The 57,300-nt window shown below is 58.1% G+C and carries 53 protein-coding genes and 9 pseudogenes (2 of these 62 running past the window's edge); 32 read left to right on the forward strand and 30 right to left on the reverse strand.

Annotated features, from left to right (window positions below; all coding sequences use genetic code 11):
* From C6558_RS23490 to C6558_RS23500, 3 genes and pseudogenes are all read right to left on the reverse strand, one after another.
* On the reverse strand, positions 1–70 hold the beginning of the coding sequence (locus tag C6558_RS23490; RefSeq protein WP_107027744.1) for a type II toxin-antitoxin system HigA family antitoxin. Its footprint begins 326 nt before the window's first position; 70 of the gene's 396 nt are visible here — the first part of the coding sequence; the start codon lies at positions 68–70; its stop codon lies beyond the left edge, outside the window.
* A pseudogene (locus tag C6558_RS23495) lies at positions 70–365 on the reverse strand (type II toxin-antitoxin system HigB family toxin). The gene C6558_RS23490 and the pseudogene C6558_RS23495 overlap by 1 nt, the downstream one beginning before the upstream one ends.
* Positions 366–1,101: 736 nt before the next feature.
* Complete coding sequence (locus C6558_RS23500; RefSeq protein ID WP_082523522.1) at positions 1,102–1,332, reverse strand: helix-turn-helix transcriptional regulator; 231 nt, start codon at positions 1,330–1,332, stop codon at positions 1,102–1,104.
* 134 nt (positions 1,333–1,466) lie between these two features.
* Here C6558_RS23500 and C6558_RS23505 point away from each other — a divergent pair, with 134 nt between their 5' ends.
* The 3 genes and pseudogenes from C6558_RS23505 to C6558_RS23515 form a co-directional block, all read left to right on the forward strand.
* Entirely contained in the window at positions 1,467–2,189 is a 723-nt protein-coding gene (locus C6558_RS23505) for a hypothetical protein (protein ID WP_107027745.1), read from the forward strand.
* The gene (locus C6558_RS23510; protein WP_107027746.1) at positions 2,190–2,621 is read left to right on the forward strand and encodes a hypothetical protein; all 432 of its coding nucleotides are present in this window, start codon (positions 2,190–2,192) and stop codon (positions 2,619–2,621) included.
* Positions 2,622–3,013: 392 nt separating this feature from the next.
* Positions 3,014–3,318: pseudogene (locus C6558_RS23515) on the forward strand (hypothetical protein); the annotation flags it as partial.
* A gap of 100 nt (positions 3,319–3,418) precedes the next feature.
* Here the strand turns inward: C6558_RS23515 and C6558_RS23520 are convergent.
* Positions 3,419–3,711, reverse strand: a pseudogene (locus C6558_RS23520) (type II toxin-antitoxin system RelE/ParE family toxin).
* Complete coding sequence (locus C6558_RS23525) at positions 3,708–4,016, reverse strand: type II toxin-antitoxin system RelB/DinJ family antitoxin (RefSeq protein ID WP_107027747.1); 309 nt, start codon at positions 4,014–4,016, stop codon at positions 3,708–3,710. The pseudogene C6558_RS23520 and the gene C6558_RS23525 overlap by 4 nt, the downstream one beginning before the upstream one ends.
* A gap of 369 nt (positions 4,017–4,385) precedes the next feature.
* On the opposite strand from C6558_RS23525, the gene C6558_RS23530 reads away from it, so the two are divergent.
* From C6558_RS23530 to C6558_RS41675, 4 genes and pseudogenes are all read left to right on the forward strand, one after another.
* Entirely contained in the window at positions 4,386–5,096 is a 711-nt protein-coding gene (locus C6558_RS23530) for a hypothetical protein (protein WP_146160904.1), read from the forward strand.
* 149 nt (positions 5,097–5,245) lie between these two features.
* Positions 5,246–5,455 (forward strand): annotated as a pseudogene (locus C6558_RS40930) (hypothetical protein); the annotation flags it as partial.
* Positions 5,415–5,549, forward strand: a complete 135-nt coding sequence (locus tag C6558_RS41430; protein ID WP_256371980.1) for a hypothetical protein — start codon at positions 5,415–5,417, stop codon at positions 5,547–5,549. The pseudogene C6558_RS40930 and the gene C6558_RS41430, both read left to right, overlap by 41 nt.
* 610 nt (positions 5,550–6,159) lie before the next feature.
* Positions 6,160–6,450, forward strand: a complete 291-nt coding sequence (locus C6558_RS41675; RefSeq protein WP_199197047.1) for a hypothetical protein — start codon at positions 6,160–6,162, stop codon at positions 6,448–6,450.
* Between the two features lie 616 nt (positions 6,451–7,066).
* Here the strand turns inward: C6558_RS41675 and C6558_RS23555 are convergent.
* Positions 7,067–7,327: pseudogene (locus C6558_RS23555) on the reverse strand (transposase); the annotation flags it as partial.
* A gap of 208 nt (positions 7,328–7,535) precedes the next feature.
* Here C6558_RS23555 and C6558_RS40940 point away from each other — a divergent pair.
* The 3 genes and pseudogenes from C6558_RS40940 to C6558_RS23570 form a co-directional block, all read left to right on the forward strand.
* A pseudogene (locus tag C6558_RS40940) lies at positions 7,536–7,690 on the forward strand (IS6 family transposase); the annotation flags it as partial.
* A 448-nt stretch (positions 7,691–8,138) separates the two neighbouring features.
* On the forward strand, positions 8,139–9,215 hold the full coding sequence (locus C6558_RS23565) for a diguanylate cyclase domain-containing protein (protein WP_199197048.1): 1,077 nt from the start codon (positions 8,139–8,141) through the stop codon (positions 9,213–9,215).
* Positions 9,216–9,485: 270 nt separating this feature from the next.
* A complete protein-coding gene (locus C6558_RS23570) occupies positions 9,486–9,791 on the forward strand; it encodes a PilZ domain-containing protein (protein WP_107027817.1) in 306 nt (101 codons plus the stop codon).
* Between the two features lie 508 nt (positions 9,792–10,299).
* Here the strand turns inward: C6558_RS23570 and C6558_RS39995 are convergent.
* Entirely contained in the window at positions 10,300–10,464 is a 165-nt protein-coding gene (locus C6558_RS39995; protein ID WP_158268950.1) for a hypothetical protein, read from the reverse strand.
* Positions 10,465–10,816: 352 nt separating this feature from the next.
* Here C6558_RS39995 and C6558_RS23575 point away from each other — a divergent pair, with 352 nt between their 5' ends.
* The 4 genes and pseudogenes from C6558_RS23575 to C6558_RS23595 all read left to right on the forward strand — a co-directional run bounded on the left by C6558_RS23575 (position 10,817) and on the right by C6558_RS23595 (position 14,841).
* On the forward strand, positions 10,817–11,335 hold the full coding sequence (locus C6558_RS23575) for a histidine phosphatase family protein (protein ID WP_107027753.1): 519 nt from the start codon (positions 10,817–10,819) through the stop codon (positions 11,333–11,335).
* Positions 11,336–11,438: 103 nt separating this feature from the next.
* Entirely contained in the window at positions 11,439–13,343 is a 1,905-nt protein-coding gene (locus C6558_RS23580) for an adenylate/guanylate cyclase domain-containing protein (RefSeq protein WP_107027754.1), read from the forward strand.
* Positions 13,344–13,408: 65 nt separating this feature from the next.
* Positions 13,409–13,688: pseudogene (locus tag C6558_RS23585) on the forward strand (guanylyl cyclase); the annotation flags it as partial.
* A gap of 640 nt (positions 13,689–14,328) precedes the next feature.
* Positions 14,329–14,841, forward strand: coding sequence for an OsmC family protein (locus tag C6558_RS23595; RefSeq protein WP_107027756.1), 513 nt, complete (start codon positions 14,329–14,331; stop codon positions 14,839–14,841).
* Here C6558_RS23595 and C6558_RS23600 read toward each other — a convergent pair.
* From C6558_RS23600 to C6558_RS23630, 7 genes are all read right to left on the reverse strand, one after another.
* A complete protein-coding gene (locus C6558_RS23600) occupies positions 14,816–15,097 on the reverse strand; it encodes a glycoside hydrolase family protein (protein WP_146160905.1) in 282 nt (93 codons plus the stop codon). The genes C6558_RS23595 and C6558_RS23600 overlap by 26 nt on opposite strands.
* 225 nt (positions 15,098–15,322) lie before the next feature.
* Complete coding sequence (locus C6558_RS23605) at positions 15,323–16,375, reverse strand: C45 family peptidase (protein WP_107027758.1); 1,053 nt, start codon at positions 16,373–16,375, stop codon at positions 15,323–15,325.
* Entirely contained in the window at positions 16,365–17,093 is a 729-nt protein-coding gene (gene glnQ / locus C6558_RS23610; RefSeq protein WP_107027759.1) for a glutamine ABC transporter ATP-binding protein GlnQ, read from the reverse strand. The genes C6558_RS23605 and glnQ overlap by 11 nt, the downstream gene beginning before the upstream one ends.
* Entirely contained in the window at positions 17,090–17,746 is a 657-nt protein-coding gene (gene glnP / locus C6558_RS23615; protein WP_107027760.1) for a glutamine ABC transporter permease GlnP, read from the reverse strand. The genes glnQ and glnP overlap by 4 nt, the downstream gene beginning before the upstream one ends.
* A gap of 58 nt (positions 17,747–17,804) precedes the next feature.
* Positions 17,805–18,545 (reverse strand): glutamine ABC transporter substrate-binding protein GlnH, encoded by a 741-nt coding sequence (gene glnH / locus C6558_RS23620; protein WP_107027761.1) that lies wholly within the window; start codon positions 18,543–18,545, stop codon positions 17,805–17,807.
* A gap of 23 nt (positions 18,546–18,568) precedes the next feature.
* Positions 18,569–19,906 carry an aspartate aminotransferase family protein gene (locus C6558_RS23625; RefSeq protein WP_107027762.1) on the reverse strand — a complete coding sequence of 446 codons (1,338 nt, stop codon included), beginning with the start codon at positions 19,904–19,906 and terminating at the stop codon, positions 18,569–18,571.
* Positions 19,903–20,787, reverse strand: a complete 885-nt coding sequence (locus C6558_RS23630) for a MurR/RpiR family transcriptional regulator (protein WP_107027763.1) — start codon at positions 20,785–20,787, stop codon at positions 19,903–19,905. Before C6558_RS23630 ends, C6558_RS23625 begins: the two co-directional genes overlap by 4 nt.
* 91 nt (positions 20,788–20,878) lie before the next feature.
* Between C6558_RS23630 and C6558_RS23635 the strand changes: the two genes are divergently transcribed.
* The 4 genes from C6558_RS23635 (at position 20,879) to C6558_RS23650 (ending at position 25,208) form a co-directional block, all read left to right on the forward strand.
* Positions 20,879–21,718 (forward strand): 3-keto-5-aminohexanoate cleavage protein, encoded by an 840-nt coding sequence (locus C6558_RS23635; RefSeq protein WP_107027764.1) that lies wholly within the window; start codon positions 20,879–20,881, stop codon positions 21,716–21,718.
* Positions 21,715–22,551, forward strand: a complete 837-nt coding sequence (locus C6558_RS39715) for a hypothetical protein (RefSeq protein WP_146160906.1) — start codon at positions 21,715–21,717, stop codon at positions 22,549–22,551. The genes C6558_RS23635 and C6558_RS39715 overlap by 4 nt, the downstream gene beginning before the upstream one ends.
* 126 nt (positions 22,552–22,677) lie before the next feature.
* A complete protein-coding gene (locus C6558_RS23645) occupies positions 22,678–24,681 on the forward strand; it encodes a hypothetical protein (protein ID WP_107027766.1) in 2,004 nt (667 codons plus the stop codon).
* A 188-nt stretch (positions 24,682–24,869) separates the two neighbouring features.
* Positions 24,870–25,208 (forward strand): hypothetical protein, encoded by a 339-nt coding sequence (locus tag C6558_RS23650; protein ID WP_199197049.1) that lies wholly within the window; start codon positions 24,870–24,872, stop codon positions 25,206–25,208.
* A gap of 142 nt (positions 25,209–25,350) precedes the next feature.
* Here C6558_RS23650 and C6558_RS23655 read toward each other — a convergent pair whose 3' ends face one another.
* Entirely contained in the window at positions 25,351–27,102 is a 1,752-nt protein-coding gene (locus tag C6558_RS23655) for an adenylate/guanylate cyclase domain-containing protein (protein WP_107027767.1), read from the reverse strand.
* A gap of 606 nt (positions 27,103–27,708) precedes the next feature.
* Here C6558_RS23655 and C6558_RS23660 point away from each other — a divergent pair.
* The 3 genes from C6558_RS23660 (at position 27,709) to C6558_RS23670 (ending at position 31,760) form a co-directional block, all read left to right on the forward strand.
* On the forward strand, positions 27,709–29,013 hold the full coding sequence (locus C6558_RS23660) for an SIR2 family protein (protein WP_107027768.1): 1,305 nt from the start codon (positions 27,709–27,711) through the stop codon (positions 29,011–29,013).
* Positions 29,003–31,015: an ATP-binding protein gene (locus tag C6558_RS23665; RefSeq protein ID WP_107027769.1), complete on the forward strand. Its 2,013-nt coding sequence runs from the start codon at positions 29,003–29,005 to the stop codon at positions 31,013–31,015. Before C6558_RS23660 ends, C6558_RS23665 begins: the two co-directional genes overlap by 11 nt.
* 121 nt (positions 31,016–31,136) lie before the next feature.
* Complete coding sequence (locus tag C6558_RS23670) at positions 31,137–31,760, forward strand: hypothetical protein (protein ID WP_107027770.1); 624 nt, start codon at positions 31,137–31,139, stop codon at positions 31,758–31,760.
* Positions 31,761–32,485: 725 nt separating this feature from the next.
* On the opposite strand, the gene C6558_RS41680 is transcribed toward C6558_RS23670, so the two are convergent.
* From C6558_RS41680 to C6558_RS23695, 5 genes are all read right to left on the reverse strand, one after another.
* On the reverse strand, positions 32,486–35,827 hold the full coding sequence (locus tag C6558_RS41680; protein WP_107027771.1) for a DEAD/DEAH box helicase: 3,342 nt from the start codon (positions 35,825–35,827) through the stop codon (positions 32,486–32,488).
* A gap of 156 nt (positions 35,828–35,983) precedes the next feature.
* Positions 35,984–36,739, reverse strand: a complete 756-nt coding sequence (locus C6558_RS23680; RefSeq protein ID WP_158268952.1) for a helix-turn-helix domain-containing protein — start codon at positions 36,737–36,739, stop codon at positions 35,984–35,986.
* Between the two features lie 112 nt (positions 36,740–36,851).
* Complete coding sequence (locus tag C6558_RS23685; protein WP_107027773.1) at positions 36,852–37,751, reverse strand: bacteriophage abortive infection AbiH family protein; 900 nt, start codon at positions 37,749–37,751, stop codon at positions 36,852–36,854.
* A gap of 55 nt (positions 37,752–37,806) precedes the next feature.
* The gene (locus C6558_RS23690; RefSeq protein ID WP_107027774.1) at positions 37,807–38,496 is read right to left on the reverse strand and encodes a hypothetical protein; all 690 of its coding nucleotides are present in this window, start codon (positions 38,494–38,496) and stop codon (positions 37,807–37,809) included.
* Positions 38,477–38,992: a hypothetical protein gene (locus C6558_RS23695; protein ID WP_245449199.1), complete on the reverse strand. Its 516-nt coding sequence runs from the start codon at positions 38,990–38,992 to the stop codon at positions 38,477–38,479. The genes C6558_RS23690 and C6558_RS23695 overlap by 20 nt, the downstream gene beginning before the upstream one ends.
* Before the next feature lie 169 nt (positions 38,993–39,161).
* Between C6558_RS23695 and C6558_RS23700 the strand changes: the two genes are divergently transcribed.
* The 3 genes from C6558_RS23700 (at position 39,162) to C6558_RS23715 (ending at position 43,037) form a co-directional block, all read left to right on the forward strand.
* Complete coding sequence (locus C6558_RS23700; protein WP_245449200.1) at positions 39,162–39,971, forward strand: DUF5677 domain-containing protein; 810 nt, start codon at positions 39,162–39,164, stop codon at positions 39,969–39,971.
* Between the two features lie 32 nt (positions 39,972–40,003).
* Complete coding sequence (locus C6558_RS23705; RefSeq protein ID WP_107027777.1) at positions 40,004–41,557, forward strand: amidohydrolase family protein; 1,554 nt, start codon at positions 40,004–40,006, stop codon at positions 41,555–41,557.
* 430 nt (positions 41,558–41,987) lie between these two features.
* Positions 41,988–43,037, forward strand: a complete 1,050-nt coding sequence (locus C6558_RS23715; RefSeq protein ID WP_107027778.1) for a PIN domain-containing protein — start codon at positions 41,988–41,990, stop codon at positions 43,035–43,037.
* A gap of 22 nt (positions 43,038–43,059) precedes the next feature.
* Here the strand turns inward: C6558_RS23715 and C6558_RS23720 are convergent, their stop codons facing one another.
* Together C6558_RS23720 and C6558_RS23725 are read right to left on the reverse strand one after the other, a co-directional pair.
* Positions 43,060–43,572 carry a hypothetical protein gene (locus C6558_RS23720; RefSeq protein WP_107027779.1) on the reverse strand — a complete coding sequence of 171 codons (513 nt, stop codon included), beginning with the start codon at positions 43,570–43,572 and terminating at the stop codon, positions 43,060–43,062.
* Between the two features lie 258 nt (positions 43,573–43,830).
* Positions 43,831–44,160, reverse strand: coding sequence for a hypothetical protein (locus tag C6558_RS23725; protein ID WP_107027780.1), 330 nt, complete (start codon positions 44,158–44,160; stop codon positions 43,831–43,833).
* A 255-nt stretch (positions 44,161–44,415) separates the two neighbouring features.
* Here C6558_RS23725 and C6558_RS40950 point away from each other — a divergent pair.
* A pseudogene (locus C6558_RS40950) lies at positions 44,416–44,526 on the forward strand (integrase); the annotation flags it as partial.
* A gap of 310 nt (positions 44,527–44,836) precedes the next feature.
* On the opposite strand, the gene C6558_RS23735 reads toward C6558_RS40950, so the two are convergent.
* Positions 44,837–45,556: a hypothetical protein gene (locus C6558_RS23735; RefSeq protein ID WP_146160907.1), complete on the reverse strand. Its 720-nt coding sequence runs from the start codon at positions 45,554–45,556 to the stop codon at positions 44,837–44,839.
* 529 nt (positions 45,557–46,085) lie between these two features.
* Here C6558_RS23735 and C6558_RS23740 point away from each other — a divergent pair.
* From C6558_RS23740 to C6558_RS23750, 3 genes are read left to right on the forward strand one after another with little or no spacing between them, the layout of a single operon-like run.
* Positions 46,086–46,328, forward strand: a complete 243-nt coding sequence (locus C6558_RS23740) for a type II toxin-antitoxin system Phd/YefM family antitoxin (RefSeq protein WP_057210673.1) — start codon at positions 46,086–46,088, stop codon at positions 46,326–46,328.
* Entirely contained in the window at positions 46,325–46,744 is a 420-nt protein-coding gene (locus C6558_RS23745) for a type II toxin-antitoxin system VapC family toxin (RefSeq protein WP_057210669.1), read from the forward strand. The genes C6558_RS23740 and C6558_RS23745 overlap by 4 nt, the downstream gene beginning before the upstream one ends.
* A complete protein-coding gene (locus C6558_RS23750) occupies positions 46,734–47,894 on the forward strand; it encodes a site-specific integrase (protein ID WP_107027782.1) in 1,161 nt (386 codons plus the stop codon). Before C6558_RS23745 ends, C6558_RS23750 begins: the two co-directional genes overlap by 11 nt.
* A gap of 107 nt (positions 47,895–48,001) precedes the next feature.
* Here the strand turns inward: C6558_RS23750 and C6558_RS23755 are convergent, their stop codons facing one another.
* The gene (locus tag C6558_RS23755; protein WP_057220938.1) at positions 48,002–48,208 is read right to left on the reverse strand and encodes a cold-shock protein; all 207 of its coding nucleotides are present in this window, start codon (positions 48,206–48,208) and stop codon (positions 48,002–48,004) included.
* Between the two features lie 509 nt (positions 48,209–48,717).
* Positions 48,718–49,019: pseudogene (gene repC / locus C6558_RS23760) on the reverse strand (replication initiation protein RepC); the annotation flags it as partial.
* A 111-nt stretch (positions 49,020–49,130) separates the two neighbouring features.
* Between repC and C6558_RS23765 the strand changes: the two are divergent.
* Both C6558_RS23765 and C6558_RS23770 read left to right on the forward strand, forming a co-directional pair.
* Positions 49,131–49,385, forward strand: a complete 255-nt coding sequence (locus C6558_RS23765) for a type II toxin-antitoxin system VapB family antitoxin (RefSeq protein WP_057220940.1) — start codon at positions 49,131–49,133, stop codon at positions 49,383–49,385.
* The gene (locus C6558_RS23770) at positions 49,385–49,771 is read left to right on the forward strand and encodes a type II toxin-antitoxin system VapC family toxin (RefSeq protein ID WP_057247455.1); all 387 of its coding nucleotides are present in this window, start codon (positions 49,385–49,387) and stop codon (positions 49,769–49,771) included. Before C6558_RS23765 ends, C6558_RS23770 begins: the two co-directional genes overlap by 1 nt.
* Before the next feature lie 586 nt (positions 49,772–50,357).
* On the opposite strand, the gene repB is transcribed toward C6558_RS23770, so the two are convergent.
* Together repB and repA are read right to left on the reverse strand one after the other, a co-directional pair.
* A complete protein-coding gene (gene repB, locus C6558_RS23775) occupies positions 50,358–51,326 on the reverse strand; it encodes a plasmid partitioning protein RepB (protein ID WP_107027783.1) in 969 nt (322 codons plus the stop codon).
* Positions 51,327–51,378: 52 nt separating this feature from the next.
* A complete protein-coding gene (gene repA / locus C6558_RS23780; protein WP_057213813.1) occupies positions 51,379–52,602 on the reverse strand; it encodes a plasmid partitioning protein RepA in 1,224 nt (407 codons plus the stop codon).
* Positions 52,603–53,331: 729 nt separating this feature from the next.
* Here repA and C6558_RS23785 point away from each other — a divergent pair.
* Both C6558_RS23785 and C6558_RS23790 read left to right on the forward strand, forming a co-directional pair.
* Positions 53,332–53,991, forward strand: coding sequence for a hypothetical protein (locus C6558_RS23785; protein WP_107027784.1), 660 nt, complete (start codon positions 53,332–53,334; stop codon positions 53,989–53,991).
* A gap of 342 nt (positions 53,992–54,333) precedes the next feature.
* Positions 54,334–54,780, forward strand: coding sequence for a DUF2721 domain-containing protein (locus C6558_RS23790; protein WP_107027785.1), 447 nt, complete (start codon positions 54,334–54,336; stop codon positions 54,778–54,780).
* Positions 54,781–55,162: 382 nt separating this feature from the next.
* On the opposite strand, the gene C6558_RS23795 is transcribed toward C6558_RS23790, so the two are convergent.
* The 3 genes from C6558_RS23795 to C6558_RS23805 all read right to left on the reverse strand — a co-directional run.
* Positions 55,163–55,645 carry a hypothetical protein gene (locus tag C6558_RS23795; protein WP_057207673.1) on the reverse strand — a complete coding sequence of 161 codons (483 nt, stop codon included), beginning with the start codon at positions 55,643–55,645 and terminating at the stop codon, positions 55,163–55,165.
* A 101-nt stretch (positions 55,646–55,746) separates the two neighbouring features.
* Complete coding sequence (locus tag C6558_RS23800) at positions 55,747–56,556, reverse strand: hypothetical protein (RefSeq protein ID WP_057207780.1); 810 nt, start codon at positions 56,554–56,556, stop codon at positions 55,747–55,749.
* A 548-nt stretch (positions 56,557–57,104) separates the two neighbouring features.
* Positions 57,105–57,300, reverse strand: partial view of a DUF736 domain-containing protein gene (locus C6558_RS23805; RefSeq protein ID WP_107027786.1) — the 3' portion only. Its footprint extends 113 nt past the window's final position; only the last 196 of its 309 coding nucleotides appear in the window; the start codon falls outside the window, past its right edge; the stop codon is at positions 57,105–57,107.

Below are 57,300 nucleotides of genomic sequence, written 5' to 3' on the forward strand. Positions count from 1 at the left end.
AATATGCCGAGACCTCTGCAATAGCCCATGCAAGGTCATCATCATTCCTGATGGCTCGAATGTTGTCCATTACACCGTCTCCGGGTTGATCTGATCGTACTCTTTGTGGGTGCCAACAAACTTGATCAGCACCCGCTTATATGGATAGGCAACGTGGACGATCAGGCGATACTTGTTGCCGGAAATGTCGAATATGATGCGATTATCGCTGACAAAGTCGATGTTGGCACCGAACATCGTCTTCACATCCGCCGGCTCCGTCCAGCCGCGCTGCTCACCATTGCGTATCAGGTCTTCAGGGGTACTTCCGCTTGGGGATGCCTTCCCCAGAAGGCTCTCAACGTGGACTTCGCTATGACTTGCATGCCGCACATATATTCCCATATTGGGAACAAGTCTACAAATTTGTCAATGCCCAACTCCTTCGTGACGAAAGCCCGGGCGATCAATGCGCTCCTTTAGCGCCTCGACCCTGCGCCGAGCGACCGGGCCCTTTCTCCATTCAAAGAGATACCATCTGGCGACTGCGCGACCAGGCTCCGCCCGCACGATATAAACGGCACAGTGATTAGCCCAATGTCGCACACAGACAGGCTGGCGGCCGAGCAAAAAATTGAAAGCCTGAGAAAACCCGATGAAGCCCGAAAGGCAGCGGCACCTGCAGTTGTCCGATCCATCCCACTTTCGAAGGCTGACATGATCCGGGCGACGCTGCTCAATGGGAGCAATCCGCCGCGCTAAAACACGAGAGCGGCACTTTGGGTTCGAGTGGTGGCGCTCCCCGCGCATATCTGGCCGAAAAAGCTAGTCGGCTTCGAGCCACCAGCAAGAATGAGCGTACCAGGCGCAGGCCGCGCAGCTGACAGAGCCAGTTCGCGCGCGGTTTGACCGGTTAAAAAGCCTCGTCTCGGAGGATCAGCATCGCGACGGCCAACGCCGGGATCCGGGAAGCCTAGGCCCGGCAAGCCGCTCCAATTGAAAAGCGCCCTGCCCTCACCTGCCCGACCTGACCACCGAAACCTGCGATATGGCTATACCGTCTCTGGCGGCCGTTGGATCCTCATTGAGACGATGCAGGGCGCATGCGTGGATGCCGTTAGTTCAATCTCTTGGTTTGGAAAAGCGAACGCCGACGCCACCACCATTTTCTGGGATGAACTCGATGCCGGCATCTTCAAGCACATGTCTTATGCCGTCAACAGTGCCGCTTCGCAGCTGGTCACCTCTCTCCAAACGGCTAATTGTCTGGGTTGAAACATTTGCCGCGACAGCCAGTTCCCGCACTCCCCAGCCTAATGCAACGCGGGCAAGCCTGCACTGGATAGCGTTCATTTCACAACACGGTTGTGATTTAACTTGCTCATTTTCGTCACCGCTTGTACCCTTATAAGCTGAAATCGGCCGGCCTTGGTGTTCGTACCACCGAGGCCAGCCTAACCACAACCTAGCTAGCTGGAGCTCGGATCATGGCTGATTCTGAGAATAGCAGAACTTTGCCTGCAATCACCCGTAGAGAAGAAAATTTTGAGAACGGCGCGATCGAAAAGCTACCGTACGTGATCGACCGCCGAAACCTTCTGCCCGTCGCGGCGCGCTTTCTGAGCGCCCGTATTGCCGATCCGAACGGCCCGCGCAGAGTAAGCGGTCCAACGCCTGTCCGCGAAATGTGGCCACGATGGTATGCCCGTCATAAGCAACTGTTGGAGGCGACGCGCTTCAGACAAAAGCTAGAAGCAGAAATGCTGGAGCAGGTCGGCGGTTTTCCGGTTGCCGAACTGCAGATTGTTGGAAGCGACCAGCCGGTGGTGGTGCACTCTTTCGCCGAGCTCAATCGCCTGGCTTACCAGGTGGATGCCGACCAACTGTCTCGGGCAAGGACTGAACTTCGTCAGCGCCGGAAACAATGGAAAAAGGCCGACACGCACCTGGGCTACAGCGACGCCGTTACCCTGGAACAGGAGCTCGCGCGACATCTAGGAATATTGGGCCGTGTCATGTGGATCACGAGGCCGTCCTGCCTGATCGAAATCACCGCGAAGTTCCATTGCCTGATCGTGACACACGATCCGGGCTTGAAGCTCGAAGAGGCACCCTGGCCAGAGTTGCGGACCATGCTGAGGGATCTTATGCGCATGGAAGAACGGGCCGGCGAGACACGGGCTTCTCACTCGAGCCTGGAGGCAAGCTGAATGGACCTGGCCTATCCTGATCAATCAGCAAAGGTTCGAGACATTCTGGCCTTGGCGACGCAGTACCGAGACGCGGCCGTCACGCTTGGTGAGGGCGTGTCCAACTCCGGCCACCCGCCGCGACGCCTTCTCGCTCTCCATTCCATTGAGCTCCATCTGAATGCTCTTCTGCTTGCCAAGGGCCTCGATCGCGACACCGTAGACGGCTTGCAGCTCGATCTTGGCGAGCGGACACGAAGAGCAGTGGATGCCGGCCTCGTTCTGCGCAGGCGCACGGCGGAGCACCTGGCCAGTCTCTCCTCAAACAGAGAGTATCTCGTCATCCGGTACCGTCCAGACCTGACGGCCTCGATCTCACAGATGAGCCGGCTTATGGCGACCCTTGATGAACTCTCGCGCAAGGTCAGAAAGATGTTACGGACTTCGTCGTGATCGAAAAAACGAGCCAACCAGGCTTCATTCTCCGCATGCCTGGTTCACAACGTCCTTCGCTGCCTTTTCGGGCCGCCGGGTTTTGGAGCGGCCGCACCGGCGGTTGCTCGTGGTGCATGGCGTGGGCCACTTGGATCCCCTTCGTAGAACTGGTGCGGTAGAAGGCTTCGAGCTAAAGGAGCAACAGCAAAGTGACGGCTCACCGCCTCTTCATCGGGTTTTTGAAGTTTTCCGCAGCCGCGGCTGCGGTTCGGTCGGCATAACTCGTTTGGGGAATGGTGCGTACAGCAATGGAAGTTTAAAGACTGGCGCACGGTGGCAGCCGTTGGGATATTCGATGCGTCGGCACGAGGCGGTGCTCGAATATCCCTCGCCCATCGTTCCGGCTCACTCTGCACCGCGGTCGTCAAGCCAAGAGCGCAGCCGCGCAACGGCGACGTCGCCCACACCATTTTGTCGAACGCAAGGTGCCGATCAATGAAATGGCGCGCCAACTCAGTCGGCAACGATCGACGATCTATCGCGAGATCAGACCCAATACATTCCTCGATCGCGAGCTGCCCGAATATAGCGGTTACTTCTCGACGGTTGCCGACGACATCAGCAAGGGCGTCGGCGGCGCCTGAGGAAGCTCAGACGTCATCCGCAATTGCGCGAACTGGTCATCGACAGATTGAAGGCCTACTGGTCGCCCGACTGAACCGATCGGAAGTGGCAACAATCCGCCAGCCCGCGATGTCGATTCTATCCTTCGCCTTGAAGCGAATCGACGCCAAAGAAATGGCTCGCAGTCGGAATCACTCCTCGCCGAATTCGAAGGGCCATATCTGGGCGCCATGCAGGACGCGCAGAATGCGAATCCGATCCGCTGTCACCATGTAAGCCGCGATGTAGGGTGTGCGCGGTATTACCAACTCCCGCGTTCCCTCAACTCGGCCGGGACGACCGCTTTCGGGAAAGTCGAGGAGACGTCGAACGGCACGCGTAATCTCTTCGTCGAGTGGACCGCCGCCCTCTGATTTTCGCTTTCAATGTAGCTGAAGATACCGTCTCGATCGTCAAGCGCAAACTGCGCCCAGACAAGCCTCATCGATCGCCAGCCCCTGCCTTGTGCAGAGCTGTCGCCCGGCGCTCGCGGAAGCGAGCCTCAGCATCAGCATCCTCGACATCGGGTCGGGTGTCCGCGAGAGCTTGCAACACCTTGGCGCGGAACCAGGCATCGTGGGCGTCGCTGCTACCAACCATTTCCAACGGTAGTGAGCCTTCGTTCGCCGTCCGAGTTAGAAGGATTCGAACAGCATCCGAGATGGTCAACCCCATGTTCTGCAGAACGGCCGTGGCGCGGTCCTTAATATCGGCATCAATCCGCGTCTGGACCAGTGCATTTGCAGCCATCTCATATCTCCTTCACAAAGCATCAATGTAGTGCAACTGCATGACACAATCCAGTATCCTCGCGAACCGTGAAGCGTGCGTCTCGACGTTCCCGTCAACGAAGCAGGAACCGAGAACATTCGATCTTTACTATTTGTGGCGGCCGAGAATGCGCATGTGCTCGCAGCCGTGATGTGGGACAATAGCCCGCAAATTCCCGTCCCGAGGGAGGTCGACGCTTCTCTGCAGGCAGAGCCTGTATTTCTCCTAAATGCTGCTAAGATGCGATGATGAAGAGGTCGGCGAGACTTCAAACGACCGGTCTCGTGGAGCGCTCGATGGGATTTCGTCTCGGTGACGGTGTCCGGTGGGCTATCGGGGGTCCCGACGGTGTTTATCGCATCGTCCCAGCAGCTGTTCGGGATTGATAAAACCACAGCCGGGGTTACCTCCGCGCTCTCGCGGGCGGCGTCTGTCGGAGACCTCGAAGCGGATCTGGTTGTACAGGGCGCGAGCCGCCTTGCGGCGCGCAACTACGCGATAAACTACCTGAGCTTCTGGTCGAGGCAGGGATTGTTACAAGTCGAGTTCGAGAAGCACGACGGATCGCCGCCGCATTCATACCTTGTCAAGATTGCGGAGAGGGTGATCCGGATATCCTGCTACGATGAAGGGTCTGCTCCACCTAATTTTGCCCATGTTTCCTGCCTTCGGCTCACTGGCGGACACGACTTCATCGCATTACGCTCTAGCCAGTTTCGGCAATTGCGTTTGTATCGTCGGACCGGGGAAAACGCTTTGGTCTTTGATCCCGGAGAAGCTGTGCCCGCATTGAAGGGCCATTTAACCGACGAAATCACAGAGAACCTCGGAACGTGCACCGCGCTTCATGGGGCCTTGCTCGCAAACCGCAGTGGCGCGGTTCTTCTCTGTGGGTCGCCGGGCTCTGACAAAACGACCTTGGCATTCGCGATGATGCAAAGGGGATTTCAAAGTCATGCGGACGGAGCGATAACGGGTGAAAAGCGTAGCAGCGTACGCGGTAGAGCCCTGCGCGAAAGGCACTTCTTTTTAGCATCTATATCGTCTGATATATTGTGAGAAAGAAACAAACGCATTACTTTCTCAACCATGTTTATCTTCGATTTTTGTAAAGCCAGGTCCGGTCTTAGATAATAAAACCGTTGGGAACGATACTTTTCGAATGCTTCAATTATTTTGGACGCCTCGTTTCTATGAGGGGGAGAGAAATGAAGAGAACTGAAAGATACGATAAAAGTACGGCGGACTCGGATGGTCGCCGAGAGTTTCTTAAAAGCTGCGGCCGCTTCGCGGCGGTAACTCCGCCGACGGTCATTCTTCTCCTTTCAACGAGTCTCACTTCGAACGCTATTGCAAAATCTGGAGGAGGCGGCGGACATGATAGTGGAAGTGGCGGGCACGATCGGGGTGGCGGCGGACATTGATGCCTCGTCCGCTCTCAGTAAGTACACGATCAACGCAGGAAATGAGTGGCAGGAGGTGTCAATCCGAGTGCTTGCCGCCTTCCCTTGAATGGCGTGGCTCGGCTTGTTTGGACAGGCCCTAGCATGCCCGGCTGGTTTTGGCCTGTGTTTGCGTCAGCGAATGACGCCAGGCGGCCCAATCATCGCTACGGCACGATCATGTGTCGAAGCGTTGGGTGCCAGGGAGAGAATTGAAAACCTGAAAAAGCGCGATAATGCCCGAAAGACGCCTTCAGCGGGGTCTGCGGTTGCCCTGCCCATCCTGCTGCCAAAGGCAGATATGATCCGCGCATCGCTGTTCAATTGGAACCGCCGCGCAAAATCAGGAGAGCGGCATTTTCGGTTCGGAGTGGCAGCGCTGTTTGACGTTGAAATGTCCAGGTCGCCGCACATCTCATGCCAACAAAGGCAATCGGCTTCGCGGCATCAGCAAAGAATGAGCGTACCGAGCGCCGGCAGCAGCGCGGCCAGAGCCAGTTCGCGCGCCGTTTGACCCGTTAAAAGCTTCGTCTTGGAGGATCAACATCGCGAAGGCCAACGGCCGGGACCCGGGAAGCCTAGGCCCGGCAAGTAGCCCCGTTTGATTGAGGGATCGCAGACAACGAGGTTTTCGGAACCTCGCCACCTTACGTGCCCTCACCGCCCCCCTGAGGAAGCAGTTGATTGAGCCCGTTGAGTCGGCGTTATTGGAGCACGCCACTTACACTTCGTGGTCTCTCATCTTCAACTGCCGGGACACCACTTTTCTGAACCGTGATCGAGGCCGGGTACGGCAAGACCAGCTTGGCCGCACGAACACGACGAAGAACGATGACGACGAACATGTGATCTTGATCCGCCGCCCAGCGACGGCATTGAAACGCTGGATCGATGAAGCCGGCCTCAACGACGGGCGGTGGTCCGACGCATTGAAGCGGCCTCCGCAGTGGAGGCGCAATGCCAACGTCTAAGTCTACAACATTTCCAGCTGCGGCGGAATACTTGCCCTAACAGCCAAGCTTCATCGAAGCTACCCGCTCGGCTATGGATACGTGCACAACTACTCAATTTAGTTGCGATGAAATCTAACTTCGGCTGCGCTACACTCTCCCGTGAAGTATGATGGAGGACGTTTTGCCATTCAGGCCAATTTGGGCGTGCTGTCTGGGTCTGCTAACCGGAGCGATCCTTGGCTATCTGACTGGATTTGGCGCGGGTATGGGAATGCCGGAATTAGGGCCAGAGTTAGTCGGACTAATCGGCGCAATTGCCGGAAGTATTGCAAGCGTGGTTGCCATCGGATGCCTTGAGGAGAAGTGATCAATGTCCCTCAGAACTGCGCGTGTTCAGATCGGAATAGGCTGGGCCCTAATGATTATCGGTGCGCTCCTGAGCGTAAACTTAATGACAGATATAGGTTTGGTTATCTGGGGCATTGGATTGGTCCTACAGATTGTCGCCTCGCTTATATATCTCGCTTCGAAGACCGGCGGGGGCCGTCTCGGGGGCGCATGAATCAATCGCGCCCTCGGTTTTGGCATTTGCAACCGCGCGTTAGCCATCGTACAAGCTAACAATACATCTTCACTAAGCGGGCCGACGCCGCTGCAAAAGGGCGTCCACCCATGGGGGCATTGCAAAGCCATTCCGCGATAGCTTCAGGATTGCCATTGCCCCGACGACCAATAGCGACCGGAGCTGAGGGTTTCCACGTTTCGAGATCGAGCCAAGTTTTTCCTTGCCGCCGCTTGAACTGGACCTCGGCCACGCCGCGAAGTCCCTTCCGCTGCGGAATCCCCCGGGATCGGGGACAGCTGCCTTGACCGTGGCTGCCGTGATCGGACCGACGCCGGAATTGCTGTTAGCCGCCTCGCGACTTCATCTTGTTCTTACCGCGGTGACGATCTTTCGCTCCAAGGTGGCAATCTTCTCATTGAGAGTTTCTATTTAGTCCGCGATCTCGGCCAGCGCCTCGCGCGCGATTACCGGCAGTCTGTCATCGGACTTGTCCCGCACGATCTCGATGAGTTTTGTGCAGCTCTTCGCGCCCGCCGCTGCAGCCCGACAGCTTCAGCGCTTCGTTTCGATCCACGACCCGTTGCCAACCTCTTTCACATGGCTCGCCACGACATTCCATCGGCCCACCATCGCGAACTCCGAGCAACGGCCCTGAAAGCGTGGCGTCAAATCGCGCGTATTCATGCCGTCTGAAACAGCGCGCCAATTCAGATATTTACTGTGAATCATTAAGTTTACGCTGCCCTCAGCGGTCGTCTACGGCACGGCAGGGGCAAGATCGGTACCCGCTGCATGATCATAGCCGTCGGTCGAGCCGCTAAAAATGTGAACTATAAAAATACATCCTTCAGGTATTTCGTGAGGTCGGTTTGAACTCGTGCCTGTCGCAACAATATCGCCGATCTACGTCATTCGTTTCTAATGATCTTCCGCGAGAACTTCACGACTTTTTAATCTGCCCGGTCCAAGCTTAAGTTGTTCGATTGGGCGCACTCGCGTCACTCAACCGCATGAATGCGGGTCGGGCGCGACGAAACCTTGCTCGCATCATTTTGATACGAGGTCTCGACCTGATGCGTACCTGTCCGACCATCGTCTCCGGTGCAATGCCTGCGACGCTTCCTGTGAAAGGCGCTACATCTTGGCAATTGTGAACGCGTCCCCGAAACAACTGGCACAGCAAAGCCGTAAGGAACTCTACTACACGGTGTTTGCCACCTTGAGTCGACTGGAGATCGAGGCGTCTCCGGTCAACTACGAGCTCATGTACGAGATCATCAGCGGCAACAATCCCGAACTTCGCGAGAGCTTCGCGCGCCTCGTCAAGCCGATCGCAGAGGAAGACTTGGTTGTGCTGGCTCGCATCCATCTACCGCATCATTTCGGCAAAGCGATCCACGACGAGTCCGCCAACCGCCTCCAGAGCGAATTGACGACATTGAAGGAGTCGCTGCTCACCGGTCAGAATTCGCTCTCGAGCTACACCAGCATGCTCGGTCAGGCGACGGGCAGGATCTCCGCGGTCGATCCAAGGGACGCGAAGACAATCCAGTCGCACCTCCAGGCGATCCAGCAGATGACAGAGGCGCAACAATCGAAGAGCACGCAGATGCTTGAAAGCGTGTCGACGCAGATATCGACGGTCGCAGCGATTGCGACCGATATCGAGGAATTTGAGCGGACGAAGTTCATGCACCCTGTTACCAATCTCGCTAACCGGCGCGGGTTCAACAAGAGGCTCGCCGAACTCTACGGCGGCGAACGTTATCCCGAGGGGGCGTCGCTTCTTCTTTGCAATCTCTTGGCCCTGGAGCCCTTCGGGGCCAAGGAGCTGCTCAGGCTCCGGGAGGCGATCCTTGAGCGCCTCGGCTCCGTGGTGTCGCAGGCCGTCCAGACCACCGATTTCGCCGCGTGGCTCGAGCGGCCGCAGATCGCCCTTTTTATCTGGACAAGCGCCGAGGCGGAAATTCAGAAAATTGCGGATCATTTGAAGAAAAGCTGTCTGACTGCATTCGACAGCCGCCAAGCGAGAATGCCAGCGGTCGTCGCCCGCTTCGGATGCAGTACCACCTACGATGCCGATACTGCATCCGAGTTGGTCGGACACGCGGAAAAAGCCCTGCAGACCGCGACGGATGCGGCGAACGACAAGGTCGTGTTCGCATTCGGCCGCGAGGGGCGCGGCGCGCGCAAGGAGTGGATGCTTTATCGTGATTAGACGCGGATGGAAACCATACGCGACGATCCTCCGCTAAGTTAATTAAAACTCCGCATCTTACGGTTATCGAAACAACGAGCCCCAACCATTCCGCAACAAAACTAAGAACAACCGCCGATCGAAGCCTTTGGCGATTAATTCTCTACCATACTACTTGCGTATTTTGAATATTAATTTCATTATACCAGTATAATTTCATAATTCCCTTAGAGTTTACTTTACACTTTCGCATGACAATCGGACGTGATCGAAATTAGCTTCGAGGGAGCCATGGCATATAGAGACAGTGTTCAGCGCGCCACGACGCGCACGCAAACGAAAATCACCGGCAATGTGAGTTGCAAGACAGGCTCAAGCAACGGTCTCGTGAAAGACCTTTCCGCAGAGGGTATCTGTTTCCAGCTCTATTTCGACATCGGCGCCCGCACCGGACAAGAAGTCACGATACGCAGCGAGGAGCTCGGTGTTTTGACTGGCATCGTTCGGTGGAGCCGAGGTGACAGGATAGGCATCAAGCTCAAGCTGTCCTCGAATACTGCGGCACAGATCGCTTCGTACTATAAATTCTTCCGCTGATTGAAGCGATCGGAAGTGACGCTGGCGCGAATTGACCAGTGCGCGGCGAGCGAGGCGACCGATCCGCCGCGCACGAACGCTTACGGCAGCGGGTCCGCCTTTTGCAGGCGAGCGCGAAGACTTCATTTCCAGCAGTTCGACGGCGATCAACTATTTCGTTCCAGAGAATCTGCGTTAGTGCTCGACTAACAGAGACCCGCTGAAAATCGCAAGACAAGTTGATTGGTCCGCGACGATGCTGCAACAGTTCGACTTGGCGCACTTCGGCAACTCTCGCTGATCGTCACTGTGTCCGATTTCGTAGTCAGAGAGTTTCTCGATGATTCCGGCGTATACGTCGCTCGGCAACTATTTCCCAGGTCTCCGGTCCGAATTTCCAGGACTACCGCCTCCTTGGCGATACCGACTGTGCTTGTTTCGATTTCGAGTGGGGTTCTCGCCGTCCATTTCGGTTCGCACCCAACCGTCTTTCCATCTCCATGGCGACGCGCGGCAAAACGCTGATTGCCTAGTCAAGCACCGACTTGCTGGTTTTGTAGATATCCCAGCCGCAACCCTCGTTGCGGCTGACGCTGCCCATATTCGATGACATGACCGCGACGACCCCGTCTCGAGCGACCTGCTCGCCGATCATCCCTACAAAGCGCATTGGGGCGAACACGTTGGTCAGCATAACACCTTGGAATTCCTCGGAGCTGACCGTCTCGATCGGTCCGATGGATCATTCGTGATACCGGCATTGACGAAGAGAATGTCGAACCGCACTCCCTTTAACCGTCGGCGAAGCTTGCTGACATCCTCGTCAGAAAGGATATCCATATTGGCGACAGAGGGTGGGTGACCGATTTCGCCGCCAATTGCATCATTTTGGGAACATTGCTGTCGCTGGCTGCGCTGGACTCCAGAATAGCTGCCGTCGCCTTCGTCCGACCTGACCTAGAGATTCCGATTCGGCTGTCTGCAACCTCTGTTGCATGGTAGTATCGTCTCGTTTCCCCTGAAAGAACGGACCAGGGAGCACGGCCATGGAAGCTAAGGCCCTCCGACTGCTAATCGGTGTGGCTACCTGCAGCCTTGTTTTTCCCCATTCAGTCGGCGCGCAGGAGGCGATCTACATCGTTCGGCACACTGATCCGCCGTCAACACTGAACCTTGATGAGATTCGCGACGAAACCCCACTGTCGGAGTCCGGACAAAAACGGGCCAAGACGCTAGCTGAGCGATTGAAAGATGCAGGCATCACCGTCGTCTATGCCACGCAAGCTAGGCGCACGGTCGAGACAGCCGAGCCTCTGGCGAAGGCCCTTGGACTCGAAATTCGTGTTCATTCCTATGAGGACAGTGGCGGCTTGGTCCGACTACTTCGCTCAGAGCACCGCAAGGACAAAGTGCTTGTTGTGGGGCATTGGAGCACCATTCCAGAGATTCTCGCGGCGCTGGGAGATTCCGAGGAAATCAAGATTGAACGAAGTGCGTTCGACAATCTGTTCGTGGTTATCCCGAAAGGGGAGCAAGCGCCGGTCGTGCTGCATCTTCACTACTGAAAACTGTTAGAAACATCAAACCCTCAAGCGAGCGATTTCACGGGAGGTGGCATCCCGGACGACACCTCTTCGTTCTTATTGCCCGCAGTTCGCTGATCGTCGGATGTCTATTGTCGGTCCGAAATTGTTGGCCTTGAAACTCCTGCCGAAGACTCGATCGGCGGGTGGCGACAAGGCTTGGCCCAACAGCGGCGACAAAGCATCATCAGAGCATCTACGCCGCATCCCCATACACGTTGCATTGGCGGCAACGTTCGGCATCATCATCGCGGTCACCACGGCAGCGCTGATCCTCGGCCTGGAAAGCGGCCGCCAGAACACAGTCGCGCTCGTCCGCGACCGCAGTGAGCGAATTATGGACACGATTGTGGAACGGACTCGATTGCACCTCGATCCAGCCCGCGACCAGTCCGAATTCTTGGCCAGACTCTTCCTCGACGGCGAAATCGACCCGCAGGACGAAGATGCCACCTCGAGCCAGCTTCGGGCGGCACTCGCCGGCCTCCCGCAGATCGCTGCGCTCGCCGTCATCCGCACCGATCTGACGCAGCTACGCGTCGAACGCAATGGCGACGAAGTCGTCTTGCGAAAGATCGACATGCGTACCGTGCCCGGCCTGGACGATGCGTTTGAGATGGCGCGGCGCGCAGGCCGCCCGGTCTGGGGAGAGCTTCTCTGGAGCGAACGGCTGAAGCAGCCTCTCGTCAATGTTCGCACCCCGCTGTGGCATGAGCGTTCTTTTCTCGGGATCTTGTTGACCACGGTCACGGTCGCAGAGCTGTCACGCTTTCTCGCCGAATCGCCCGCAGGGTCAGATGCCGGCGCATTTGTTCTTCTCGGCCGCAATCATGTCCTCGCCCATGCAGCACTTGCGCACAACCCTCAGCTATTCAGGCGCGACAAGCCCCTTCCGGAAGTGACCGAGATCGGGGACCGGGTGCTGGCGTCGATTTGGAACGCGGAGACAGAGGAGAGCGCGGCTCCTTTCGTAGGTTCGTCGAAAAGCCATATGGTCACGGTCGATGACACCTCTTATGTCTTTATCTACCGCGACATCCCCGGATACAGCGATCAGCCTTGGCTGATCGGCCGCTATTTACCGCTCGACGAAGTTGGCGGCGAAGTGCGCCGACTTGAGCAAGCGGCCTGTCTGGGGCTCGCGGCTGTGCTTGCTGCCGTCACTTGCGCCTGGATTGTCGGCTACGCGATCGGAAAACCGATATTGCGCGTGGCACGCGCAACGTCCGCAATTCGCACGCTCGATCTCACGGCTGCCCGCCCTCTCGCCGGCAGTCATCTTCGTGAACTGGACGAGGCGATCCGAGCCTACAATGCGCTCATAGCGACCTTGCACTGGTTCGAGACCTACGTACCTCGACGCCTGGTCAAGCAACTCATGGCACAGGGCGAACAAGCGACAACCCTAGTAGAGCGGGAAGTTACTGTGCTGTTTACCGACATCGTCGACTTCACGAGCCTCGCCGAGCGGCTAGCGGCGTCCGATGCGGCGGCGTTCCTCAATGACCATTTCCGGCTCCTCGCCGCATGCGTGGAGGCGGAAGGCGGCACCATAGACAAATACATCGGCGACTCGTTGATGGCGTTTTGGGGAGCGCCTGAATTGCAACTGGACCATTCCGCCCGAGCCTGTCGCGCCGCGAGCGCCATCGCAGTGGCGATTGTCGCCGACAATCGGAATCGACGAGAACTTGGCCTTCCGCCTGTGAGAATCCGGATAGGCATACATGCTGGCCCCGCGATGGTGGGAAACATCGGCGCTCCGGGGCGCATAAACTTTACGCTGGTCGGGGATGTCGTGAACACTGCGCAACGTCTCGAGGAGGTCGCCAAAGAGTGTATGGCCGACGACGACCAAGCGGTCATTTTGGTCAGTGACATCGTGCTGCGATCTGCCGGTTCCGGATGCTCGGCGCGGCCTGTCGGCCAGCATGTGTTGCGCGGCCGCCATGAGGCGACGAACGTTTTCAGGCTAGGACCACCGCGTTGAAAACATTGCGCTCCGAGGCCTTCGACCCACTGCTGGAGGAATATCACGGTCGAATAGTCAAGCTCATGGGCGATGGCGCGATCGTGGAGTTTGTTTCTGTCGTGGATGCCGTCCTCTGCGCCGTGGCTCTACTAGAGGCGGTCGCAACACGCCAGGCGGACGTCCCGCCCGAACACCGCCTTCTCTTCCGCATGGGCGTTAATCTCGGCGATGCGTAGTCGAGGGCGATGATTTGCTGGGCGATGGTGTAAACGTAGCCGCTCGTCTGGAGCAACTATGTGATACCGGAGGACTTTTGTATCCGGCACCGCTTCGAGGCACTCTGGTGTTATGCGATGGCCGCTCGGAGGCACGCTTCGGCGCCGCCGGTAATCCCATCCCACCGTTGATTGAAGTTTTCCGTGGCAGAGAGCGCCAAAGAATCGATGTCATATTCTCGTCTGGAGCGACCGAGACGAAAGCGGATTAACTCGCGGCTATGTCGCCGCGTTCGCTCGATTGGTCGATGGATGGGAAAAGAGGTAACCCTGCAAATCGCGTCCATCCCGTTGGCAGAAAACCTGCCGGCCTGAGCCAGTCTCTTCCCAGCCGATATGCTATCTTTAAGCGAAATTACTTCGCACACACCTACTCCTATCGGGCAGCCGAAAAACCAGCCGTTCGCAAACTAACTTCATGAGATTTATGTTGGTATCCTCAGCCCGCGCGTTGTCCCACCCGGCTTCGATCAACACGTGCGTTCCGGCCGAAAAACTTGAACGGAAACGGCACACCTTATCCTCGGGCCAACTCCTGCGGCCGCGCGTTTTCCAGATCATCTGGATTCGCGATCACGAAGCGCTCAAGCAGATGGCTGGATATCTTTGACTCTGGCCAACCCTGAGCGCTACACCGCTCTCGGATCAGCGCTTTGGCTTCAACGCTAACTGCTTAAGTGGTAGCATGACAGCGGTTTGGAGGAGGTTCTGGCAGAGGGGAGATTCTCATGCACGCAGCCGAACTGCGCTCGATCCAAGCGCCTATCAAGGATCGTTACAAAACTGAGCCCGAGGCCGCCCGTTTAACCCTTAGGGCGCGCGGCTCGTTGGACGCGCAGAACATCGCTTGCACAGTGGAGACCGGGCGCGCAACGGCAGTGGCTGGCCTGCACACGGCAACAGGCGGAACCGGACTTGAGCTTTGCTCCGGCGAAATGCTGCTTGAAGCACTCGTCGCCTGCGCGGGGGTAACGCTCAAGGCGGTGGCGACGGCTCTTGAGATACCGCTGACGGCAGGCACGGTCTCCGCCGAGGGAGATCTGGACTTTCGCGGAACTCTGGGCGTTGCCAAGGACGCGCCGGTGGGTTTCGCGCAGATCCGCGTTATTTTTGAGCTTGAAACGGACGCCCCGAAGGATAAGCTGGACCAATTGCTAAAGCTCACGGAACGCTATTGCGTTGTCTACCAGACAATCCGCAACGGACCGACAATGGCTATTGAAATAAGACGCTGCACATAGTGCGAAGCGTTGTCAGCTTGGCACCCGGCGCCTTTCCCAGGCGCGAGATGCGTTCCTCGAACTCGGCCAGGGCGGCGCGCAGGATCTCTTCGCCAGACGCCTCGGTGATGACCATGTTTGGCGGTACCGCGGGCACGCCGGCCGCGCTGAGATGACCGAAGCCAATGGTCCAGACCCCGCCTACGTCGGCCCTCGTACGGCCGTCATTGCGCTTTTCACTCAGCCGATCGGCAATTTCTCTTGGCTGCGTCGCCAACAAAAACGACCTTGACGACGGTAAGACCTGACGCAGCCAAAGGACATTCCAGCGGCCGCGTTCCGGTGCTCCACGCTCTACGACGACCAGTCGCGCTCGATGCTTCAGACGCCCCAAGGCGAGCCGAGCGCCGGCACAAGTTCGCCGATTACACCCACAGGCGATCCCGACGGGTACTCACCAAATGTTTGGCCTTTCGCAGTGGGCAACTGGCGGCATACCGGCTCACCCCGTACGGCTTTTGTCGTGACGAAGTGTTCCGTCCATCAAGATGCATGGGGCGTCGCCGGCGTGATCATAAACCCTCCAACTGATCGATTGGGCACCTATCCGGAAGACTGCTGTTGCAAGAGTATTTTCGTGGTCAGGGTCGTCATGCTGCGCACGATAGATTGGAAGCGGCGACACGGTCTTGTCCCAGAGGATGTCGAGGGGATCTGTCGGCGTGGCCTCTTCGGCGAGAAGGGTATCGCCGCGCTTTTGGCGTGAACGGGAAGAGACGGTGATGACTTGCCGCTCTCCGATCATGGCCTCATGGACCAGATGATTGGCGTGGCATTGCGGGCGATCGACCGCGACCACAGCGCAGCGTGTGTGAGTGTACTCGACGCTGAGCAGGCGGCTATCGCCTTGTTGGGCAAGGGTCATATGGAAGGCGCCAGCGCGCTCCGAGGTCTCAATCAGGCGAACAGCCTCGTCAAGCGAGCGACAATCGAAGAGGGCGCGGCCGAGCACCATGCGCGGCAAGCCGACGCCGATGCCACGAGAACGGATGTTGTTTACGGTTTGGACGAGGCCTGCCTCGGTCACGGCAAAGGTATGGCCGGGGATCGAGGCGGGATAGACGAAGCTGGTGAAGGAGGTGGCCCCCTCGGGCCGAATATGGGCAAGCGCGCAATGACCGCGGAAGCCGGGGTCGCCGTCCTCATTGTGTGCCAGGATGGGCTCGTCGCCCGGCAATTGCACAGTCGTGCAGCCGTCCGGGGCGAAGGCCCAGACGTCGCCGCGGCAGTTCCAGAGGAAGACGTCCTCGAATGGAAGGTCGAGGCCGAGTGCGAGGCCCTGGAGCTCCGCCCAATAAGCAGGGAAGCGCGCCTCGACCATCCGGCGCATGACGGCCACCCGCGGATCGTCGAGAAAAGCCATGACCGAGGCCCAGGCATGGCCGATGATGAGATGGCGGTGCACGATCTCCCGGCCGAAGCGACCCAGCTGGAAACCGATCTCATGAGGCATGCCGGCGATCTCGATGAAGCCCAGCCGGTTGTCAGTGGACATGCTGTAGGAACTCCCGCAGGCGTGGATTTTCCGGATTGGCGAGCAGGTCGGTTGGCTTTCCGTCGACGGAGATCTTGCCGTCCTCCATGAAGATCAGCCGCGTGCCGACTTGCCGGGCAAAGGCCATTTCGTGCGTAACCACGATCATCGTCATGCCTTCCTCGGCGAGCGCCTGCATCACGCGCAGCACTTCGTGGCGCAGTTCCGGGTCGAGCGCGGAGGTCGGCTCGTCAAACAGCATAAGCTTCGGCTTGACGGCAAGCGCCCGGGCGATCGCCACACGCTGCTGCTGACCGCCGGAAAGCTCGGAGGGATAATGGTGGCCACGGTCGGCAAGGCCCACCTTTGCGAGCAAGGCTTTCGCCTGTTCCAGCGCCTCCGGGCGGCTCAAACCCCGGACGCGCCGGGGACCGAAGGCGACGTTTTCGAGTGCCGTCATCTGCGGGAAAAGGTTGAACTGCTGGAAGACCATGCCCGCCTCCTGACGAATATGGCGCACCTGGGAACGGCCGGACTTCACGCTGATCCTGTCGACGACGAGATCGCCGCCACTGATCTCTTCCAGCGCGTTGATACAGCGCAGGAGGGTGGACTTGCCCGAGCCGGAGGGGCCGATCAACACGACCACTTCGCCGGCATCGATGTTGAGATCGACCTCGCGCAGCACCACGACGGGGCCGAAGGTTTTCGTGACCTTTTGAAATTCAACGATGCTCACAGAATTCGCATCCTCTTTTCGGTGACGCGCAGGATGAGGGTCAGGCTTCCGGTCATCAACAGATAAAGGATCGCCACCGCGCTCCAGATCTCGACTGCGCGAAAATTGGCGGCCATGATCTCCTGGCCTTGGCGGGTAAGTTCGCCGACACCAATGACGATGAACAACGATGTATCCTTGAGACTGACGATGAACTGGTTGCCGAGCGGCGGGATCATACGTCGGAAGGCGACGGGGCCGATGATGTAGACCAGCACCTTCCACATCGGCAGGCCAAGCGCCAACCCAGCCTCCTTCAGCCCCTTGTGCACGGAGAGGAAGGAGCCGCGGACGATCTCGGCGATATAGGCGCCGGCGTTGACGATGATGGCGGTGACAGCGGCGGTCATCGGGTTGACGCGAATATCGGCAAGCACCGGCAGCGCGAAATAGATGAACATCACCTGCACGACGATTGGCGTGCCACGGACGAGCTCCACATAGACAAAGGCGATGCCGTTCAGCAGCGCATTGCCATAGGCGCGCATCAGGCCCGCGAGGAAGCCGACGATGAGACCGCCCACGAGGCCAGCGATGGTGATGAGGATGGTGAGGCGCGCACCGCTCAGCAAGGCGGGCATGGCCTCGCCAATGACGGACCAGTCAAATTCCATGGATCTGTTCCCGGCGAGAGGAGGGCGCGCAGGATTTGCCGGCGCGCTCGACTAGGCTTCAGAGATTCGGCTCGGTACCGAACCACTTCTGGTAGATCTCAGTGTAGCGCCCGTCCTTCTTCATGTTGGCGAGCGCCGCGTTAACCTTGGAGACCAGTTCGCTGCCCTTGGGGAAGCCGATGCCGTACTGGTGCGCCATCATCTGCTCGCCGACCGCCTTCACCTTGCCGCCGCCGGCCGTCTTCACGTAGTAGAGCACGTTCGGCGTGTCGTGCATGGCGGCGTCGACGCGGCCCGTCTGGAGCTCCAGATAGGCGTTGTCGATATTCGGAAACTGCCTCAGCTCGGTTTCCTTGAAGTTTTCCTTGGCGTAGTCCGTCGCCGAAGTACCGGTCTTTGTGGCCAGGATCTTGCCCCTCAGGTCCTCTGCGGCCTTGACCGTGCTGTCGACCGGCACCATCAGCAGGAAACCGCTGTCGTAGTAGCCGTCGGAGAAGTCGATCGCCTTTTTGCGCTCGTCCTTGATGGTGATGCCGGCGAGCGCCACGTCGACCTGCTTGGTCTGGAGCGCGGGGATGATGCCATTGAAATCCATCGGCTGCAGCGCGTATGTGACACCGATCTCCTTGGCGATGGCATCCCACATGTCGATGTCGAAGCCGACATATGTGTCGCCTTCCTTGAACTCGAAGGGCACGAAGGCCGTATCGGTGGCGACCACCAAGTCTTCGGCGCGCGCGCTCGAAGCAAGGGCGAGCGCCGTTGCGGCGGCGGCAAACAGAATATAACGCAGTTTCATGATAGTTCCCCTTTTTTGCTTGGTTATGCGTGTGGAAGAGCACTCGTGGCGGCGTCGATCGCATCGCCCAGCCGTTCGACGATGCGGGTGACGTCCCCGCGGTCGACGATGAAGGGCGGGGCGAGCAGCACATGGTCGCCGAGCCGGCCGTCGATCGTGCCGCCCATCGGATAGACCATCAGACCGCGCGCCATGGCCTCTTTCTTGATCAGGCCGTTCAGCTTGAGTTTCGGATCGAAGGGCCGCTTGCTGGAACGGTCGGCGACCAATTCAACGCCGCGAAACAGGCCACGCCCGCGGATATCGCCGACATGGTGGTGGTTGCCGAGGCGTTCGATTAGCTGGCGTTCCAGCTCCGCGCCCATGGCGATAACGTTGCCAAGCAGGCCCTCGCGGCGGATCGTTTGTTGCACGGCAAGGCCGGCGGCCGCCGCCATCGGATGGCCCATATAAGTGTGGCCGTGCTGGAAGAAGCCGGAGCCGTTCGCGAAGGCGTCGAAGATCTTGTCCGACAGCAGCACGGCGCCCACCGGCTGGTAGCCGCCGCCAAGGCCCTTGGCGATGGTCATCAGGTCGGGCGAAACGTCCTCCTGTTCGCAGGCATGCAGCGTGCCGGTGCGGCCCATGCCGCACATCACCTCGTCGAGGATGAGCAGCACGCCGTAGCGGTCGCAGATGCCGCGAATACGCTTCAGGTGATCTGCGACCGGCGGCACGGCGCCGGCCGTCGCGCCCACCACGGTTTCAGCCACGAAGGCGATCACCTGGTCGGCGCCAAGTTCGAGGATCTTGTCCTCGAGTTGCTGTGCGGCACGAGCGGCATAGGCCTCGTCGCTCTCGCCCGGCTCCTGCAACCGATAGGCATAGCAGGGATCGATGTGGTGGGTTTCGATGAGCAGTGGCTTGAACTGCGCGCGCCGCCATTCGTTGCCGCCCGCCGCTAGCGCACCGAGCGTGTTGCCGTGATAGCTCTGCCGGCGCGCGATGATGTGGCGGCGCTGCGGTTCGCCTTTCTCGACGAAGTATTGCCGCGCCATCTTCAGCGCCGCCTCCACCGCCTCGGAACCGCCGCTGACGAGATAGACATGGCTCAGCCCCTGTGGTGCGTCTTCGATCAGGAGATCGGCCAGGGCCTCGGCGGCTTCGGAGGTGAAGAAGCCCGTATGGGCATAGGCAAGGTGGTCGAGCTGTTCGTGCAGTGCGGCGATAACGGCGGGATGGCCATGGCCGAGGCAAGAGACGGCCGCCCCCCCCGATGCGTCGATATAGGCTTTGCCCTCAGCATCGAACAGTTCGATGCCCTTGCCGCCGACGGCGACCGGCATGCGGGAATGGATGGCGCGATGCAGAATGCGGGTCACGGACGCTTCATCCTTGTCTTGAGATGGGTGTTGAGGGCGGCCGACTGGCGGTCGACGCCAGCGAGTGCTGCCCCCGCCGTTTCCTCCGCCTGGCCGGCGACCAAGGCGCCCAGCGCCTCAGCGACGACGAAGGCCGGCGACATGGTATGGAGGAAGGATGGGCTTTCGGTCGGCACGACCACCGTGCAAGCAGCAAGCTGGGCCAGCGGGGCGACGACACTATCGGTGATCGCGACGAGCGGTACGCCGGCCTCGCCGGCATATTCGGCGATCTCGATCGTCTGGCGCGTATAGGGCAGCACGCTGACGGCGACCATCACGTCGTCGGTTGTTGCGCTGGCAAGCGCATCAGCGCCAATACCGCCTACGGCATCCAGCATGATCGAGTGTTTGCCGGCAAGCGAGAGGATGTAATGCAGGTGCCAAGCCGGCGAATGGCTGGAGCGCAGACCGAGGCAATAGATACGCCGCGCCGCACTCAGCCGCCGGGCGGCTTCAACCAGTGCTTCAAGGGAAGCCGGCTGCGAAAGTTGGGTGATCTGCGCAGCGATTCCACTCAGCATGTCGGTCGCCAGCTCCTGATCGCCCTTGAGCTTCTGGCTCTTTGCCTGCGCCCCGACGCGACCGGCAAAGCCTGTCACGTCGTTGCGCATGGCATCCGCATACTGCTGGCGGACATCCTCATAACCGGAGAGTCCGAGATGTTTGGCAAGCCGCGTCATCGTCGCAGGCTGGACGCCCGCCTGTCGCGCCTGCTCGCGCATGGAGAGGAGCGCAACCTCGCGCGGTTGGTTCAGGATATAGCGCGCGGCGGCTTGGAGCTGCTCCGACATCGTATCGAAGGCCTGCACGATCGTTTCTGCGAGAGGAGCGGTTTGCATGAGAGTCGATTACACCCTTCGTTGGCGTGTTGCAACATATGTTTCATAGATGTATAAATATGATCCGCACGGATCATAGAGGACCCAACGGATGACGACCCCGTATAAACCGCATCGCGTGGCGATTGCAGTGGCGCCGAACGGCGGACGCCGCACTAAGGCGGACCATCCGGCGATCCCGCTGTCCGCGGTCGAACTGGCACGCACCGCCTGCGAATGCCTGGAGGCCGGCGCAGCAATGATACATGTTCATGTGCGCCGTCCGGACGGCAACCACCTTCTCGACGCCGATGCCTACCGGCAGGCGATCGACGCCATCCGCGCGGAAGTGGGCGATCGCCTGGTGATCCAAATCACGACGGAAGCGCTCGGCATCTATGCCCCTGCCGAGCAGATCGCCGTCCTGAAGGCCGTGCGACCGGAGGCAGCATCGCTGGCCCTACGCGAACTCGTGCCGGACGAAGCCGCAGAGCCGGATTTCTCCGAAACGCTTGGTTGGATGAAGCGGGAAAATGTGTTGCCGCAGATCATCCTCTATGATCCTTCCGAAGCTGTCCGCCTTGCCGCGATGATCCGGCGTGGCCTTGTGCCATGGCCGGATATCCCGGTGCTCTACGTCCTCGGCCGCTATACCGTCTCCCAGACTTCGCAGCCCTCCGATCTGTCGCCCTTCCTCGCGCCGGACGCGCCGAGATTTTCTCACTGGAGTGTATGCGCATTCGGCCGACACGAGGCGGCGTGCGTCACAGCTGGCGCCCTGCTCGGCGGTCATGTTCGCGTCGGGTTCGAAAACAATTTCCATATGCCGGACGGCAACCTGGCATCGGCAAATGCCCCCTTAGTCACGGCGGTAGCGACGTCGCTTAACGGGCTTGGATATGATTTGTGCGACGCCGCTTGTTTGCGTGGCAGCGCCGACGGCGCGTCGTGAACAATCCGATTAACATAGTCTGCCATCACCAAGAATCTGCCTTGCTAGCTCCGAGCAAGACGACCATCCGAGCGCACCAGCTTGTTCGACTCATACCGCGTCGCGAATTTCTCGCGCACCTTGCGACTGTCACTACTCCCCCAAGCACGAAGCCGACAGATATCCGCAAGTTCGATACTGGCTTTTCTCCGCTTGTCGGGCAGGCAGGTTCCCCGCTGACTGACTATTCTGCGGCACCGCATTTCCTGCATCTCGCCGCGAGCGGACCAGGAGGCATCGCCGGCACATTGGCCGATAGGTTGTTGGCGGCAATCAATTCAAATGCAAGCCATCGCCCGGTATTTCAGGCCGTCGTATTGCGTCAAGACGGTGGGATATGGAGGCCTGCCTGGAACCTTCCAGGAGCTGCCACCGCTATGCACCTTTCGGCACTTGCTGATATCGGCCAGGGCATCAATGACCCTATCGTTATCGGTTTTCGTCCGTTTGGTGGGATTGCCGGTGACGATCTGTTTCCACAGGTAAAGGATCCGGCCAAGCATCCGCTCGTCGACGCGACCACGATCGATGTCGATGATTATACCTTCGCAATGACTCGCTTCCGCAAACGTTTGGTGCGCGACCTTATCGCAGGTCCATCGCTGTCTTCGCCTGCTTTTAGCGATGTACAGGCAGTGTCTGTGCTGCTGAGGCTGGTGGCTCGCGCTCGTGACGGAGATGCACAGCGTCTGATCGTCGAGCAGCTTGAAAGTGTCTCCCACGATAATTTCCAAACCATGCTCTCGAATGCTCCCGAATGGGGGCGCCTGAGTCTTTTGCGCCTTGCGCCATGAGCGACAGCTGGTCTTGCATCGATCTATGCCGAGCGCGACGGCGTTGTTAGTTCCTGGGCCAGCGTCGTTCGATCAGAGCGGCCGGCTTCGTTGCGAGCAACGCCACCCCGCGCCATTGAAGGGGCCATGGTGCCTGCGCAGCGGCAACGTGAGCAGGTCGCGCGCCACGGCGTTGGCGAGGCACGCACGTCCGCGGGCTACCATCCACTCATTGCAGAGCCGCGACTTCTGACGTCAGAACCATCGTGGACTTACGGCGAGGAAGAGCCCGACTACAGGCTGACTGCAACAGGCGTCACTATGGCATGGTCACTTGCCGCCGGCGGTGGCGCGAGTTTTGGAGACGCGCTCGGCTCGAATGAGGCATCGGCCTATTGGATCACTGACCGCTACCATACGGCATTTCGTCCGTTCAGCGTTGCCGGCCCGCAAATTACGTTTGCGCTGCCCGATCAATTTGGAGCGCAACTACCAGGCTCGCTTCTTCCGGCAAATCATGGGTCACCGAAGCTCGCCCATATTCCTGAGGACGACTGGAAGGACACGACGCAGTCCTTCGCACCCGCCATAGTGTGCACCAGTCGGATATCGCCGCGGTCGGGTGCGCTAGCTGCAACGCGCACCGGCCTGATCTCGATCGTGGATGACGGCAACCATCAGCTGATCCTGGAGGCATCTCAGTCCCCGTTGAACATGCGCCAGCCTCGTCCGCCGATCCTTGCGCGCAACGACCGGGCGCGTGCCAGCTCGCACGAAACTGGCCCATTCAACCTTTCGCGTAACCCCAGTATGATCCTCCATGGACCGCGTGCGAGCCGTTTTGGTGAGACCGCGTTACCCGTCGGTCTTGACCGTCGGCCGCGCTCATTGCACGCCATGCGGCTTGTGCTTCAATCGCCGAGGGCAGGAATCGCCACGCCGGATTGGGATGGCGAGGTTGTAATTGCCGTCGATGCTATCTATGGCGCCATTGAAAATCCGGTTTGGACGGTCGTGAGTGCGGCCATCGTTCTTGCGACCGATCGCTATGAATGGGCGGCAGTCGCTAGAATTCTATCGGCCCAATCCGCGGTCTGCAGCTTGACTGATTTCAGGGGTAAAGCCGGTGGGACGGGCATCGTACAAAGCGCTCGTGATGCCTTGCGAGCTGCCGCGCCGGCAACGAGCGCTGTGCTGGAGGTCACGTTAAGCCATGAGCGTCCTGAGGGCCCTCTTCTGCGTCAGCTCCGTGTGGACCTGCTGACAGCAGGGCAGGGGCTCGCAGCTCCCGGAGTAGAGGCGCCGCTGTTTTTCCGGTTCGACGATCCCGAATATAATGATCAGCTAGGCGGCCTTGCGAAACTAGCGCGCAAGCGATCACCTGCTACGGCTGATGTTGATTTCGTTTTCGCTGCAGATATGGCTGACATAAGGCCCGATCAGCGAGTGGAACTCGGCCTTTCATTGCGTCCGGCAATGACCGGTGGTGACGTGACAATGAAGTTCGAGCCCGGCGACGGCAATAGACTGAGCTACAATGGAGCTCTCCTCGAGCTGACAGTGGAGCGTCAACGAAGTGGCGCCGTAAAACCGGCAAAGCTCGGCGGCAAGACGGCAATCGTGAATGCAGAGGCTTCCAACGAGTGGGGAACGTTTTATCTGACCGGCACCAGCGAAGGGGATTTCCACGCCATGAAGCTCGACTGCGCCCAGCTTCGTGAGAACGAGGATTCGGCCGAGCCCGCTCTTGCCCCCGACGACCAGCTACAGCTGATCTTAAGACTAGCACGATCAGACGCGCAGGTTGTCACTTTGAGGTTTGACGTCGTTTCCCGGCCCGATATGCCCGCCAACCAGTCCTCGTTCGGCATCTTGATGCTGAAGCCTGACGGCAACTCCGTCCCAGTACATTTGTTCGCGCCCGGGCCTGATGCTGAAATCGTCGAACTCGTTGATCCTCTTGATCTGGTTGAGGGCGTTGTGCGACGTCGCGCTATTTTCCAGTGGCGTTCATTCCACCGAGCGGTTGAGTTGGAGACCGCTTCGGCAAACCTCAATCCTGCGCGGTTTGCTCTGCAAAAAGGGAGTGGTCGGGGAGGCACTTGGCTTCCAAGCGAGGTCGAGGATGGGTGGCAAGCGACGCCGGGTTGATGAAGGCGCCTTCGAGGCGCATTGCCTGAGTGATGCGCCTCGAAGGCGCTTTCACCGGTGATCTCGGAAGTGGCAATCAAGCCGTACGCCGATCGCCTTCGCGCCCTGCAGGAGGCAGAGCCGATCCATGAGATGATGAGCAGTGCCGCATACGCGATGCAGAAGGAGGTTCCAGGAGAGTTCTTTCCGTGGTTGACCGATTATGGTTTGGAGAGGAACGCCCCTTCCAGGCAGCGCGCGATGCTTTTCGGCATGTCGAAACAGAGCTCGAACGATGGGACACCGAGCTTGAGGCGGAACGATCGGCGCTTGCCCGATCAATCCTCGGAATCGTGCCTGGAGACGTCGTGACGTCCGACAGCCGGGGCAAGCTCTTGCGGCTTTCGGTCACGAAAGTAACCCTTTATTCAAGCGGCAGCGGTGTCAGTTTCATGGTGTCCGGAATTCGTTTTCGAAAGGACGGAACGCTGGGCAAACTGCAGGAGCCATCGAATTTATCTTTTACCGACGAAAAGCAAACTCAATAGCGAGAGCCCGACTGCCTGACGGCGCAAGGCGAATGCTGGCAAGCCTCTGAAATCCGGGATCGACGGCCGCGGTGCACTACGCCTCTCTTGAATTGAGCGCCTTGAAGGGAGTGGAACTCTCGGCCGTTAGTTTCCCTCTGCCTCAGACCGCAACTCCAGCATGACGAAAGCCATCAAACCAAAGAGCCGCGTCCTCTTTCGAGCTGCAGATGTCGGCGGTAATGCGAGCGTACAGGGCGGCATCGAAGTCATCGGGCAGCTCGCTCACGGCCCTATTTGCCTCACTGATCCTCCCAAGCTGCGCAAGGCATGCCGCCTCGTTCAGCCGGAAGAAAGAGGGAGCATCGATGAGCGAGCGATAGGCTTCTAGGGCCCTCCCGAATTCACGGGAAAGGTAGAAGCAATCCCCTAAGCTGGAGATGAACGTCGGTGGCAACAAGGGCTCGAAGCTGCATGCTCGTTGAACGAGAGAGAGACCTTCGTCGTGGTGGCCGGCATAGGAGAGGATCATGCCTCTTGCGACCTGGACATTAATGTCCTTGGGGCTGAGGGCGGTGGCAATTTCAGAATGACGCAAGGCGTCCTGGATCGCACCGGCCAAAAGAAAGCATGCCGCGACACTCGTCAGCACAAATGGGTCGCTCTTGCCATTGATCAACGCCTTCTTGGCGTACTGGATAGAATACTGCTTGCGCTCATCGTCAGTCTCCCGCGCCGGGTGACTGAACCGCCAGTAGGCGTACATCAGCGATAGCGATGCCAAGGCTGGTGCATAAGTCGGATCGATCGCAATTGCATTGTGCATGTGCTGGCGCGCAGCTACTTCGTCGCCATTGCGCCAGGCATCGCCTGCGCGAAGCCAGTTCGTATATGCCGATACGCTGGTCGTCGGATTTCTAGATCGCGCGTTGTTGACGGCAGTCTGCAAATTAAAGAACAATCGTCCGACGATCGCGTCGACGATTTCGTCTTGCACAGCGAAGATGTCCTCGACCCGGCGATCGAAGCGCTCTGAGAAGACTTCGTTACCCGTGTAGGTGTCAACGAGCTGAACCGTCACGCGAACGCGCTGGTCCGCCAGTCGGACGCCTCCGGTAACGACGACATCTGCTCTGAGCTTCCGCCCCAGTTCGGCGGCGTTCACGGGCTGATCCTTGTAGGCGAAGGCGGTGCTTCGAGCGACTACCGACAGGTCTCGATGCTTGCTGAGTTCTGTGACGATGTCTTCGGTGATGCCGTCTACGAAAAAACTCTGGTCGTCGCGACCAGACAGATTGGCAAACGGTAAAACGACGATCGTCGTAGATTCCGGAGAAACATTAGGCGATGAACCCAAGGAAACAGGCGAAGCCGCCGGACTCCATGCGTCGATGGAATACGCTCTGACGGGGGTTTGGATGTTCTTGAGCGGGATCGCGCCCAGATCTCGCACCGCCGCGTTGATCTTGCCTTGGATCTCGTCGAACACCTTACTTGAGATGCAGATGCCACCGGGTTCTGCGAGCTGTTCCAGACGAGCAGCAACGTTGACGCCATCGCCATATATGTCGTCGCCCTGAGCTATGATATCGCCGAGATTGATGCCTATTCGGAAGACGATCTTCCGTTCGTCGGGATGGACTGAGTTGGCCTCTTTCACCTGCCGTTGAAGGCGCATCGAGCAGTCGACCGCATTTACAACACTTGCAAATTCGATGAGGAGGCCGTCTCCGAGTAGTTTGACGATCCTGCCGCCGCACGCCCTAACCAGTGGTTCCACAACAGTCTCACGGGTTTTGCCGAGAGCATCGAGCGTTCCGCGTTCGTCGACCCCCATCATGCGGGAATATCCGACGACATCCGCCACAACGACGGCAGCCAAGCGTCGATCAGTTTGGTCGGCTGTGGTTTCCATCGCCGCCGATCTCCCGGTTTGAGAGTAGCTGATCGAACATAACACAATTGGACTGGCGTGCGTGGTGCCTACCTCGGTGCGCGAACGTCATTCCGGTTCCAAGCGATACATTATGCGATTTTGGAAGCCCAAAACGTGAACATCACGGCAACAAGCCGTAGCGTGCTCGTGGGAGCACCGGTTCTGTCCGCCCCTAGGCGACGTCCACGCTCAAGTCTGTGAACGGCAGCATTGCGCCCCCATTTCGGCCGTTTACTTTAACCGCTCTAACGCCTGAGAGCCGTCAGTCTGCTTCGCAAGGGCCGCGCCACCAGCGGACATCGCATCCCAACAACAAACTGACCAATCTACCTTGGAGGCTGACCGTTTAGTCAGATTCGCGCAATTACGACTAGAAGATCATGCACTGGCGGTTCAGCGCGATGACAAGACTGACCTTTGGACGGCGCAAAGCTGGCAGCGTCCACTACTGCAAAAAAAGGGCCCATCTTGGTCTATGTGGCCACCTGACACTGGATATAACGGCCAAATTATATAGTGTTTCGCAATCGGAGCATGTGATTCACGTCGGTGCCCGTTCCGATTACATTCAGGTGGGAGAATTTGGTGTCGGATCAGGACACAGCGAAGCCGCGGCAATTTCACTTCGTTCGTCATGGGGATCAGTCGAGCACGGCGCTCGATTGGGAGAGTGGGCCTAGCATCGTTCGGAAAGCTCTGAGCGAAGCTCTCAATGCGCGCAACATCGCGTTTCTCCTCGGAGCAGGCTGCTCCTCGCTGGAAATCGACGATAAGCAGCGGGGTGTCCCGACGATGGCCCCGTTGGCTTCCGAGTTCTGCAAGCATCCCTTGCCGCCGGACTTCGACGACAATCTCGACCCTATCAAACCGCCCGAGTGGGGGCTTACTTCCGAAGAAGTCGAGTTTCTCAAAGTGAGAGGTGCAGCCCTACAAGATACCGAATACACGTGGAATCTCGAACGGCTTATGGAGCTCCTGTTCAGCCTGGCGTTCATCTACAGGCGCAGCGACAATCCCAAGCATGCCAGCTTCCTTGAGACTGTCGAGGGCATTATCAACAAGGTGAAAACCTTTCTCTGGGAAAGGTGCACAAAAGGGAAGTTCGCCTCCGGAGACAACGCGGTCCTGGACGTGTACGAGAGCTTCTACCGCCGCCTGGTGCTACGGGATAGGTCGTTGCCCCGGCCATGGATTTTCACAACGAATTACGACCTCTTCAACGAGCGCGCGATGGATCGCCTAGGTTTGCCATATGCCAACGGGTTTTCGGGAGTTGTCGAGCGTCGATTCAATCCTGCCACTTTCCGCTATGCCCTCGCCGAACAGCTCGACGTCACGAGCCGAAAGTGGTCCGCCGTCGACGGATTTGTGTATCTTTGCAAGCTGCACGGCTCGTTGAGCTGGACAGAGGATGACCACGGCCTGTTTCCCATCCGCGAGCTCTGGCCGCAGGACGGCGCGTCTAAGGTTATGATCTATCCGACTCCGGCTAAGCAGAATTCGAGTCTTGGTTCGCCTTATTCCGACCTTTTCCGCGAGTTTCAAAGCCGTATCGTGCGAGAGCAGAGCGTTCTGATCACGGCCGGTTTCGCGTTCGGCGACGAGCATCTAAACAACATCATCTATCAGGCACTGACCATTCCGACGTTCAGGCTGATCGTGTTCGCAAATCCCAACGCCAAGGGAGAGATCGCAAAGCTGCGCGGCCTCCGTGACGAACGCATCTGGATCATCGGCGGCGACGGTCCCGATGAGAAAAACCCCGCTCACTACTTCAATATGATCGTCGAGCACTTCATGCCGCAGCGGCAGAGCGACAGGATAGACGACGCGGTTCGCCTGGTTATGGAGACCATGGGAGCGAAGAAAGACGCCGCAGATGGGCAATGACGACCGCCGCCGCGCCATCGGTAAGGTGATATCCGTCTCCGCGGATCGGTTTGTAGTCGAGGTTCACGCCGGAACCGACAATTTTACTGTCGTCGGATTCGACGGCGTTCACTACGTCGCACGTCTCGGATCGTTCCTGATGATTCCCACGCCTCCCGAGTATGTCGTGGCGGAGGTCGTGGGCTTGCGGGAAAGGGACGGCCAGTCCCGTGACGGCGGAGAAATGGAAAAGGCAAATGCAGCCAAGTTTCTCGATCTCGTCCCGGTCGGGATGCTCCCCATGGCGAGTGACGGAAAGTTCCGCTTCGGCGTCTCGGTTTTCCCTTCGCTTTTCGCCGACGTCTTGTATTCGTTGGACGCTGAACTAGATCGCATATTCGACACCGAGAAAGACACGGAGCCCTCGACGGGCGTGGACGGGGGACCGCCGACGCCACCCAATGCGACCCGCTTCCGCAATCTGGTCATCGGCAAGTCCGTCATCTTCGAAGATTACCAGGTCAAGGTCAGGATTGACGACTTTTTCGGCGGCCACGTGGCGGTGCTTGGCAACACCGGGAGCGGTAAGTCGTGCACCGTCGCATCGGTCCTGCAATCGCTCTTCGAAAAAGCGGACGAGCATCGCGCCCGAGGCGCGACATTCGTCGTCCTTGACGTAAACGGCGAGTACCATGAAGCATTCAAGGAACTGGGAAGCCGGGCCCAGATCGGAGTCAAGCGGCTTATCATCGACGGCACGTCCGCCGCCGGGGCCTTCCGACTGCCCCATTGGTTCCTCGACCTTTCGGAATGGGAGCTCCTACTGCAGGCCAGCGAGCGAACGCAACTCCCCATCCTACGGATGGCACTGGGCTTGGTTTCGCTGTTCGGCCAAGCTTCGGGAGCTCAACTCACGAAGATCAGAAACCACATCCTCGCGACCTGCATCACACAGATATTGGGTGACGAAACACCGCCAGGGGCGAAGGAGACGCGGATTCGCGGCATCCTGCAGCGATTTCGCACGTCTGAGATAAATGCGAGCGTCCTCGATCAGGACATCAAGGTCAATTTCGGGAACATGCCCGGCCTGACGAACGCATATACATACCTCGCGGGTTCCAACGGTAAGGGCGGTTTCATCGACCCGGCGATCAAATTCCCCGACTACGAAAACATACCTTTCGATTTCATTGCGCTTGGAGACGCGATCGATCTGGCCTTGCTTTACGAGGAAGCTCACGGAAACCGCCAAATCCGGGATTACTGTTCGCAGATGGTCACCCGCTTCAAGGCGCTGGAGAAACGGGTCGATTACGAGTTTCTCCGGCATACATCCACCGAACAGGTGTCGCAATTCGAATTCCTTGCCGGTTTGCTGGGCCTGACTGCCGCTCAAGGGGACAGACACGTCAAATCGTCCCAGATCGTCATTCTCGATATGAACGCGGTGGAAGACGAGGTGGTAGAGCTCATCAGCGCGGTACTCGCGCGAATGGTGTTTCGACTCCTTCGGCATGCTGAGCCACGCAACCACTTCCCCGTGCATCTGTTGCTCGAGGAGGCTCATCGCTACGTAGCTTCGACCCCATCGCGATATGCCATGGACGCCGGGCGCATCTTCGAGCGCATTGCCAAGGAGGGCCGGAAATATGGCTTGTTCCTCCTTGTCGCATCGCAGCGCCCAAGCGAATTGTCCAAGACCGTGCTTTCTCAGTGTTCGAATTTTGTTGTTCACCGAATTCAAAACCCTGATGACCTGTCCCAGATCAGGCAGATGACACCTTTCATTTCCGACAGCGTCTTAAAACGGCTGCCTTCGCTTCCGAAGCAGCACGCGCTCGTCTTCGGCAATTCCGTCAATCTTCCTACGACGTTCAAGGTTCGCCGTGCTGACCCACTGCCTGCAAGCACTGATGCTCAGATCGTCGATCTATGGTTTCAGGAAGATGGACGAACAACCTCATTGACGCTTGGGTCGGAGGTGCAGGTTGCCGTTATGACAGCACCGGGGGCGCCTTGATGGAAGGGCGGTGGAAATCGGTACACGTAGCGACGCAACTTCGGAAGGCAAGGCAACGCCGTGACTTTCTTCAAGGCCGGATCAATCGGATAAGAGTCCGTCAACAACTGGGGAGCGGACTGTGAGGTTCGACGAAGCTATGCAGGCCGCTGCACGCGCGGCAGATGGTGCGGTCTGGAACACCGTTGAGAAATACAACAGCGGCGGGGTGTTCGACGAGCCCGAGATCAGCACTTATCTAATTAGTCAGCTTGACTCCAAAATGACCGGGCAGATCGGGGGACTTTCCTGGTCAAGCGCCATCGTGCGGAATGGAAAAGGGAAGGCTGGTGAAGAAAAGCGCATTGGCGCAGACATTCTCTTGCACGTGTCCGTCAACACCCCGACCGAAAGGTACTCCAAAGGGGTTCTAATCCAAGCGAAGAAGGCCGAGCCCTACCAACCGGTGCCGAACGCCGTGATGGATGAGTTGGGGGAGCAATGCCAGAAGATGCTGGGTCATACTCCGAGCGCCTTCGTAATGAGTTACTCAAGCAAAGGATTCCGTGCCGGATCGGCTACCCGTTTCACCGGTACCCAGAACCGGGACATCCACCGCGTCTGCACATGGACAACGTACCGGTTCTTCCTCGAACTTTTTCGCTGCCCAATCGGTGATCCGCGCATTACCAGCGGAAGGGTCAAGGAATTGCCTGTGCCCCACGTGATCCACCTCACTGCGGAAGGTCAATTGGCAGCGGGATAACTGCCGCTGTTGCGACTGATTCCAGCGAAGTCTCGACGACGCGTTGGTGACAATGCGAACAATCGGAGTGGATGCAGGATCGGTCGAATATTGAGAATGTTAGTGCCTGAAAGCGTGCCGCCCCGACCAGCGGATGTGCGCGTTAGCTGACCGACAACTTCCTTCCAGGCGCCACCTTAAAGCCGCCAGTCTGCTCCCGGCCCCTGAGCCGACTTTCAAACCTTCGCCTTGAAAGGATACGGACCTACGACCCGTAGTCTCGGCATCACTGAAATGATGTATCCATATGATTTTGTTGGAGACAATCGGTCTTGCGTCTCTCACAACCGGACTTGATGAAACCTGACCATCAAATACATTATTTTCGCGTAGGGCGCGCCACTCCATCAACGATTTGCTTACCCTCAGCCACTCGTTCACCCGCGTCTGTGCGTACCAAGCCGGATCGCTCAAGAAAACTTATGACCGCCCGAATTTCTTCTGGGGTTCCGTACATTTGTCCAAGCATGCCCCCAAAATACTGTCATGAGAGCGACCACATGCGACAGGGAGCATTAGCACTTGCAAAATCTGCAGAGCTTGATATTCAGACTTAGCTTTGCGGAAGACGTCTTCTTCATTACCGGCCATTCAAATTTTCTATCGAAGCCGAAGCTGGACCGTCCATATCTAGCACTCTCGCAGACTGACGCATTCCAATTTCCTGCAGGTTCAAAATCTTCAATTCAAGGACTGCATTGGAACGTGAATGGTATGGCCCACGTGTCCATGAGCAGCGATTGTGTTGCGGCGAGAATTTCCAGCTGCCCTTTATCCTGCTGTCGGATCGCCTCCGATTTCGAGTACCCAGGCTGGACCGCGGTCATCTCAAAACGATAGTCGAACTCGCTCCAGCGGTTATGCCATTGGATCAGGTCGATAACGCTGCCCTTCTCCAACCTTGAAAGCCCAAACTTCTTCTGTATCGCCGTCTCGCGTTTTCTTAACCGGGCGAACAGGAGATCCGGCCGTTCCCTCCAGCGGATCGCCTTCTGTGTCTGGCCACATACCTCGTAGAGGTCATCGACCCTGGCGGACGGGGTAAAATCGCTCGAGTACTTGCAATGGAACATCGCCACCGTGATGACGTCACCCTCTTTCTTGATCGCTACGACGTCTGCGGATTCGCCAGAGCCGTCATCGTCGAAAACGACATCGAACCCACCGTTCTGCAGCAGGTCGTCGATGACGCGGCGCTGAATGCTGGTCGCGTCCTTGTTTCTGCCCTGCGATTCCTTCTTGATGTTGACGCCGCTCCAGTCCCGGGCAATCAAGCGATCGGGGTCGAACGGCGGAGCGTGGTCGTCGGGCAGCTTGAGCAACTCGGACGCCAAAAGCATATTGCCATCCGCGAAGTAGATATGCGGCGGATCGTCCTTGAACCATGTGACCAAATCCGTTGTTTTCTTACCGATACGGACGCCGCTCACGGCCGTCGGCCTATAGTGCGCACCGGAACCGTCTATGGTCATCGCGACATCGACGAACCTGTCATCTCCTCCGACCCTCATCACGATCTCGGTGCCGGGAATCTGGGATAGAATGCGGATCTCGCAATCGTAGAACGGAACCGAGACGTCGCCGAAAACCAAATCCACCCGGTCATCATCGACATGCAGGACCGCCTCGGGCCAATTGATGGCTACAGCGTGCTTGTCGGGCATCGAAGTGAGCTTGGTGGGCTGAACCAGCCGTCGCAGAATACCGTCGGGCTGGATTGATGAGTCCTGCAGCTTCGCACCGATGACCTTGCACCACTCCATCCAGCCTGCGAACCCATGAACGGACTCGTATGACCAGATCTTACCCTTCGTGGAACACCCGATCGTCGACTTGCCACTCGCCGAATAACCTTGGCCAAAGATGTTCGTCTTCATCCGGCCGCGATTGGCGGGGTCGTCGGTAAGCTGGGGAGCTATGTCGCTGCCCATGAACTGGGAATACCTGATCGGCTTCCGGACCGCTTCCGAAAGGCCAAGATGGCTGAGGATCAAGCGCTTGTAGCCGTCCAGCACCCTGAAGACGTCGTCTCCGCGAATTCGCTTCGCATCGGCCCCGACAACCTTTTCAGCCAGCCTGGCGTGGAGATCGCTCAGGTTCGAACTGCTGACGTAGAGAAGCTGCCGTTCGTCATCCCAATGGCATGCGTACAGATGATACGCCGAATTTACGGGCTGGCGCATCGACGTCCACTTGAGCTTCTCTTCGGTTTTCAGAACCCAGACCGCAAGCCGCTCGGCGTAGTTGATCGACGGACCTTCGATAATGGAGCCGGGGCCATAGGCATCGACGATCTTGTTCGGATCCCATCGTTCGCAAGCGGTCTCGTACACGACCGCGCTTAGCCGAGGTGTCACCTGATCCAGCGGAAAATCCGTCGGCGGCTGGTCGAAACCCTCGAATACTTCCTGCCGCCGCTCTTCGCGGGCGGTGTTACGGGTTCCGAGGCCTTCGAGCAGGTGGTTCCAGTCGGCGTCTTCATTGTAAAGCGCCTGAAGGCTGTCCCGCATACCGGCGGCGACGACGTTGGCGATTACCGTCGCGTCGCCGAGGTCTTTCCGCGTTCTGGTGAATCGCCCGACGAACTGTACGGTGATGGCCTCACTCTGATGCTTGTCGTGCAGCGCCGCGATCTTGAGTTCAGGAAGGTCGAAGCCTTCGCCCAACATGTCAACGCACACCACGATCCTGCTCTCTCCGGACCTCAGCTTCCGGAGAGCCTCCAACTTCGCCTTCGAGGAGAGGCTGCTGTAGACGATGACGGGGTTGTACTTCGGTAGAAGCTGGCAATAGAGGCGGTGCAGCTTGACGGCGGTTTCGATTATCCGACAGCGCGCCATCGCGAGATGAACGTGGCCCTCTGCCTCGTCTTGGATCAAGGCTGTCTTGACGGCCTGGATGATCCGCAAGTCGGCGTCGTCCCGGTCGAGTCCATAAATCGGCTTGAAGTGGATCTTCTTGAAATACCCCTCGGCATAGGCCTTGGCGAGTGGGTAGTTGTAGATGAACTTGCCATCGACGCGCCGCCCATCGGTCCGATACGGCGTCGCGGTGAATTGCAGGACAATGCGGTTAGCGAACTGCGCCTTGAACTCCCGCCACGTCTTGGCGGCGATATGGTGGGCTTCGTCGACGAAAAGGTGGCCTACAAGCTCCGCCATCCTCAACTGAACTTCCCCGCTTGCCTTGGCGACCGCGTCCATCGTTGTGACGACCACGTTGACCCGCCTGAAGATTTCGTCGACCTCCTCAACCGACTTGGGGATTTCTTCGAGTGTCGCAACGACGGGCAACTTCGCGTCAGCGGCGAGACAACCGCTGTCCTTGAGCACCCCGAGGCTAAGGAACTTCTCCGAGATTTGCGTCCGCAAGGCGTCGCTGGGCACGACGACAAGAAGCCGCTCGATTTCGGCGACGACCATAAGCGCCAGCATCGTCTCGGTCTTGCCCGTTCCCGTTGGCATGACAATCGTCGCGGGGGTAGAAGAAGCGGTCCAATGGCCGAGGGCGGCATGTATCGCACCTATTTGCGGCTTCCTAAGACCGGGCTGGACAACGATGTCGCCGACGATGCGCTCTTCGGTAAAGGTGAACGCCCCTCGCCAAGATCGGCGGATTTCGTCGCACCTGCCTTCGAGTTCCTCGATTGAGATGCCGGTGGCATCGGCTGCGGCGGGCTTGATCCAGACGCCAGGGGTCGAATCTTTCCGGAATTCCGCGAGGCTCACCGCCGCCGGATGGCGCAGTATCTCGTCGCTGGGCAGATCCACATCAGTCTTTCGGGGGATCACTGCCACCTCGCGCCGTCCATCGGGACTGCGGAGAAACAGTCCCCGAACTCGCTTTTCGGTAAACTCGTTCGCAGAGGCGATCAGCTTGCGGCCGGGATGGCCGAGTTTCCTGACAGAGGCACCGTGGATTTTACCAGCTATCGCGAATTGCGGCGGAAGCGAAATTTCCAGATCTTCTTTGAAAAGCGTATCCACGTCGCCTCCAGGCAAATGAAATGCGGACCCTTGACTATACACTCAACGGTAGTATGGCTCCCCGGCCGCCGCAACGCCCAGAAGGTCGGGCGACCTCCTGCAAGCCGCCTGTTCCACAAGAGAGTTCGAACGGAACGATTGCACTACTCGGCCGAATGCTGCCGGCTGGCTCGATGGTATCTCCGACCCGGAAAGCGCCTACGGCTCCATGTCGGGAACGTCAAAGCTAAGATTGCTGACGTTGCGACGATCGACCCAGACGTGCTCCCGTTTTACCGCACCCGGATCAGCGGCTTTCGTCGTGATGGCGAGTATGGCGACTTTCACATCGGGAAATCGTGGCTGGGGAGCGTCCATAACACCAACGAGCACCGTCAGCCCTTGCCGCTCCATTTCGGCCACATGGTCCTGAATGTCCCTATAGAGGCGACGTCTTTTGGGTTCCTGACCATCCCTTTCGATATCCTCGCTCAATATGAACCCAGCGAGCTCAATCCATTCGGCCAGGTTTGCAATATCGTCGTCGTGCCGCTCCGGTACGGCGTGCTTGTGAACCAGGATGCCGGCGCACTTCGCCGCATCTCGAATGGTCTTCTGGGTTTTCAGTGGGACGACCGACACCTGTTCGAGGTAGCCGTAAGTCTCGATCAGATCTTCCGCCGCCTTGTCTGCACCAAGCGGTATGCGCGGAGCGTGGAGCTTGCCCGTCTCGTACCCCAGCGCGACAGCGATCCTGTCGAGATTTTCCACGCTCACCTTTTCACCACGCTCGACCCGCTCCACGGTCGATACCGAAACGCCCGCGTAGTCGGCAAGTGTCGAGACCTTCCAGTTTTTCAGTCCGCGTGACCACCGTACGAAGAAAGCTACCGTTTCAAGCGGCGGTGAAGAGGGCACTTCCCGGGAGCGCTCGGGGAAGTCGGCTATGCTGTTCAAAAGCTCGTTCAAAGACATCGTTCGGTTCCTTTCGATAACCGTAGAGTGCCTCAAAGTTCGAAAGCAAAAGAGGTCCCAAAATCCTTCAGTTTCATATTTTCCAGCAAGTGGCGTTACGCCAACTGATACTTCAAAACGCATCCAGCAAGGCATATTCCGTCAGATGGGCCGGCACACTCAACGACTCCATGCGCTTACGCAGCCCATCAAGATCCCCGTAGTAGCTGACCTTCCAGCCCACCCGCTTGACGTCGATATTCGCGATCACCTCCTCAAAATACGGGTGATCGACCTCCGACACCGAATGTCCCATCACAACAATCCGATCGACATCCGACAGCCCGGCAAAGAAGGCTGCGTTTTTCTCGATGACTTTGGCGGTGGGTTTGAACGTGTCCCTGAAGTAGTCGTCGACAATCCCCTGCCCTTCGACGACGCGCATATCCGCACCCTCCGGATCCTGCTCGAAACGGTAGGGATCCGGGTTTGGATCGGGCTCCCGTCCATGGCCCAGCACCAACGTCTCCGTTGGACACGCCGCCGCTCCATGGATGTGCAACACTTTGATATCGGGAACCCCATACAGGCGTTTCAGCGACGGCGTGTAATTGAAGTTCAAGAAGACCGCCGACGGATCCACCGGCACGCGCTGCCCGCTAAACTCAGAAGCCCATGGGACAGGAAGCTGGCGTATCCATTCGGCGAAGCGCAACCGCAACGTCGTCGAGATCGCCTCGACCGCCTGCTGAATCTCGTACTGGTAATCGTGGTGGTATGCGTCGCTCCAATCCTCAGCACCATATCCGACCAGAAAGTTGGACGCGTCCTCGATCAGCGAATCGCTGTCGAAATAGGCCAACCGATCCTCGAATTCGGCCCAGAACTGAGCATCCATCGCGAAGTATTTCTCGACGACCTCATAGGTCTTGGCATCCGACCGCCCGAGATACTCGCCGAACGCCTTATAGGATGACGGAATTCCGTGGTGGAGATCGAAGCCGTTTCCGATGATGTAAAGCGTTTTCCCCATCCCAGCCCTTCAGTGTTTTCCGTTCGCCAACACATTCGCTCATCTGCGCTGCTCTTCAATCGCTCACGCCCATTTCCGGCTCCGCGATCAGCTCCTCCGCCAATTCCGAAAGCCAAGGCGAAACATCGTCGATCTGAACCGCGCTTGCGTGAGCCGCGTAATAATCGCCGACTGTCCGGAAGCGCTCCCCGAACCGCTCCGTAAACATCCTCTGCAGCTTGGCGTTTCTGCTCAAGACGCTCGACATGGCGCGACCACCTCGCAAGAACCTGATCGCATGCTCTGTTCCGAGCAAATAGAGGTGCTTGCGCTTCGCCGTTCGATGCTCCGCAAGCAGCATGTAATCCTTGAAAACCGAATTCTGACGGATCGTCTCGGGCCCGCCTCGCCACTGAATGAATTTGAATTCGGCAACCCGGACATTCGTCTCCAGATCGAAATCGCGGCCCGTATTTCCCGCGCCGAGAGACACAGATTGGACGCGCTCGCCCGGCTCGAGAATATGTGGCAGGCACATGAGAATGCCGAGCGCATGGATTGTGACATTGATCTGTCCGGCGAGCCGCTTCATGCCGGCCGCGGCCGCAAGCACCTCACGGCCAGCCCCGGCATTTGCGAGGAATCCCGTGCAGTCGCCTGCCGACACGCCTCGCACCGCGCCCTCGATGCGCGATAAAGTCTGCGTCAAGTCCGGCCCGGTAAAGCGGCCGAGCAGTTTTACGATCTCAACAGGATCCGCAGTCAATCTGCTCCCCCAGCTCGGCGCGCATCCACTCCGTCAACTCTTCGTCCAACGCTGCGTCGACATAGACGTCGCAACGCGGCGCGATCCCCGCCTTCACGTCGATTACCAGATGAAGCCCAACCAGATACCCGTAAGCCCCGGCCTGCTCCGTCATTCCCTTGAGTTTCCAGATGTCCCCATCGAAGTTTTTGTTGGTCGACTTCTTGACCTCGACGACGAGCAAATTTTCACGCTTCCCGACCCGATGTACGATCAGGTCAGGCACGATCGCGTCCTTCCCAATCAACTCATCATCGCTCAGGTCATAGCGAAGGCGCTTGATCACATCCTCGCGGCGATTCCACTCCAAATCGATCGACCAGCCGGCATATTCCTCATGCAGGAGATCCCGAATCCGAGCGACAAGCGCCCGCTCGGCAGGATCAGCATAGGCAAGATCCTTATCCTGCAAAAGTGCACGCACCGCGGCCGCGAATACTGAAAGTATTTCTTGCAAATCATCCCTCATAACATTCATCTACCATGAAATACCTCAATGAAAATCGGCACCGCGACATGAAAACCGAATTCGCCCGCAAGAAGACGAAATCCAACACTCTTTGCCTTTCCTATATGCCTGGCGATGGCTTCGGGCTCCCGCGAAATTCTGTCAGGAATCCCCAGCCATGCGAATTTTTTCGGAGCTATTTTCCGTGACCGAACAGCGATCGCGCTCATTGCAATGGCTTGCCTGGATGAATGACTATGTGGACGCTGCCAGGCGCTTCACTTCAGAAAATCCGGTCGACGTCGCCTCAGATGAGGAACGGGAGCTGATAGCGCTCAAAATGGCGCTGTACGCCCGAGCGCTCACGCTGTTCGAGGGCGCCTTGCTCCTGCTCGAAAACGACCGACAGCTTGATTTTCGCATCCATTCCCGCGGCGTCCTTGAGGCCACGATGTACCTCATCGCGCTGGACCGAAATCCCGCTTTCGTCTCAAAAATGAAGGACGACGACTTCAAGAGCCGGCATTCGCGGGCTGCTCTTCATCTCGATGCGAAGACGTTCAGCGGTACGGACGACGTCAGGCAACAGCTGCAGGAATTTGTCGATCAAGGGCTCCAGGGCGCGAAGGCAATCCAACTCGGTACGCTCCTGGAAGGCAGCGACTTCGATCGGCTTTATCGCAGCTATCGCGATATTTCCGGGGACGCCGCTCACGTGAGCGTCACCGCTCTCAACCGGCACTATATCGAGCATCCCGAAACCGGCTCGGCAACGCTAACCCTTCATCCGGCGCTCGACGACTACGATTTTCACCACACGATGACAGAGCTCGGCATTTCTATGACAATCGCCACTCTGCTCATCATGAAGATCAAAGCAAAAACGGACGTTTGGGACGAATTTCAGACGCTACTTCGACGCTACCGGGCCTTGGCAAGTGAACGGCACCGCGCCGACCAACAGTCGCAGCAGGAAGACAACGCCTAAAAATTTCAAAGTCAGTCTCTGGGGGAGTTTAGATGGGAAATTTCATTGCAGCGGTCCACGGCGTTCGACAGGTTCTCGTCGGCCGCATCGTCACGATGGATGGCAACGGCACCATCTACCCCCATGGCGCGATCTGCATCGAAGCCGACCGCATCGCCGCCGTCGTCGCCGACCCTGGTCATGTTCCCAATGAATTCGCTGGCATCACGCCGATCGACACCCACGGGACGATCTACCCAGGCCTCATCGAGCTTCATAACCACTTGAGCTACAATTTCCTGCCGCTATGGAACGTCCCGAAGACCTACACCAACCGAAATCAGTGGCGCGAGCACGAACCCGACTACAAGGTTTCGATCTCCCTCCCCGCCAATGTCATCGGCGGCAACGTTGATGTCGACTACCCGCGCAGCATCGCGCGCTTCGTTGAATGCCGGTCGCTGCTTGGCGGGACGACGACAACGCAAGGCCTAAGCAGAGGCGGCGGCTCGAAATGGTACCAGGGCCTCACCCGCAATGTCGAAGCGCCCCGCGACCCTGCCTTCCCAGCCGCCGGTGGCCAGACGCTGGACTACACGGCAGCCCAGATCGCATCGGACCTCGTCCCCGCGCTTCAGAAGGATCGCCCCTTCTTCTATCACCTCAGCGAAGGAACCGACCAGGACGCACGCCAGCGCTTTCTCGATCTCGAATACACGCCCAACACATGGGCCATCGATCCGGATCTGATCCCGATCCATTGCACCGGACTGCAGGCGGCCGACTTTCAACGCATCGCCGCTGCTGCCGGGATGGTCTGGTCACCGCTTTCCAACCTCCTGCTTTACGGAAAGACCGCAGACGTCGCATCCGCAAAAGCTGCCGGCGTCCCGATCGCACTCGGGTCCGACTGGTCGCCAAGCGGCAGCAAGAACCTCCTGGGCGAGCTGAAGATCGCGCGCATCGTCAGTGACCATCTGGGAGGCCTGTTTTCTCTTGAGGAGCTGTCACGGATGGTGACATCGACACCCGCGAAAATGCTCGGTTGGCAGGGCCAGGTCGGTAGCATTGAACGCGGACTGAAAGCGGACCTCCTGATCCTCGATGGTGACGCGGGCGATGCCTACGCGCAACTCATCGACGCACGAGAGAGCGACGTACTGGTTGTGCTGATCAATGGAAGGCCCCGGCACGGTCGCCTTGGCTTCCTTGACTTCAACGCCAAGGAACAGGAACGGATCGTTATCGGCGGGAAGGATTACGTCCTCGATTTAACCGAAGCCGGCGACGATCCGCTTGCCGGGCTCTCACTTGGTACCGCGATCGCAAAGTTGGCGTTCGGCCTAGCGCACCTGCCTGAGCTCGCCGCAAGCGCTCCCTCGCCTACGATCATGGGATTTCAGGCAATCGAGCGCGATGCGATCACAATCGATTTCGAGTTGGAAGACAATCAGCGATTCTCGACATTGCAGGACATCATGAAGGCCGCGGCGCCGATGTTGAAACCTTTGCCCATGTCGCCGATCACGGCCGTCGACGATCCTGGTTTCATCCCCGCGTTGAAAGCCAACATCAACCTCCCGGCCTATGTGAAGCAAGCCCTCTAGCCTTCCCGAACAGCCGAAGGCGACGTAATGCGAAAAATCCCGCAGTGGGAGTTCGATTTCTATGCATTGTCGCTCCCCCGCGGCCACAGTTTCGGCGAAGAGCCTCCCGTCGGAGCGTGGGGTGGGTCGGACGGCCTCGCCTGCGGGATTGTCACCCGGAATGTCGCCACCAAGACGTTTGGCACGATTGTGATGCGCCGGCGCGTGGACTCGGTCCAGCTATCGGCGAATGCTTCGAAAATGCGTGTTCGTAACCGCATGCGATGCGCGGACATTACCCACCTCATGAAACTCGGGGCTCATCCCGTCAAGAAAGTTCTCCATGAAGGGAAGGGGTCAAGACCGCTTCAATCATTGTCGTTGAACCCAGCAGCGATCTTGAGATAGGTGAGCTGACGCGGGCAGCAGCCGTTAAGAGTAGGGGTAAGCAATGACATCGAAGCCGACACGACAGGCAGCGCAACCGCTGAAAACGCGGCACGTATTCTTCGATACGGAGGCTTACCGACGGGCCGGGTTCAATCTGCGTAACAGCCAGTTCAAAACGTTCGGAGAGTATGTCGAGGCTGGTCGGCTATCGCTTCACACGACTGACATTACCTTCATGGAGATCAATCGGCAGATTGCAGAGGACGTCACCGAAAAGACCGGCCGCCTGAACAAGATTGCCAGAGATTTTGGACGTATGGCGCAGATCGCACCTGGAATGCCTACCCTTCCGAAGATCGACGAAGGTGAACTGACCCGCTCAACGTGGCGGGGCGTTCTCGACATCCTCGTCAGTGAATTCTCGGCGAACCACATCCTTGCATTGGATGTTCATCCGCGAAAAATCTTTGAGAAGTATTTCGCCGAAGTGGCTCCTTTCGCAAAGCGCGGCAGTAAGGAGTTTCCCGACGCCTTCATCGTAGAGGCGCTTGCAGACTATTGCTCCAAGCATCAGATGAAGATGTACGTTGTGAGTGGTGACACCGCCTTCCGCGATGCCGCTGCGTCACACACTTCACTGATACCTTTGGCCTCCATCGACGAATTGCTGGCTTCTTGCGTCGCGGAGTCGGATGCAGATATCGAACCACTGGTCGATGCCATCTTCGACGAGCCGTACTTCGATTATCAATTGATCCAGACCCTGCAAGAGCAATCGGACTACCTTGAGGGGCTATATTTTGGCGATCTTGTTGACGGCACGGTCAAGGCGATTTTCGTAGACGAGGTTCTTGCCGTTGACGGATATACGCTCGCAGCAATCGATGACGATTCGATATCATTAATCTTGGAAGTCCCCTGCATCTTACGAGCGACCGTTGGCTATCTTTACGTCGATCTTGATGTTGAAGAGGGTGATGCAGAGTATGTCACTTCCGCTACCGAGTCGGTCCGCAATCGTGCCCACCTCAAGCTCTATGTCCGCATTGATAAGAAGACTACCGAGTTTAAAGAGAAAGAGCTGCTGACAAAACGGGCGATCTTTGAATGATCTGGATGTAACCCAGAGATTACTAAAACAGCGGCTTCAGCACGTTGTCGAAATCAGGCGCCTGAAGATTAGCGATGCCTCTAAGGACGGTTGCCAGCTCGTATGCCCTTTTGCCCGTCGTCTTCACCGCTTCGTGCCCACCGAATAGATCGCCTTCGAAATGGTCGGCGTGACGAGCACTCGCAGCTTGGGCCTCACGCTCATTGAGGAAGCTCATGACGAGGTAAGCGATTTCGGGATTAATCGCGTGCCAATCGAGATCGTCCGGATAAACCGGAGCGTCGGGAAGCGAGATGATCAGCGGTGTCTGGGTTTGCCCGTAATGTGCATCCGCCGCTTCCAGCAACTCCGCACAACTGATGGCGTATGATTCGAGAGCGGTGGCGATCCTCATGCACAGGTAAGTCCTGCTGCGCTTGCGCCTGAATAGGCCTCGGAAGAACTCGACGACTACCGAGGTTAAGCCTGACAAGACGCCTGTGCCAAGAACCGTGGCTACGATCTCTTTCGTCGTCCAAATTGCTTCGTCAGCCATGCAGCCCCCTGCCCTTGCGAAAAGGATGTTCCATGACGTGGAGTTGCCGTCAACTTGATCCTTTCGCGCCGATAGCGAATGATGTTTATGTGGACCGTAGCAGCCGGGTGGAGCGCAAGTTGGCGAGTCGGAGGGTGGTGGACAAATCGTAGCCGTCATTTTGGATGCAGCCTGGACATCGAGACTGGATGATACGATGCAAGGGATCGACTTAGTCACTCGATCAGTGCGCCAGTTCGATTCTGGCCGCCGCACCAATCATCTGCAGGTCAGCCTCCACACATCGATCGCCCAGCGCATATATCCGGGAGCAAGATCGGTTGCGAGGCCGCCGTTATCGTCATCAACCATGATGCCGATCTTCTGTCCGTCTCCCCTATCCAGCCCCTCAACCAAATAGGCTGGCTTGCCCCCGCTGACACAATAGACCTTGGCGTCATTGCCCACTTTTCCGTCGTGCTTGTACGTGATGACGTACCCGCTCTGACGGTCCGTGGACCAGGCCTTCTTTTTCAGAACGGACACATCATCGGCATGCGCGACAGAAGTCGTCAGCGCTGTCATGAGTGCAGCATAGATAACCTTCACCTCAGCCTCCACCCTACGCCTGTTGGTTGTGATGCTAACCGATTTCGGGAAATCTGAAAAATCAGCATCTCGAACGTTTGAAAAATATCTGTCGGGATTTCTGTCAGGGAGACCCTCAGAGGGCTCTATATACAAGGGATAGCTATAAAGCGCTCAGGACAAGGCTTAATCCGCTAGTCGGAGTAGCAAGATTCGAACTTGCTACCACTACCCCGAACGTGGTGATGCAATCAGATAACACCCCACGCCGGAAACCTCCCCTTCCCCGAAGCGATGGCGCAATCACGTCATTATTCGGTGCAGCAAGCCTCCACCTACTATAGCAACGCGACCCAACGAAGCGGCCGGGCATCGAGGATCCTGTGACATTTCGTATAATGATCTCGAGGTCATCCCTTCTCTGCAGGAGAGTTGAGCGTCCCAAGCGAGGAAGATCTCAGACGTTGGCGGCATCAAAATGCGATGGGACGTGACGTCGTGCCCGTAATAGCGCTCAAGGGACTCCTCATGCCTATGGAGCGGCCGGCATCAATTGTGCGCCAGGCCGGATTCCCCAGTTCCGCCCTCGCCGCTACGATCTCCGTCGCTGATCTGTGCCCATCGCCAGGCAACGTTTCGGCCAACGGACCAACCCGTTGCCCGGAAATGCAGCTTCAGTCGATGCGGTCCACTCGCGTTATTTCCGAAGAAAGTCCTTCAGCCATGTGAAGCTCTGCTTGCTGAGGGCGTTACATGACGGGCTATTCCCCGCGCTGATCGCCTTAAGCTGCGCCCCGGAAAGCGCCATTCCTTCTTCAGTCGAGAGCGGATTGATGGTGCAGCTGTCGAAAAAGGCGGGGAGCGCTGGTGAGAACGCCTTTGCCCAGATCTGCATCGCGCCGACTGTGGATGGAGGGGTGAGCGGTCCAACGATAGCATCCAGGGCATTTGAGGCGAGCCGGCAGACCACGCATGCGGATGCATCGTTCCGAGCCGTTATTCTGCCTGCGTGAAAGAGCACATAACCTTGATCAGCAACGTCCGTGCTTCCACTCTCGACGAGAACCCCGACACAGACGGAAACGCATCCAGTGCCATCCGGAACAACTGGCTTCAAACCGGTCGATCGAATTGCTTCGGCAATTGTTGCGGCAGCTTCGGCCTCGCCACCATAGCCCTTGGCTTCGATCCTCTCGATTTCACCCCTGTGCTTCGAGAGGACATCCAAGAATTCGCCTGCGGTCTGTTGATTAATACGCGATGGCACACGGAGCGTATCTCCACTGAGCAATCGCTCAGACGTAGGCAGTTTGGGAGCAACAAGATTGTTGCATGCATAGACGACAAACACCGTGACAGCGAATGTCCCGAAGGCCAGAGCCACGGTCCACGTGGCGAACGTCTTGAAAGACTGCATTAGCATGCGACCCAAAATAGAAAGATTACGCTCGTCTCCGAGTACAAAAAGTTGATTAAGACATTCTTTGTCAGTGAAGATGAGCCACCATCCAGCCAAAGCCAGTAAGAGAGCCGTCTAGAGCGTTTTCGGCTTGCGGGAATGCAGAGCCCAAGAGGATCACGACTGGGGTTTGTCCCCTCCCCTCCTCGGCGAGCAAGGTAGCCATTCATCGCCTAGATCTTTTCTCGCCGCGGCAATTGCAGGGCAAACCAAACCCGCATCATCTTCAAGCTCACGGGTTTAACACATTCGTAACCATATGAATTAACGTGTTAAATTTCGAAAACAGAAGTTAATATACAATTTACTTCCGTCATCAGGACGGCCGTATTCACGCCCCATCATTATCGATAGGTATCAAGTATCGATAGTGAGATGGTCCACCAGTTGACCAACACGTACGTGCGCTCTATTTTTAGCTCAGAACGTCAAATTTGCGCTCGTCCGAAATCTGCGCGACGAGAGCCATTGTTCAGCGGAGTTTCCCATGAGCGTCACCGTCAAAGTCGCCGAGGCCAAGGCGCATCTCTCCGAACTCCTGGCGCGCGTCGAAGCCGGTGAAGAGGTCATCATTTCCCGCGGCAACGATCCGGTCGCCAAGCTTAGCCGGATCCACAAGGACAATGAGCTCGGCTTCCTGATGGCAGAAGTCCGGGCGGCTCGCTTGCGTGCCAAACCCGTTACCAACGATGAGATCCTTGACTGGAAGCGCGAAGGACAGCGATTTTGAGCGTCTTCGTTCTCGATGCCTCAACCGCAGCCGCCTGGCTGCTTCCGGAAGAGCACAGCGAAATCGCTGAAGAACTGATCGCCAGCATATCCGGCCAGTGTCCGGTCCCAGGTCTCTTCTGGCACGAAGCCAGGAGCATCCTTGTAACCGCCGAAAGGCGCCAGCGCATTGCGGCGGGTCAGGCATTGACGGCGATGACCAGATTGCGGCGCCTCCCACTTGAGGACGCCGGCGCCGGCCAGGACGGATCGGTGATCGAGCTTGCGACGGCGCAAGGGCTCAGTGCGTATGATGCTGCCTATCTCGAGCTCGCGATCGCCCGGTCCCTTCCGTTGGCGACCCTCGATCGAAAGCTGGCGGCTGCAGCGCGGGCAGAGAAAGTGCCGGTCCTGGGACCGTTCGGCAATGAGCACTGACGGGATCCAATCAAGTGCTCTGGCTCGAGCCGAGCAACTCGACGCCCTGGACGCCATCCTGCCCTTCGACCGCCGCGACCAGCTTGCTGCACTTCTGACCGACAACGATGTTGCGACGCTAAAACACCTCGCCAGCGAAGGCATGGGCAACAATACCCTGAGGGCGCTTGCTTCTGACCTCGGCTATCTCGAGGCCTGGTGCCAGCTCGCCACTGGCACTCCCCTCCCCTGGCCGGCGCCGGAGAGTCTGCTTCTCAAATTCGTCGCCCATCACCTCTGGGACCCGGCTAAGCGGGCCGAGGATCCAGGCCATGGCATGCCGGCAGAGGTGGAAAGCGGCTTGCGTTCTCAACGCCTCTTGCGCGCCGACGGGCCACACGCCCCGCAAACCGTTCGACGCCGGCTAACAAGCTGGTCGATCCTCACCCGTTGGCGCGGCCTCATCGGTTCCTTTGACCGCCCTTCGCTGAAATCCGCCCTGCGACTGGCCGTTCGCGCCAGTGCACGGCCGCGGCAACGCAAGAGCAAAAAGGCGGTGACGGGCGATATCCTGGCGAAGCTTCTGCTCGCGTGCGCCAGCGAGCGTCTGGTCGATCTACGCGATCGTGCACTGCTTCTGGCCGCGTTCGCCTCCGGCGGACGGCGCCGATCAGAAGTGGCGGCGATGCGCGTTGAGGATCTCAACGATGAGGACCCGGTTCGGACAGATCCAAACGACGAGAAATCCCCTCCCCTCCCCTGCCTGTCGATCCGGCTCGGCCGCACGAAGACGACGACGAGTGACGACGACGAACATGTGCTGCTGATCGGCCGGCCAGTGGTTGCGCTGAAACGTTGGCTGGAGGAAGCCAATATCGAAGAGGGGCCGGTGTTCCGACGCATTGACCAATGGGGGAATATCGACCAGCGGGCGCTGACGCCGCAGTCGGTCAACCTGATCCTGAAGGGCCGCTGCAAACATGCCGGGCTCGACCCGACGCTATTTTCCGCGCATGGGTTGCGGTCAGGCTATCTGACCGAGGCTGCCAATCGGGGCATCCCGCTCCCTGAAGCCATGCAGCAGTCGCTGCACAAGTCCGTCACGCAGGCCGCTCGCTATTACAATGACGTGGAACGCAAACAGGGGCGCGCCGCCCGGCTGATCACCTGAAAGCGCCGGTCATACCGGCGGAGGCGTGTGGTCCTGGACGTCCGGCCAGAGGCACCGCTGGAGCAGAACAAACACTGCATGCAGTAAGCTGCAGAATCGCAATGGGCTCAGGTCTGGAGGTTGTCGGCTGACATCTTGCCGGACTTGCGGTCTTTCACCAGCTCATAGGTAATCTTCTGGCCGTCGTTGAGTCCGCGTAGACCAGCTCGCTCCACCGCGGAAATGTGGACGAACACATCGGCAGTTCCGTCATCCGGCTGGATGAAACCGAAGCCTTTTGTTGTGTTGAACCATTTTACCGTACCGGTTGCCAAGGTATCCTCCTTTGATCATTGTCCTGTCGGACTGATAGGCTCGAATGACACTGGTGCGCTCACATTAGTAGACGGTTCCGGCGTCAACGGAAAGTCATGCGAGCTGTCGTGTCTTGGCCGAACGCAGCCAACAGCCGGCGGTCCTGCTATATCGCGTCTATCCCACCGGACCTAAATTCCGGGTCTTGGTTGCTTACCTTTGCTGTAAGCACGGTAGAGCCGACGTATTATGGCTGCAAGAACAAGACGCGCTTATTGCGCCGATGCGCCGCCGAAGCCGGTTGCGACCCGTTCCACAGCGATCTTTCCCGAGCGATCCATATAGGACAGGACCAGGGGACCGCTTTGCTCTAGAGATTTCAGAACCTGAGGCATGATCATTCCGCCATATCGAATAACTCATTTATTGTGCAAAATATATGACTCTATTGGCGACAACGCAAGCGACTACGACAGACTCGCCGGGGTAGCGAGAAGCTTCAGGTTGCTGCCCTCCAAAGAGCCGTTCGCTAGGCGCTTCGAGCAATCACCGGGTTCGCCCGCAATAGAGCCATCAGCACCGGTCCGAGCGAAAACCCCCTCGCCGCGCCTTGTCCGTCAGATTGCGAAGATACCCGCCGGCCGAGTTGATGTGCCCTGCCCTCTCGAGAATGCAGGCCATCGTCGCGGCCGCATTTTCCGGGGCCATGGCGTCGCAAGCATCCTGGTTGGCGCTCGGACTGACACCGAGCATTGATCGGACGACCACCGCGGCCGTCATCAGTTCCCGCCAACTCGAAATCGCGCCTTCCGGCCCATACATCGCGATCTTCTGAGAGCGCGACTTCAGCGGTTTCTTCGCAATCCATCAGCCCGGATACTTCTCTTGCATCAACACTGCGGTCAGGTAGAATACAGAAAATCAGGAACCAAGGAACCTTCGATGGCGCTCAGTATTAAAGATCTGGAGACCGAACGGCTTGCCAAGGCCCTGGCCGAGAAGACCGGAGAAACTATCACCATGGCCACGCGCCGCGCCCTGGAAGAGCGGCTGCGGCGCCTCGCAAATGCCGGAAATCGCGAAGTGCTTCTCGAGGAGCTGGCGGCGAGCCGTAAACGCTGGGCGAAGCTCCCGGTGCTGGATAAGCGCTCTGCCGATGAGATTTTGGGGTATGACGAAAACGGCCTTCCCAACTGATGGTCATCGACACATCAGCAATTGTTGCGATCGCGTTCAACGAACCGGACGCAGAAACCTACGAGCAAAAAGTAGTCGACGCTCCGCGGCGTTTCATTTCAGCTGCGACAATTCTTGAACTGTCCATCGTGATCGAGGCTCGCCTCGGCGAGGCGGGCGCTGCCGAGCTCGATCTATGGCTCTACAAAGCGGGTGTCGAAGTCGTCGCTGTCGACGCGGAACAGATTGCTATTGCAAGACGTGCCTGGCGCAGCTTTGGCAAGGGCCGGCACCCGGCGAGCCTGAATTTTGGGGACTGTTTTTCCTATGCGCTGGCCAAGTCGCGCAACGAGCCATTGCTTTTCAAAGGCGACGATTTCTCGCGCACAGACATAGAAGCAGCCTGACAATCAATGACCGGCGCAGGCTGCACTTGCCGGATCGAATGATAGGCGAATGTCGCGCGATGGAAACTCGCGCGCGATAACGGTAGGGACCGACTGTTCATCAGGTCTTGCGAAAGATGGATCCGAAATCGGCATCAAATGCCCCGTTCGCCAAAGCCCTGCCCGCGGTGCTACCTCCAACAACCGCCTGTCTCAATAGACGCAACATCACTCAAAAGCGAGTCTGCCTGATCGATCTGCGCGATTCAGGCGGTGCTGCTGAGCGCGTTTGCGTCGGGGCCGAAGACGCTACCGCCGGCCTGGTGTAGTCCGCACCGCGTTAATTCATTGATTTTTCAGCGGATTATCCCGAAATTGCCGGCCGACAACTTCTTGCCTTACGGGCCCACTCGCGAGCGTCTTTCGGTCCAGGCTTTCATGCTGACCAAATCTCCGAATACACCATTGGGTTTGCACACCAATTTTCTGCTTGCTGGCAGACAAACCTTAAGACTCACCCGGCCTTCAGGATCCCTTTTGCAAACGGTCAATCTGACCAAGCCTCCCACCAAGAAAAGTGTTCGAAACGGCCCTTTTGGGCTTCCATTCAATCCTTAGCGGACAGGAACTCGGCGTAAAGCCGATCCAGATTGTCTGCGAGGTATTTGCCAAAACGCCCGGCATTCTTTGATTTCATCGAAAGCGCGAATGCCTTGCCGGAGTTCGAGTACTGAGCTTGCACAGCCTTATCTTCGGCTTGCCAGTGATCCTTGACCTGGAGCACCGCCTTCCTGACAGGCTTCCTCGAGGTCGCAAGCGCGTTGAAGAGCGCATTGAAACGCTCGTCGCTGGTGAGCGAGCCAAATGAGGGCTGTGCCAGAACTTCGCCAATCTGTCCCGCGTTGTCCGCCTTTCCAGCGAGCAGTGAGAGCTCAAGCCAACGATCGCGTCCGATCGACGGGGCAGGGCCAATGCTCCTGATGACCTCCGGCGAAATCCGTTCGGTCACGGTCATCATCTTCGAGATCGCCGTCTTGTCGGCGGTAAGGGATGAAGAGATTACCGAGCGATCATGCCCAAGCGCCTCCAGCCGATGGGCAAAGCTCGCCCGCTCGATGAAGGAAAGATTGGCGCGCGCGGAATTCTCCTGCCCCTGCGCAATGACATGCGTGCGATCATCCAGCGCTCGAACAACAGCCTTGACCTTGGCGCCGAGCTCGCGGGCCGCCCGGACACGGCGATGTCCGAACACCACCTGATAGCGACCAGACGCCGACGGGTGAGGGCGCACAAGGATCGGCGTATCCTGGCCTCGTTCGGCAATCGCCTGCTTGAGAGCTTCGAATTCCTCTCGGTCATCCTCAAGGCGGTCGACCACGAAGGATCCGTCGATCGAATCCGGGTCGAGTTCGACAATCGTTTCGCCTTCAAGGAACTTGTCGGCCTGCCTGGAAAGTTCATCAAGCGAACGAACCATGCTCTTCGATGCACCGCGCATTGGATAGGCAGGCGCGATGTCTGTCTGCGGAGTATCGGCCGCGTCAACCAGACCTGCCAGTAAGTTCTTTCTCGCCATCTCGTTACTCCGTTTGTCTGTACCGCATGAGCGGTCATCCCATAGTCGATCGTCAGCCGGCGACCTTACGTCCCCAGGAGGCGTGGACCAGGTCAGCGATTTCCGAATTGACAGCATTCAAGGCATCCATGGCGCGCTCATAGGTTGAGCGGGTCATCTGGCTCTTGTCGACTTCATAAAGAGTCTGCTTGGTGATGCCGGCATCCGACACCGCCGTTGACTTCAGCATCTGGTTCTTCAGGACGAACTGGTGAAACAGCGTCTGCATGAAGCCAACCATCTGTCCTTGCGGTCCGTCGGTCGGCTCGTACCTGGTGATCAGATAACGATACCATTCCAGATTGACCTCCGCGCCCGCATCGCGGATCGGCTTCAAGATGCCGCCGAGCATCAAGAGAAATTGTCCCATAGACATCACATCGAGCATCTGAGGATGAATCGTAATCAGGACGCTCGTGGCTGCAGTCAATGCCGTGATGGTGAGATAACCCAGCTGGGGAGGGCAGTCGATCACCACGACGTCGTATCGGTCATCCACTTCGGCCAACGCGCGCGAGATACGCGTGAAGAAGGTCTTACCCTCGTTCGAGCTTCTGTTCGACATCGCAAGCGGCGTATCATACTCGAACTCCTGCAGTTCGAGGTTCGCTGGGATGATATCAAGACCGGGGAAATTCGTCGGTAAGATCACCTCAGAAATCGGCCGGCGTTCTTCATCGTAACGGATCGCGTCGTAAAGCGATGGCGTCTGGTCGAGTTCCGGCTGGAAACCGTGAAGCGACGACAAGGAGGCCTGCGGGTCCAGGTCGACTGCCAGTACCCGGTGTCCGGTCAGAGCCAGGTACTGAGCCAAATGGGCAGCGGTCGTCGTTTTGCCCGAACCGCCCTTGAAGTTGACGACCGCGATGATCTGAAGTTTTTCACCGGCTCGGCGTTTCGGCATGTAATGGCGCGCTTCCGAGCGACCATGCTGGTCGAGATATCGGCGCAACTCCACCATCTGTTCGGCGCTGTAAGAACGCCTTCCAGACGTCGATGTCTGGGGGAGGGGACCCTTACCTTCAAGGTGCAGCTTCTTCAGGGTGCTCTGCGACACGCCCAGAAACTGTGCGACTTCATTCAGCGAAAACTGACGCAGCAGCTTTTTGGCGTTCGGGGGAAACTGCTGCATGCTGAGGAGATGGAGCTTCTTCGAGATCAGATCGCCCTGCTCCAGGATAAGATCCTCGAACTGCGTTGGCTGAGCACGGGCCGCGGGAGGTGAATTAGCGTTCATTGCAGGGGAGCTCTCGAATAACGGTTTTTCAGCCGGAAGGACTGCCTAAGCGTTATTATGGGTGAAATCGCCCTGCTGGCAAGGAATTTAGGATTAACAAAAGGTTAAGGTTGTTTCTGAGGCTTTGGAGCGAGCCAGCGGTGTGCCATCGCCGAGCCCAGGCCGGTCGATGTTCAGATAATGGCGGTCCTCTGAGCCCCGCGCCCATCGGACTCGGTCTGAAGACTTGCTTCCGCCGTCGCGCACCTCAGTTCATGCGGCATGATGTGGGTAGCGCGAGCGGCGGCTTTAATGGAAGAATTTGGCCCAGCTCCGAGAGAGGCACGAGATAATGATCCTTTTCGAAGCGGACGGAAAGGATCCCTTAAGGGCAATTGACTGGCGCGTTGGCAATACGAAAATGCCACCAATTGCGGTGGAGATCGCCCGCGGGGCGAGATGAAACGGGAGTGAGCGCTTGTTGATGTCTGCGTGGCGGACCTTGCGCAAACGGACCTTGTCCGGTTCAAAAGGGGGCAGGCTCATGAGCGGCAAACTCAAGGGCGATGTGTAGGCGGCAACTTCATTAATCGCTTCATTGGCACGAAGGGCGGTCGGCTTGCACGGACACCCGACAGGGTCAGGCGATGAAGTAGGGCATCACAGGCGAATAGCGTAACATGACATACACCTGTGGCGGATGCAGCAGGAAGGCGTTGGCAACTTCAAGTTCTCAATCGGGACCACGCGATGAGCAATGTCATCCAACAAGGTCGTGACGAACGCCGCTGGCCCCCGGTTCTGGCAATCATTACGGTCTTCGCTTTTTTGGAGGTTCTACCGCATCACGTCTCCGCGCTGCCTCGATGGGTGTCATTCGGGGTCCTGATAGCAGCTATTGTTCCAATGATCATGGTGACGGTGTCGACCGAGAATGCTGTCTGGCTGCGGATCGAGCACGTTGCGATCATGGTCCTTTCCAGTCTCTACGTTGCCAATACGGCCGCCGAACTAGGCGATATGATAGGGATCATCACGATACACCCGCCCGAGACGCGAAAGGTGTCGTTGTTGAGTTCATCGTTTTCGATCTGGATCACCAACGTTCTGGCGTTCTCGCTTCTCTATTGGCAGGTCGATTCTGGTGGTCCCTCACGCATCGCGCGTGGGATATCAAGGAGACCTGACTGGCTCTTTCCCCAGTCGTCGGCTCCCGAATTCGCATCAGCCAATTGGCGGCCGCTCTATGTCGACTATCTTTTTCTGGCGTTTAATACCGCTACGGCGTTCAGTCCTACCGATGTGCTGCCGCTCACGCCGCGCGCAAAGCTCCTGATGATGCTCGAAAGCGCCATCGCGCTCCTTACACTCGTGCTCGTGGCCGCGCGTGCAGTCAATGTCATCCCGTAGTGTCTTAACCGCGATTGCGGACTTACGGCCGCTCCAAGCTTCTGGGCCCTCCGGCCTACGTTGCGCCATGCGTCACGACGGACCGGGCGGCCATGGGAGAGTAAGTATATGAAGCACAACGCCAATTATATTGTGCCCCGAGCCATCAGCTGCCAAACCGTCAAGTCCGATGAGCGCGCCTTCTATCCTCCCAGGAAACCCGCGCCACCAGCGGAAGGAATCATCCGGCAAGTCCAGATAGGAGCGCGCGCCGCCAGCCAGTCCTGCGAGGGTGAAAACTGTGCATGATACATCTCGCCCTGGACATATCCGGTGGTGGCCGAGAACACCCGGAGGAGAAACATGGTCTCTGTTGAAGCTGACCAGCTTGCGAACATGATTAGTCACGCGGTCGCGCCGGCGTTCATGCTCAACGCGGTCGCTGCGATGGTGGCGATTCTGGCCAGTCGGATTTCCGGCGTTACGGAGCGGATCAGAAAGCTTCGGGAGATCGACGAAAGCGATACCCGAGCGTGGTTGAAGAAGGAGATGACCGAGCTGCGGCGGCGAGAACGTGTGCTCAATAATGCGCTTCACCTGGCCGTGTTGGCAGGAATCGGCGTCACGTTCCTTCTGATCTTCGGATTCGTCATCGCCTTTGTTGGGTACCGCCACGAACCAGGAGCCGCCGTTTTGTTCATGGCGGCTCTCGGTTTTCTGGCGGCGTCGCTCTTCCGCCTCCTGCAGGACATCAGGCTCTCCCAGATTGAGCACGACGACTGTAATAGGCCGAAATCGCAAATGCGCTGACGGGCCGCCATCCCAGCCGACGCACCGCCCCCCCCCCGGACCCAGCCCGTCGCCGGGATTCCGAGGTGAAGAAGTAGTCCCCACGCAGGGCGACGACCGCGTCCACCTACGTGGCACTTTCCTCCCGCTCGACATCGACCGGCGCTCTTACGCCACCGAACTCATCAAGCCGGCCATTTTGATCTTCGCGCGGCCCGTAACTCCAGAAGTGCGTCACGCCGACGCTGTAGGCCAAATGCAGCGGGTTTGTGCCGATTAGCTCCCCGGTGATCCTTTAGCGATCATACCGTGCCTCAGCGGTAGCATGACGGCGACGTCGAAATTGTCCGAAATGTCGCCGAAATCACATCCTACCTATACTGGTGCGTCCAAGCCTTGCCGTTCATCCTTCGGAGTCTTTCGATTCCTTCTTGGCCTGCCCTCTGTCGAGCTTGCCGAACTCGGTCATGATGCTAACTAGAACGCTGCCCGTCCATCCGAATGTAAACAAGCCCGACACCGCCATGATCGGCCCGATCAAACGCCAACTATCAGGTAGTCTTACCGTGCCTTCACCAAGCGTCGTGTAGCTCTCCAGGACGAAGTAATAGCTGTCCCGCATTGAAGGAATTATCCCCATCATCGATATCGGCGCTGCCCACACGAGAGTCTCGGCGAAATGAAGGATTGCCAGCGATCCGATCGCAACGGCAAGCAAGAGATTGATACGCCAATGCGGCGTGGTGTTGTTCACGAGAACCCAGGACCTGCTGAAACGCCGATTGATCGTGCGAATGCCAATGCCGTGTACCAACATGATCAAAATGACCATGACGGTGCCCAGCGCTATTTCAAGAATTGGGTTGGGAGCAGATAATTTGTCCATGGTCATCCAAGGGCAACGCGCCCGATCCGAGCACGCGGGCGAGGTTCAAGTGTCGCCAGAAGCCAGAGTTTCGACGGCACAGTGTGAGCGTTACAAAGTTGCTATTTTGGGAACAAGAACGTGACGATTGCTCGAACCCCCCAGCCATCAGGCCCGTTTTCCGGCGATTCCGCCCAGTAACGCGCGCCCACGCCAAGGCTCACGGGTTGCTCGCCGAACTTTACCAATTTTGACACCTGGAAGTTAATCGGGACCGACCAGTCATTGGTTTCCCAGTCATAGGTACTCTCGGTGTTCAAGGAGAAGGTCCAGGCTTCCGGCGTCGTGTAAGAGATGAAAGGCTGCAGGAACGTTGAGCTGACGTCCGCTCGATTGCTCTGTCCGGCGAACGACCACACATGGTTCGCCAATATCCCAAAAGTCCAGGGGCCCTCTTGCTTGAGAGCCACGCCGGTTGGACCCGCGCCCCACTTTCCGCTTCCAAGAAATTCGTCGGTTGCTGTGGGAATCAGAAACACCGGGCCAATACCCCAGATGATCCCATTCTCGGTTGGCTTGGCAGGCGACAGGAAGAAACTCTGTAGCGTGTCACCAAGCCCGAACTGCTCCCCTGAGGGTCCCGCGATATCGTCTTGCCAGGTCACGGGCAGGATCGTTCGGGAAATCAGGTTCCAGTCTTCATTGAGCGAAATGGGAATTACTGGCTGGATGTTCACCACGGTATGATCGCCGTCGTTCGGTCCGTAGCCCTGATCGTAGTTGAATTGGAACGGAACGCTGATCAGCGACGCGATCGGGTTTGAGAGCTTCTTCGCTAGCTCTTCACTGGATTGGGCGTGAGCCGATGCGGCGATAGACGTCAGAAGGATGGCGAAACTTAAAATTTTAAGCGAACCTGATGCCACAGTCATGCTCCCACCTTGCGTGCAGTTTCTAAACCGGCGGAAGTCATGCATGACCCCCCCGGTTCGCATGTCGCAGCCGACGATGGTTGAGTCTTGTTTTCGTCGCAAGTGCAGGGCGACCACACACGGCAAAAAAGTGGGCCGTGACAACCGTTCCACAAATGCAATTTACTGGCAATTCCAAAACCGCGGGCCGGGTGCTGCAAATTCCTGCTGTCGCAGCCGCACGTCGTAATTCGCCCGCGGCCTGCGTCGGTCGGAGTTCTAGGTACGTCATGGCATCGATAGCGTTCGTGAGGCTGCGACCGATGAACAACGCGATCCGAGGTGAGGCAGGCGACCGACGCGCTCGTTGCCAATCGCCCGCCCGAGGAACGGAAAAGGGGATGGGCCCCTTTTTTAAACGCGGAAAGCTGTTCTGGGCAGACGATCTAGAGTCTACGGCGATGTTGCCGTGCTGCTTCGGGGTCTCTTTCCAATGGATACAGCATTGCTGCAGATGTCGTATTCGACGAGGTAGGCCCCGCTGATATAGCGGGGCCATGATCTAAGTCTCAGTCCCGGTTCAACCGCGACCAGATGAGCTTGAGGTCAACTTCACCTTCGAACTCTGCAAGTGTTGCGTAGATCGGGGCTGAGAAGCTCGGGTCGTCGAGCTTCACCGAAAGATAGTCGCGGCCCTGATCGGAGGTCTTCTGCCAGGCCGCGCCCAGTTCGACGTTACCGGCGTAGATGCGGAAATGCGGCCCC

This window comes from Ensifer sp. NM-2, assembly GCF_003024455.1.
GTDB classification, from domain to species: domain Bacteria; phylum Pseudomonadota; class Alphaproteobacteria; order Rhizobiales; family Rhizobiaceae; genus Ensifer; species Ensifer canadensis.

Bases quoted from the DNA above. Each gene is read 5' to 3' on its own strand.
- C6558_RS23500 (WP_082523522.1), bottom strand. From the start codon at position 1,332: ATGAACGCTATCCAGTGCAGGCTTGCCCGCGTTGCATTAGGCTGGGGA.
- C6558_RS23505 (WP_107027745.1), top strand. From the start codon at position 1,467: ATGGCTGATTCTGAGAATAGCAGAACTTTGCCTGCAATCACCCGTAGA.
- C6558_RS23510 (WP_107027746.1), top strand. From the start codon at position 2,190: ATGGACCTGGCCTATCCTGATCAATCAGCAAAGGTTCGAGACATTCTG.
- C6558_RS23525 (WP_107027747.1), bottom strand. From the start codon at position 4,016: ATGGCTGCAAATGCACTGGTCCAGACGCGGATTGATGCCGATATTAAG.
- C6558_RS41430 (WP_256371980.1), top strand. From the start codon at position 5,415: ATGATAGTGGAAGTGGCGGGCACGATCGGGGTGGCGGCGGACATTGAT.
- C6558_RS23570 (WP_107027817.1), top strand. From the start codon at position 9,486: ATGGCATATAGAGACAGTGTTCAGCGCGCCACGACGCGCACGCAAACG.
- C6558_RS39995 (WP_158268950.1), bottom strand. From the start codon at position 10,464: ATGCTGACCAACGTGTTCGCCCCAATGCGCTTTGTAGGGATGATCGGC.
- C6558_RS23575 (WP_107027753.1), top strand. From the start codon at position 10,817: ATGGAAGCTAAGGCCCTCCGACTGCTAATCGGTGTGGCTACCTGCAGC.
- C6558_RS23580 (WP_107027754.1), top strand. From the start codon at position 11,439: ATGTCTATTGTCGGTCCGAAATTGTTGGCCTTGAAACTCCTGCCGAAG.
- C6558_RS23595 (WP_107027756.1), top strand. From the start codon at position 14,329: ATGCACGCAGCCGAACTGCGCTCGATCCAAGCGCCTATCAAGGATCGT.
- C6558_RS23605 (WP_107027758.1), bottom strand. From the start codon at position 16,375: ATGTCCACTGACAACCGGCTGGGCTTCATCGAGATCGCCGGCATGCCT.
- glnP (WP_107027760.1), bottom strand. From the start codon at position 17,746: ATGGAATTTGACTGGTCCGTCATTGGCGAGGCCATGCCCGCCTTGCTG.
- glnH (WP_107027761.1), bottom strand. From the start codon at position 18,545: ATGAAACTGCGTTATATTCTGTTTGCCGCCGCCGCAACGGCGCTCGCC.
- C6558_RS23630 (WP_107027763.1), bottom strand. From the start codon at position 20,787: ATGCAAACCGCTCCTCTCGCAGAAACGATCGTGCAGGCCTTCGATACG.
- C6558_RS23635 (WP_107027764.1), top strand. From the start codon at position 20,879: ATGACGACCCCGTATAAACCGCATCGCGTGGCGATTGCAGTGGCGCCG.
- C6558_RS23645 (WP_107027766.1), top strand. From the start codon at position 22,678: ATGGTGCCTGCGCAGCGGCAACGTGAGCAGGTCGCGCGCCACGGCGTT.
- C6558_RS23655 (WP_107027767.1), bottom strand. From the start codon at position 27,102: ATGGAAACCACAGCCGACCAAACTGATCGACGCTTGGCTGCCGTCGTT.
- C6558_RS23665 (WP_107027769.1), top strand. From the start codon at position 29,003: ATGGGCAATGACGACCGCCGCCGCGCCATCGGTAAGGTGATATCCGTC.
- C6558_RS23680 (WP_158268952.1), bottom strand. From the start codon at position 36,739: ATGTCTTTGAACGAGCTTTTGAACAGCATAGCCGACTTCCCCGAGCGC.
- C6558_RS23685 (WP_107027773.1), bottom strand. From the start codon at position 37,751: ATGGGGAAAACGCTTTACATCATCGGAAACGGCTTCGATCTCCACCAC.
- C6558_RS23700 (WP_245449200.1), top strand. From the start codon at position 39,162: ATGCGAATTTTTTCGGAGCTATTTTCCGTGACCGAACAGCGATCGCGC.
- C6558_RS23705 (WP_107027777.1), top strand. From the start codon at position 40,004: ATGGGAAATTTCATTGCAGCGGTCCACGGCGTTCGACAGGTTCTCGTC.
- C6558_RS23715 (WP_107027778.1), top strand. From the start codon at position 41,988: ATGACATCGAAGCCGACACGACAGGCAGCGCAACCGCTGAAAACGCGG.
- C6558_RS23720 (WP_107027779.1), bottom strand. From the start codon at position 43,572: ATGGCTGACGAAGCAATTTGGACGACGAAAGAGATCGTAGCCACGGTT.
- C6558_RS23735 (WP_146160907.1), bottom strand. From the start codon at position 45,556: ATGCAGTCTTTCAAGACGTTCGCCACGTGGACCGTGGCTCTGGCCTTC.
- C6558_RS23740 (WP_057210673.1), top strand. From the start codon at position 46,086: ATGAGCGTCACCGTCAAAGTCGCCGAGGCCAAGGCGCATCTCTCCGAA.
- C6558_RS23750 (WP_107027782.1), top strand. From the start codon at position 46,734: ATGAGCACTGACGGGATCCAATCAAGTGCTCTGGCTCGAGCCGAGCAA.
- C6558_RS23765 (WP_057220940.1), top strand. From the start codon at position 49,131: ATGGCGCTCAGTATTAAAGATCTGGAGACCGAACGGCTTGCCAAGGCC.
- C6558_RS23770 (WP_057247455.1), top strand. From the start codon at position 49,385: ATGGTCATCGACACATCAGCAATTGTTGCGATCGCGTTCAACGAACCG.
- repB (WP_107027783.1), bottom strand. From the start codon at position 51,326: ATGGCGAGAAAGAACTTACTGGCAGGTCTGGTTGACGCGGCCGATACT.
- repA (WP_057213813.1), bottom strand. From the start codon at position 52,602: ATGAACGCTAATTCACCTCCCGCGGCCCGTGCTCAGCCAACGCAGTTC.
- C6558_RS23785 (WP_107027784.1), top strand. From the start codon at position 53,332: ATGAGCAATGTCATCCAACAAGGTCGTGACGAACGCCGCTGGCCCCCG.
- C6558_RS23790 (WP_107027785.1), top strand. From the start codon at position 54,334: ATGGTCTCTGTTGAAGCTGACCAGCTTGCGAACATGATTAGTCACGCG.
- C6558_RS23795 (WP_057207673.1), bottom strand. From the start codon at position 55,645: ATGGACAAATTATCTGCTCCCAACCCAATTCTTGAAATAGCGCTGGGC.
- C6558_RS23800 (WP_057207780.1), bottom strand. From the start codon at position 56,556: ATGACTGTGGCATCAGGTTCGCTTAAAATTTTAAGTTTCGCCATCCTT.